Genomic DNA, 52,522 nt, shown 5'->3' on the forward strand with positions numbered 1-52,522 from the left:
AGAGCAAATGGTGGTGGCCATTCAACGACCAGCCAAAAGCGGTGACCAAGGCAGACATCAAGGACGTTCCGATGCCTGATCCGAAAATCACCCAGGCCTGGCTGGACGACTACGAGCCACGCCTGCGCAGTGCCATTCAGGACAAGCGTTTGCAGGTAGAGCGTCGCGAAAACGTGCTGGTGGTGATCGTGCCGGTAGACGAAACCTTCAACCCGAAACGGCCGACCATGCTGCTGCCATCGACGCTGGGTCCGTTCTCCCGGATCGCCAAGCTGGTGGAAGGCGATACCAAGACCTCCGTCCTGGTCCTCGGCCATGGCGACTCCTCAAGCGCAGCCTCGTCGGCACAAGCGTTGAGCAAGGATCGTGCGACCTCCGTGGCGTCGATCTTCAGCCTCGGCGGCTTGAAGCGTGATCGCCTGATGTTGCGTGGCATGGGTGACCTGATGCCGCGTGCCGCCAATGACAGTGCTCAGGGTCGTGCCTTGAACCGTCGCGTGGAAATCGTGCTGACCCAACGCACCACCATGTTGGCGTTGCTGAGCAAGTACAGCCAGCCGACCCCGCCAGCCGCTGAAATGGTTGCGACACAGAGCGCGAAGCCTGCGACCGCAGCGGTAACTGAGAAGAAAGCCGCACCCGTGAAGAAAACCGCTGCGACTAAAAAGGCTCCGGCCAAAAAAGCCGCACCTGCCAAGAAGCAGCCGGCCAAGACCACCACTGCGGCGAAAAAGCCGGTGACGCCGACGGCTGATGCAACGGCAAAGAAAGCCAGCGGCCAGTAATCAGGCCAGGCACTGATTGATCAAGCACAAGGAAAATGCGATGACCCGGGCTCTGGCGGATATGCGCCGCGACTACACCCGCGATGGTTTGACCGAGGCTCAGGCCCCGACCGAACCCTTCGCGTTGTTTCATCAGTGGTTTGCCGAGGCGGTGAAGACCGAGCAACCTCCGGTCGAGGCCAACGCCATGACCCTGGCCACTGTTGATGCGCAAGGTCGCCCGCATTGCCGGATCCTGCTGCTCAAGGGGCTTGATGATCAGGGTTTTACCTTTTTCACCAACTACGACAGTGCCAAGGGTCAACAACTGGCGGTCAACCCGTTTGCCGCCATGACCTTCTTCTGGCCGACCCTGGAGCGCCAGGTACGGATTGAAGGGCGTGTGGTGAAGGTGACGCCTCAGGAGTCCGATGCCTATTATCAGGTGCGGCCAATGGGCAGTCGCCTGGGCGCCTGGGCATCTCCTCAGAGCGAGGTGATCGCTGATCGCGCCGAACTGGAAGAGCTGCTCAAGGTTACCGAGCAGCGCTTCACTGATACTCAACCGCATTGTCCGGAACACTGGGGCGGCTATCGTTTGCTGCCTGAGCGTATCGAGTTCTGGCAAGGCCGTCCGAGCCGTCTGCACGACCGTTTGAACTACCGACTGCAAGACGGCGGCTGGGGCCGTGAGCGTCTGGCCCCCTGAATCCTCTACCGGGCTGGGTAGGTGGCTGCGGCCGCCTCCAGCCACTTCGGCAGGTCCCTGCGTTTGATCTTCTGCTGCCGGGCGTTGTCCAATTGTTGCAGCATGAAGACTTTTTTCTGTTCGTCGTTGCCCGCCAGCGCCAGTGCCAGGTCGCGGTCCATCCAGCGTTTGATCCGCACATACAGCCACCCGTGGAAGTACAGGCCGGCAACGGTGGTGACGACAATGATGAAGTAGTCCATGAAAGTCCTTGGGTATTGCGGCGCAGGTTCTGAAAATGACCGCTACTGTATGAGGCGTTCTCGGGTGCGGCTGTACGGGGCCTGAATGAAACCACTTTTATCCGGGCGGCGTCGTGACAGGCGTCAAGCTGCGGAGTTTAATGAATACTGATCCTTTGGAGTTGATGCTATGCGTAAGTCTGTTCTGTTGGTTGCTTCCTTTTCCACGATGGCGATGTTGCTCACGGGCTGCCAGTCCAGCCTGACGGGTGATTCCTATTCCCGTGACGAGGCACGTCGGGTGCAGACAATTCGCATGGGGACCATCGAAGCCCTGCGTCCAGTGAAAATCGAAGGCACCAAGACCCCAATCGGCAGCCTTGCCGGTGCGGCCGTTGGTGGCGTCGGCGCCAGTTCCATTGGTCAGGGCAATGGCAGCATTGTGGCCGGAATCATCGGCGCGGTCGCAGGCGGCTTGATCGGTTCGGCTACCGAAGAAGGCCTGACCCGTACCCAGGGTGTGGAAATCACCGTGCGTGAAGACGACGGCAGCATGCGTGCCTATGTGCAGCAGGTTCAGGAGAACGAAGTGTTCCGTGTCGGCGAGCGCGTACGTATTGCCAGTGTCGATGGCACCAGCCGCGTATCGCACTGAGTTCCTGGCGCTCAAAACAAAACCCCGATCAGGTGACTGGTCGGGGTTTTGTGTTTTCAGTTGCTTGCAACGCTAGCGGCTTACGAGGAAATCGCCGGGCTCTTGCGACTGGCCATGGCTGTTACCGTGTAACCGATCAGTGCGGCGAGGATCGAGCCGGTCAGGATGCCCATGCGGTCCATGCCAGCGTATTCGCTGCTGCCCGGCACGAAAGCCAGCGAGCCGACGAACAGGCTCATGGTGAAGCCGATACCGCAGAGAATCGCGACGCCCAGTACCTGACCCCAGTTGGCGCCGGCTGGCAGGGCGGCGATGCCGGTTTTCACGGCCAGCCAGGTCAGGCCGAACACACCGACGGTCTTGCCCAGCAGCAAGCCGATGGCGATACCCATTGGCACGAAGTGGGTGAAGCTTTCAACCGTGACGCCCGCCAGCGGCAGGCCGGCGTTGGCGAATGCGAATAGCGGCAGGATGCCATACGCGACCCATGGGTGCAGCGCGTGCTCCAGGCCCAACAGCGGTGATGGCTCGGCATTCCTGGTGCGCAACGGTATGCAGAATGCCAGGGTCACGCCGGCCAGCGTGGCGTGGACACCGCTCTTGAGCACGCAGACCCACAGGATCAGGCCTATGATCATGTACGGCCCCAGCTTGACCACCCCGAGGCGGTTCATCGCCACCAGCGCGGCAATACAGGCGGCGGCCAGCATCAACGACAGTGTCGAGAGGGCGCCTGAGTAGAAGATCGCAATGATGATGATTGCACCCAGGTCATCGATGATGGCCAGGGTCATCAGGAACAGCTTCAGCGACACCGGTACACGTTTGCCCAGCAGGGCGAGCACGCCCAGGGCGAAGGCGATATCGGTGGCGGTTGGAATCGCCCAGCCATCAAGGGCAGGAGGATTGTCCTTGTTGAGGAACCAGTAGATCAGTGCGGGTACGAGCATGCCACCAACGGCGGCGGCTCCCGGCAGTACGATCTGCGAGGGCTTGGACAAATGCCCTTCAAGGACTTCGCGCTTGACCTCAAGGCCGATCAGCAGGAAGAACAGCGCCATCAGCCCGTCGTTGATCCATAACAACAGGGGCTTGGCGATTTTCAAGGCGCCGATCTGGGCGACCACGGGGGTCTCCAGCAGGCCGTTGTAGAGCCAGGACAGGGGTGAGTTGTTGATGATCAAGGCAAGAACTGCAGCGGCAATCAATAACAGACCGCTGGCAGCTTCCAACTGAAAGAAACGCGTGAAAGTGCTACGCAGAGGCAAGGTCGCTCTCCATCTATAGATTCAAAAGGTGGAACACCCTAACCCGTACGGTTAGTTGTTAAAACAAAAGTTATATTCTTTTTTGTTATATACCGTTACAACAGTGCCTCGACAGAGCCTAGCAGTTGCCTGGTGTATTGAACCCCAGCTGTACCTGTGCGTTATGTAGGTTTTTTCCTAAGCTTGTGGGCTGAGCCCTTTGACGAGGCCAGACCGTGCCTGTTGTCACCGCCAGGTTTCCCTACGGCCAACCGATTCAACGAGAAAAAGACCATGAGCGACAACCGACAGTGGGCCCGCGAAGCCATCCGGATCATCGAAGCCGACTTCCAGCGCAGCGCCGACACGCATTTGATCCCTTTGCCGCTGCCAGGCCTGCCGGGGATCGAGTTGTACTTCAAGGATGAGTCCAGCCACCCCACGGGGAGCCTCAAGCATCGGTTGGCGCGTTCGCTGTTTCTGTATGCGCTGTGTAATGGCTGGCTCAAGCCGGGCGCGCCGGTGATTGAAGCGTCCAGCGGTTCGACGGCGATTTCCGAGGCTTACTTCGCGCGATTGCTGGGCTTGCCGTTCATTGCGGTGATGCCGGCAACGACGTCCCCGGAAAAGATTGCGCAGATCGAGTTCTATGGTGGCAAAAGCCATCTGGTGCAGGACCCGACGCAGATCTACGCCGAGTCCGAGCGTCTGGCGCGCGAGCATGACGGGCACTTCATCGACCAGTTCACCTATGCCGAGCGCGCCACTGACTGGCGAGCCAACAACAACATTGCCGAGTCGATCTTTCAGCAGATGCGCTTCGAGCGTTATCCGGAGCCGAGCTGGCTGATTTCCAGTCCCGGTACGGGCGGCACCACGGCAACCCTGGGGCGTTATGTGCGTTATCGCCAGCACAGCACCCGCGTGTTGTGTGCCGATGCCGAGCGTTCAGTGTTCTTCGATTACTACCAGAGCGGCGATGCGAGCTTGCGCCTGGATTGCGGTTCGCGCATCGAGGGTATTGGCCGGCCACGGGTGGAAGCTTCGTTCATGCCGAAAGTGATCGATGCGATGGTCAAGGTGCCGGATGCCTTGTCGCTGGCGGCCATGCATTACCTGGCGCAGCGCCTGGGGCGGCATGTGGGCGGCTCCAGCGGGACCAACCTGATTGGTGCCCTGATGGCGGCGCAGCAGATGACGGAGGCAGGGGAGAGTGGTTCGATCGTGGCGATTCTGTGTGACAGCGGTGAACGTTATGCCACCACCTACTACGATCAGGACTGGTTGAAGGCGCAGGGGTACGAGTTGAACGGTTTGATCGCGGCCGTTGCGGCCAGTGTCGAGCGTGGCGAGCCGTTACCGACTTCAGTCCTGCGCGCCAATATCTGACAGCTCAACCGCCTGCTCCTTGTGGGAGCAGGCTTGCCAGCGAAGAAGGATCACGCGGGTGATGGCTTCGCAAGCAAGCTTGCTCTTACAGGGAGGGTCAGGCTTCGATTCCGAGAATATCCCGCGCCACCGCTTCGGCGATGCGAATCCCGTCCACGCCTGCCGACAGAATCCCACCGGCGTAACCGGCGCCTTCACCGGCCGGAAACAGGCCTTTGACGTTCAGGCTCTGCATCGTTTCGTTGCGGGTGATGCGCAGCGGTGACGAGGTGCGGGTTTCGATCCCGGTCAGCACGGCATCGTGCAGCGAGTAGCCGCGAATCTGCTTCTCGAACGCTGGCAAGGCTTCACGAATGGCTTCGATGGCAAAGGCTGGCAACGCCAGTGCCAGATCACCCAGCGCCACGCCGGGCTTGTAGGACGGCTCGACACTGCCCAGTGCCGTCGAAGGCTTGCCCGCAATGAAATCGCCGACCAGTTGGGCCGGTGCTTCGTAGTTGCTGCCACCGAGCACAAACGCGTGGGACTCCAGGCGCTCCTGCAATTCGATCCCAGCCAGCGGGCCGCCCGGATAATCGACTTCCGGGGTGATGCCCACCACGATCCCGGAGTTCGCATTGCGTTCGTTACGCGAATACTGGCTCATGCCGTTGGTGACCACGCGGTTCGGTTCCGACGTTGCTGCCACCACCGTACCACCCGGGCACATGCAGAAACTGTAGACAGAGCGACCGTTCCTGGCGTGGTGCACCAGTTTGTAGTCGGCGGCACCGAGCTTCGGGTGGCCGGCGTACTTACCCAGGCGCGCGCTGTCGATCAGCGATTGCGGGTGCTCGATACGGAAACCCACCGAAAACGGTTTGGCTTCCATGAACACGCCACGGCCGTGGAGCATGCGGAACGTGTCGCGGGCGCTGTGGCCGAGGGCCAGGACCACGTGCCGGGAGCGGATCTGTTCGCCACCGGCCAGCTCGATGCCGGTCAGTTGGCCGTCTTCGATCAGGACGTCGGTGACTTTCTGCTGGAAGCGCACTTCGCCACCCAGTGCACGAATCTGCTCGCGCATGTTTTCGACCACACCGGTCAGGCGGAACGTACCAATGTGCGGCTTGCTGACGTAGAGGATTTCTTCCGGCGCGCCGGCCTTGACGAATTCGTGCAGGACTTTACGGCCGTGGTGCTTGGGGTCCTTGATCTGGCTGTACAGCTTGCCGTCGGAGAACGTCCCCGCGCCGCCTTCACCGAACTGCACGTTGGATTCAGGGTTGAGCACGCTTTTGCGCCACAGGCCCCAGGTATCCTTGGTGCGCTGGCGTACTTCAGTGCCACGCTCGAGAATGATCGGCTTGAAGCCCATCTGTGCCAGCACCAGTCCGGCAAAAATCCCGCACGGGCCGAAACCGACCACCACCGGCCGCTCGTTCAGGTCCTCAGGGGCCTGACCGACCACCTTGTAGCTGACATCCGGCGCGGTGTTGACGTTACGGTCGTCGGCGAACTTGAGCAGCACCTTCGCCTCGTCGCGCACGTTGAGGTCGATGGTGTAGATGAAGCACAGTTCGGAGGACTTTTTCCGCGCATCGTAGCTGCGCTTGAACAAGGTGAAATCGAGCAGGTCATCACTGGCGATGCCCAGGCGCTGCACGATGGCAGGGCGCAGGTCTTCTTCGGGATGGTCGATCGGCAACTTGAGTTCGGTGATTCGTAACATGACAGGATCCGGTTCGCGGGCGCACCAATGCGCCAAGGCGTTTCACAAACCGTCGATTATAAGCCCCAATGGCCGGTTCCAGTGAGGCTAAAACAGCAGCTCGTCGAATCAGTCGCTGCGGGCACCGCCGAAATACGCACAACCACGCTGAACCTGGCCATTGACCCGCAATTCTGCGCTCATGGACTGGACGCTGGGCAGGGTCGGGTCAACGCAGCGTTGCGGGGCGATCCAGAGTTCGACGTGTTGGTTGTTGGCTTCGCTGCTGAGGTTGAAGCGGCCGTCACCAACTTGTTCTTCCAGGTAGGGCAAGGCCAGTGCCGGCTGCCCCGCGCGCTGGATGACCATGCCCTTGCCCGTCACGTTGACGCTCCATTCGGGGGTGTTGCCGCTGGCCCGCAGGATCAGGCGCTGGAAGTCGGGGTTGTCACAGGACGCACCCAGACGCTGCAGGCGATACAGTTGCTGGACGTCGAGTTGTGCCTGGTTGCCGGAGACAGTGGCCGAGGGCACCCGACCGCGCAGGTCGGCGAACACTTTGTGCTGGGTGCCGGCCAGTGTTGCCGCTTCCTGCAGGACGCTGGTGGCGCCCGCGTCATTGACGAGGTACTGGCGGTTTTCCTGGCACGGCGCAAACACCAGCTTGCCGTTGGCCATGCTGAGTTCGCCCTGCATGCGGGTCAGGCCGGCCGTGGAGGGCGCCTGCGGCGAACTCTGAAGCAACTGGCAACCGCCGAACAAGGGCAGCAGGGCGACAAACATCAGGGAACGGGCAGCGCGCATCGATGGCTCTCCAGGCAAGTGCCGCCACGTTACGCAGCCGCGCCGGCAATCACAAGGCCGGTGTGACTCGGGGCGAGTTTGAGGACGGTCTGCTGCAACATTCTGTGCATTGTTCGTGCATGGGGAAGACCGGGTGTGTCGGCTACCCTGTGATCAGTCTTTTCAATGTCTGCTGGGGTGGGAATGCGCTACAAGGTTTGGTTGTTATTGCTGACGATGGCGGTGACCACGTCCAGTCAGGCGGTCGAGATTGATCTCTCATCGGCTAGGGACTTCATCAGGATGGAATTGCTGTTAAAGGATATCGACAGATCCAACCCCGACCTGGTGAGTTTGACTGTCACACTCTCTCCCCAAGCGGCGGAACGTATGGAGAAAGTCTCTCGTGAGTCGATAGGCCAGCCATTGACCCTGCTGATCAATGGCCGGGCGATAACCACGGCGACCGTGCATTCAGTTCTTGGTGCGCAGCTTCAGGTCGCGATGTCGCGCGCCATTGCCAAGGATCTGTTACCCACGCTCCTGGACTGACGCAAGAGGGTCTCAGTTGACGTGAAAGGTCTGGCCGGTCTGCAAACCTTCCACGCTCTTGGCGTAGGCCAGCCCGACATCGGCCCCCGATACCGGCTTGTAACCCCGGAAATACGGGGCGTAGTTGCCCATGGCCTCTACCAGCACGGTGGGGCTGACCGAGTTGACGCGCAGGCCACGGGGCAACTCGATGGCGGCGGCACGTACGAAACTGTCCAGTGCCCCGTTGACCAGGGCTGCCGAAGCGCCGCTGCGGATCGGGTCATGGCTGAGGATGCCGCTGGTGAAGGTGAACGACGCGCCATCGTTGGCGTATTCGCGGCCGATCAACAGGAGGTTGACCTGGCCCATGAGCTTGTTTTGCAGGCCCAGGGCAAAGCTTTGTTCGCTCATTTCGTCCAGCGGAGCGAAGGTGACGCTGCCGGCCGCGCAGACCAGCGCGTCGAACTTCCCGGTTTTTGCAAACAGGGCACGGATCGATGCGCTGTCACTGATATCGACCTGGAAGTCGCCGCCGTTGCGACCGATGCGGATGATTTCGTGGCGCTGTGACAGTTCTTTGTCGACTGCCGAACCCACGGTACCGCTGGCGCCAATCAAGAGAATTTTCATCGTGCTGTTTCCTCGGGTAAGTAAACGAGGTTTTAGTCTAGAGTGGTTTTTTCTGTTGATAAGCGCACTAATAGGCAACCTTTGGTTTTCAAAAGGAAACAATCCATGAGTGAAATGGATGATCTGGCGGCCTTCGCGGTGTTGATCGACGCTGGCAGCTTCACCTTGGCGGCGCAGCAGCTAGGGTGCAGCAAGGGGCAGTTGTCCAAGCGCATCAGTCTGCTGGAAGCCCGATTCAACGTGGTGTTGTTGCAACGCACCACGCGCCGCCTGAGCCTGACGGCAGCAGGAGCGGCATTGTTGCCCCAGGCGCAGGCCCTGGTGGTCCAGGTCGAGCGGGCGCGCCAGGCGTTGGCGCGGCTGAAGGACGACATGGCCGGCCCGGTACGCATCACCGTGCCGGTATCCTTGGGCGAGACGTTTTTCGATGGCCTGCTGCTGGAGTTCTCCCGGGAGTATCCCCAGGTCCAGATCGAGCTTGAACTCAACAACAGCTACCGCGACCTGTCCCGCGACGGTTTCGACCTGGCGATCCGCTCAGAGGTGGCCAACGACGAACGCCTGGTGGCCAGGCCGCTGTTGGCCTGGCACGAAATGACCTGTGCCAGTCCAGTCTACCTGGAGCAGTTCGGCGAGCCTCGGACGCCCGCGGACCTGGCCGAACATCGGTGCCTGCTCAACAGTCATTACAGCGGTCGGGAAGAGTGGCTGTACCACCAACAACATGAGTTGTTGCGAGTACGAGTAGGCGGACCCTTTGCCAGCAATCACTACAACCTGCTGAAGAAAGCCGCACTGGCCCATGCCGGCATCGCGCGGCTGCCTTCCTATCTGCTACAGGTGGAACTGGCGGATGGCCGCTTGTGCTGGCTGCTGCGCGACTACCAGACCCGCAGCATGCCGATGTACCTGGTGCACCCGTATCAGGGGGGCTTGCCCAGGCGCACGCAGGTGTTGGCCGACTACCTGATTGGCTGGTTCAAGCGCAGCGGCGAAGCGTTGGATAGCCTTCAGCGATAATGCCTGGCGATCAAGTGGTCGATCGACAGCTTGCCCGGGCCGGTGGCCATCAGGTACAGCAGGATCGCCGCCCAGGTGCCGTGGGTCGGGTAGGCATCGGAGTAAACGAACAGTTGAATGGTCAGGGTCATCCCCAGCAACGCCAGTGCGGAAAAACGCGTGGCGAAGCCCACCAGGATCAGGACTGGAAACAGGTGCTCGGCAAAGGCCGCCAGATGCGCGGCGATTTCCGGCGATAGCAGGGGGACGTGGTACTCGCTCTGGAACAAGGGAAGGGTCGAGTCGGCGAGGTGCGGCGCACCGAGTTCAAAGGTGCCGTCGATCAGGTCGATCGCCAGCCCCTCGACCTTGGTTTGCCCCGACTTCCAGAACACCGCGGCAATGGAGAACCGCGCGATGAAGGCGATCAGTCCCTGTGGAATTCTACTGAGCCACTCGATGGCGCGTTCGACCAGGCGGGCAACAGGGTTGATGTGTTCGCGGTGGGTGTTCATGGCGATACCTTGTCGTGTTGTTGCAGATGGGTAATGGCGTTACGGCTGATCAGTAGCGCCAGGCATTGGCTCAGGTCGAATGCCGGTGTGACATCCAACGCGTGGATTGCGGCCTGCTCCAGGCAGTCACCGGCTTGCAGGCGCTCGATAAAGCGGGCAGCCCCTTGATCGATGGCGAACACCTCGACGTGCAGGCCGTTGCGCAGGATTAGGGCGCACTGCTCTCGGTAAGGGGTCAGGGAGGGCGGCGGCTGGTCGTCCTGATGGGCGCTCCACACGCTGACCAGTGCATAAGGCGAGCAGAGGGTGAACAGCGACGGGTGCAGCTGAAACCGCAGCTGCGCCAAGGTTTCGGGCTCATTCAGGGCGGCGGCGAGCTGCATCGGGTCAATGCAGCCGGCATCGGCCGCGTGATAGGCGTTGATCCGCAGCCGCTCCAGGCGGGCAACATCGGCCAGGTACGGCACGCTGGCCGCAGGTGCAAAACCCTGGATGAAGTCGGCAAAGTCATGGCCGTAATCATTGATCACGGCATGGCGCGGGGGAGCATCTTGAACATAGGTGCGCGCCATGGCCCGGAAAAACGCGTCACCGACCAGTTGCAAGACCACCGGAAAGCTGTCCGTGAGAACATTGATCAGCGAGCTTTGTACGTTGTTCCGATAGACCGCGAAGCGACTGTCGGGGGCGGCGCCGTTGCTGCTGAACAATCCGGATGGGCAGGCCAGCGATGGATCCAGCAGCGCGGCGGCGAAGGTGGCTTGATCGCTCATGGCCGGGCTCCGGCGCAACGCAGCAACTCATCCGCCTGACGGGCTTCGTCGCACAGGACAGACAACGCCGGGATCTGATGGTCGCGTTCGATCAGGGTGCCCACCGGGCCGACGCGTTCCAGTACCTGCTGATACAGGGTCCACACGGCGTTATCGATGGGGGCGCCGTGATCGTCGATCAGCAGGCGGTCCCCCAGGTTGTCGGTGTCTTCGGCAAACCCGGCCAGATGAATCTCTCCCACCGCGTGCAGTGGCAGGGCGTCGATGTAGGCCAGCGGGTCGCGCTGGTGATTGATGCAGGACACGTAGACGTTGTTTACGTCCAACAACAGGCCGCAACCGGTGCGGCGTACAACGGCGTTGATGAAATCGGACTCGCTCAGGTTCGATTGGCGCCATTGCAGGTAGGTGGCGGGATTCTCCAGCAACATTGGACGTTTCAGCCGGGTTTGCACCTGATCGATATGTTCGCAGACGCGGTTGAGGGTTGGTTCGTCGTAGGCCAGTGGCAGCAGGTCATTGAGAAACACCGGGCCATGGCTGGACCAGGCCAGGTGTTCGGAAAAGGAATGGGGTTGATAGCGCTCGATCAACCCGGCAAGGCGCTCGAGATGCCGGGTGTCGAGTGGGCCTTCGGCACCGATCGACAGGCCGACGCCGTGCAGCGACAGTGGGTATTGGTCGCGGATCAGGCCCAGGTAGTGATGAAAGGGGCCGCCGGCGACCATGTAGTTTTCAGCGTGGACCTCGAAGAAGCCGATGTCCGGTGATGAGTCGAGCACTTGGGTGAAGTGCTCGCTCTTGAGTCCCAGTCCGGCGCGGGGCGGGAGCTGGTTTGCGCCTGCCTGGGCAACGGGCCGGGTGGAGTGTGCGGGTGAGGTCGGCATCATCAGGGCTCAGGCAGGGATGGCGATTACTACTTGGCTTTGAAGGCGGCCAATTGACCAAAGCCGGTCGATGACGTGGAGCTGGCGGTCTTGTCGCAGGTGCCTTTTGGCACCAGCTTCCAGGCGTTGGCCTGGTGATCGACCTTCGAGGTACCGGCGCAGGTGGTGCCTGCACCTGCGGCGCAATCGTTCTTGCCTTTCATGGCAACGCCAAAGCATTTCTCCATGTCGTCGGCCGCGTGGGCGATGGTCGGCAAGGTGGCCAGGCTCAGCGCGGAACCCAGGGCCAGGGCCAGGGTGGCGGCAGACAGGGTACGAGTGGTAGCGGTCATGGTGTTTCTCCAGCAGTGAGTGGGTCAAGGAAGCGTCTGTGCTTGCTTATCCCAGTAGAGAAAGCTCACTGTGATTCGTTACAGCGCAGGCCAAAAAAAACGGCCCGAAGGCCGTTTTTTTGTCATGACAGCAGTGTTTAACCGCCCAGATACGCTTCGCGGACCTTCGGATCGGTCAGCAGCGCTTCGCCGGTACCTTGCATCACCACGCGGCCGTTCTCCAGAACGTAGGCGCGGTCGGCGATCTTGAGGGCCTGGTTGGCGTTCTGCTCGACCAGGAACACCGTCACACCATCCTTGCGCAGCTGTTCGATGATGTCGAAGATCTGCTGGATGATGATCGGTGCCAGGCCCAGTGACGGCTCGTCGAGTAGCAACAACTTGGGTTTGCTCATCAGCGCCCGGCCGATGGCGAGCATTTGCTGCTCACCGCCGGACATGGTGCCGCCCCGCTGGCTGAAGCGTTCCTTCAGGCGCGGAAACAATCCCAGGACCTTGTCCATCTGCTCCTGATAATCGCCTTTGTCGGTGAAGAACCCGCCCATGGCCAGGTTCTCTTCGACGGTCAGGCGGGAAAACACCCGGCGACCTTCAGGGACCACGGCGATGCTCTTGCGCATGATCTGCGCCGAGCTCTGGCCGACGAGTTCCTCGCCCATGTAGCGGATGCTGCCGCTGTGGGCTTGCGGCGAGCCGCAGAGAGTCATCAGCAGGGTCGACTTGCCGGCACCGTTGGCACCGATCAGCGTGACGATTTCGCCTTGGCGGATTTCCACGTTGACGCTGTGCAGGGCCTGGATCTTGCCATAGAAGGTGGAAACGTTTTCGAACTGCAGCATTTACGCTTCCCCCAGGTAGGCTTTGATCACTTCAGGATTGTCGCGGATCTCATCCGGCGTACCGTTGGCCAACGGTGTGCCCTGGTTGATCACGACGATATGGTCGGAAATGCTCATGACCAGTTTCATGTCATGTTCAATCAGCAGCACGGTGACGTTGTGCTCTTCACGCAGCATGCTGATCAGCGCCTTGAGGTCTTCGGTTTCCTTGGGGTTCAGGCCGGCGGCCGGTTCGTCGAGCATGAGGATCCGCGGACGGGTCATCATGCAGCGAGCGATTTCCAGGCGACGTTGCTGACCGTAGGCCAATGTCCCGGCGGTACGGTTGGCAAACTCTTTCAGGTTGACCTTCTCCAGCCAGTACTCGGCGAATTCCATGGCCTCGCGCTCGCTCTTGCGGAACGACGGGGTCTTGAACAGGCCGGACAGGAAGTTGGTGTTCAGGTGACGGTGCTGGGCGATCAAGAGGTTCTCGACCGCGGTCATGTCCTTGAACAGCCGCACGTTCTGGAAGGTACGCACCACGCCCTTGAGGGCGATCTTGTGGCCGGGCAGGCCTTCGATCGACTCGCCGTCCAGCAGGATGCTGCCGCCGCTCGGCTTGTAGAAACCGGTCAGGCAGTTGAACACCGTGGTCTTGCCGGCGCCGTTGGGGCCGATCAGTGCCACCACCTGTTTTTCCTTCACGGTCAGGGCCACGCCGTTGACCGCCAGCAGGCCGCCGAAGCGCATGCTCAGATTTTCGACTTTCAGGATCTCGCGGCTCATTTGCGCAGCTCCATGTGAGGACGTTGCATGGGCAGCAGACCCTGAGGACGCCAGATCATCATCAGCACCATCAATGCACCGAACATCAGCATGCGGTATTCACTGAACTCACGCATCATTTCCGGCAACAGGATCATCACGGTGGCGGCAAGCACGACGCCCAGTTGCGAGCCCATGCCGCCCAGCACCACGATGGCGAGGATGGTCGCCGACTCGATGAAGGTGAAGGACTCCGGTGTCACCAGCCCTTGGCGCGCGGCGAAGAAGCTGCCGGCAAAACCGGCGAAGCAGGCACCCAGGGTGAAGGCCGACAGCTTGATGATGGTCGGGTTCAGACCCAGCGCACGGCAGGCGATCTCGTCTTCACGCAGTGCTTCCCAGGCACGACCCAGGGGCATGCGCAGCAAGCGGTTGATGACGAACAGGGCAAACAGCGACAGCAACAACGCAATCAGGTAAAGGAAGATCACCTTGTTGATCGAGTTGTATTGCAGGCCGAAGTACTCGTGGAAGGTTTGCAGGCCTTCAGCAGCTTTGCGTTCGAAGGTCAGGCCGAAGAACGTTGGCTTGTCGATGTTGCTGATGCCGTTCGGACCGCCGGTGATGTCCGTCAGGTTACGCAGGAACAGACGGATGATCTCGCCGAAGCCCAGGGTCACGATTGCCAGGTAGTCACCGCGCAAGCGCAGCACCGGGAAACCGAGCAGGAAGCCGAAGGTGGCCGCCATCATCCCGGCGATCGGCAGACAGATCCAGAAGCTCAGACCGAAGTAGTGCGACAGCAGCGCATAACTGTAGGCGCCGACGGCATAGAAACCGACGTAACCGAGGTCCAGCAGACCGGCCAGGCCGACCACGATGTTCAGGCCCAGGCCGAGCATCACATAGATCAACACCAGGGTCGCGATATCCACCGCGCCACGGGAGCCAAAGAACGGCCATACCAGTGCACCAACGATCAACGCAATAATGATCCAGCGCTGGGTGGTTGGCAGGGTCAGGAAGTTACTGGCCTTGGCTGGCATGACCGGCATGCTCGGCGAGGCTTTCCACGCGGCGCTGATCTTCTGGTCGAACAGCACCCGCAGGAACATCAGCACCGAGCAGACGGCGATAGTGATCAAGGTGGTGTTGCTGGTGCCATGCACTTCGAGGTTGATGCCGACAATGGTCAGTTTCAGACCGAGTACCGGATACGCCACAGCCCAAACCAACAGTGCGCTGAAGAGCGCCTGCTTAAGATTCCTAGTCATACTTTCTCAACCTCCGGACGGCCCAGCAGGCCGGTTGGCCGGAACAACAACACCAGGACCAATAGTCCGAACGCCACGACGTCCTTGTATTGATCGCCGAAGATATCGGCACCAAAGGCTTCCGCCACCCCCAGTACCAGACCGCCAAGCATGGCGCCCGGAATACTGCCGATGCCGCCCAGTACCGCGGCGGTGAAGGCCTTGAGTCCGACCAGGAAGCCCGCGTTCGGGTTGATCACGCCGTATTGCATGCTCAACAGCACTGCGGCGATGGCCGCCAGCGCGGCACCGATGACGAAGGTCAGGGCGATGATGTTGTTGGTGTTGATACCCAGCAGGTTGGCCATCTTGATGTCCTCGGCGCAGGCACGGCAGGCGCGGCCCAGGCGAGAACGGGAGATGAACATCGTCAGGCCGAGCATGGCGATCAGGGTCACCACGAACACCACGATTTGCATGTAGGAAATCAGCACTTCGTGTGCGCCACCTGGCCCGATGGAGAAATTGCCGGGGATCAGGTTGGGGATGGATTTGTCCTTGGAGTCTTGCGCCAACAGAACAGTGTTCTGCAGGAAAATCGACATGCCGATGGCGGAAATCAACGGGATCAGACGGTTGCTGCCGCGCAAGGGGCGGTAGGCGATCCGTTCGATACTGTAGCCGTAGGCACTGGTGACAACGATGGTTGCGATGAAAGCGGCGGTCATCAACAGCGGAACGCTGTCGAGTCCCATCATGGTCAGTCCGGCAATGGCAATGAATGCCACATAGGAGCCGATCATGTAGACCTCGCCGTGGGCGAAGTTGATCATTCCAATGATGCCGTAAACCATCGTATAGCCGATGGCGATCAGGGCATACGTGCTGCCAACGGTCAGACCGTTAACCAGCTGTTGGAAAAAGTGATAGATGTCAGGCATTACAACGCTCCTAAAAACCTGATACGCATTTCACTGGTGGAGTCATTTTCCTGCTCAGGCCCCGTGGTTCTTCATCCACTTCGAGCGTGAGTTTTGCCAGCGAACCGCTGATGACGGTTTTGAGATTTTCAGGTGGGCAGACCCGCGGATCACGCAAGTGCGGCCCAAATCTTCGTAAAACAAAGCCCACGGCACGCCGTGGGCTTTATTGGCAGTCAGTCAGGCAAGCCTTACTGAGGCGAAGCTTCGGTTTTAGGTTTGTCGAAGTGCCACTCGTAAACCACGAACTTGAAGTCTTTCAGGTCGCCCTTGGCGTCGAAGCTCAGGTCGCCAGTCGGGGTTTTGAAAGTGCCTGCGTGGATGGCTTCCGCCACTTTGGAAGCATCTTCGCTCTTGGCGGCGGTGATACCGTCGGCGATGACTTTAACCGCCGAGTAGGACGGGAACACGAACGGGCCGCTCGGGTCTTCTTTCTTGGCTTTGAAGGCGTCAGCCAGGGCAACGTTGGCAGGATCCTGGTCGAAGGATTTCGGCAGGGTTACCAGCAGGCCTTCGGACGCGCCCTTGGCGATCTGCGAGATCGAATCGTTACCCACGCCTTCCGGACCCATGAACTTGGCTTTCAGGCCTTTTTCCTGGGATTGACGCAGGATCAGGCCCAGCTCCGGGTGGTAGCCGCCGTAGTAGACGAAGTCGACGTTGGCTTGCTTGAGCTTGGCGATCATCGAGGAGAAGTCTTTGTCGCCAGCGTTGATCCCTTCGAACACGGCAACCTTGACGCCCTTGCCCTCGAGGGTTTGCTTCACGGCCGAGGCGATGCCTTCACCGTACTGCTGTTTGTCGTGCAGGACGGCAACGATTTTCGGTTTAACGTGATCGGCGATGTAGTTACCAGCGGCAGGGCCCTGGGCGCTGTCCAGGCCGATGGTGCGGAACACCATTTTGTAACCACGGGAGGTGATGTCCGGGCTGGTGGCAGCCGGGGTGATCATGATCACGCCTTCGTCTTCGTAGATGTCCGAAGCCGGTTGAGTGGAGCTGGAGCACAGGTGACCGATCACGAACTTGATGCCGTCGTTGACCACTTTGTTGGCAACGGCCACGGCTTGTTTCGGATCACAGGCGTCATCGTATTCAACGGCGACGAGTTGCTTGCCGTTCACGCCGCCTTTGGCGTTGATTTGCTCGATGGCCATTTTGGCGCCACTGAACTGCATGTCGCCGTATTGGGCTACAGGGCCGGTTTTAGGGCCGGCGATGCCGATCTTGATGGTGTCAGCTGCGAACGAATGGCTGGCAACCCCGGCCAGAACCATAGCGGCAAACAGTTTGGAAATCTGCTTAGTAGCCTTATTCATAGTGCTCCACTCTTGCTGTTGTAATTTTTATAGTCCTGGCGCCGTAGCAGCAGAACCGGGTCAGATATCTTGGATATCCTCCGGAAATGCCCCCGGCAACTGTACCGGTACAGTGTAGAGCGCCAATTGTCGGCCTGGGAAGCTGGCGCCAGGGGGCAAAACCTGAGGGTGTCGCTTTTATGAAAGAAAAAGACAGAATTGCGGCGGGGTTTTCGCTGGACAGTCTGTTGATTCAGCGCATTCCTTGGCGTTCCGGCAGTTTTCAGTCAGTTACTCATTTGCATCCGGGTTTTTCTGCCGGGGCACCGACGTTATCATTCGCGTCGATTTCTTTACCGGACAGAGCCCATGAGTCAAGAACCTAGCACCCTCTATGCCAAGCTGCTTGGTGAAACCGCATCTATCCGCTGGAAGGAACTGGAACCCTTCTTTGCCAAGGGTGCCCTATTGTGGGTCGACGCTGATCTGGATCTGATCGTGGCGGCTGAAGCCATGGCAGAGGATCAACGAGAGAAAGTGGCTGCCTGGCTGGCCGCGGGGAAGGTTGCCGAAGTGTCTGCGACGCGGGCGCTGGATCTGGTCGAGCGTGATCCTGAACTCTGGGCGGTGGTGGTTTCGCCGTGGATCCTGATTCAGGAAAGGGCGCAACCTTGAAAGGTTGCACGCTATTGGTGCCCGGTGGGCGCTGAAAAAAGTGTGTAGCCGAGTAGCGTGATAGCACGGTGCCGTAGAGAAAGACCACAGAGGGGCCAGCATCACGGTGACGTAAACGTAACGGGAACAGTTTAGTAAGCAGCTAACGGCTGCTTAATTGTTTCTGGTGTGAGGGAAGGCGTTGGTCACGGGGTGAGTGCCAGGTCCCCTTCGCGGGCAGAGGAAGGGGGCGACTCGGTACCGAGCCTGTCTCAGCAGGTTTTGCCGGTGTGGTTGTTCAGCGAAATTACCTTGGTCTTGCCGATGCGGTGACGGTAGATTTCGCGCAGGTACTTGATGGCCTTTTTCACGCAATCGCGAGACAGGCGGATGTCGTTGATCGAGACGAACTTGTCCTTGTCGTTGATCAGCTCGCGGTACTTCTTCTCATACATCGGTTTGATCGCATACCAGTTGGTGTCGAGGATCTTCGCCGGATTTTCGAATTCGTTGAGCAAGTCGTCGATCATGGCTTCATCGAAGTCCTCATGGATGATGAAGTCCAGGATCGAGTTGTCCAGGGTGTCGTCGAAACGATACGGGTTGCGGGCAAAACACCGCTTGATGAAGGCCACGATCAGGGTCAGGAAATCGTCCGACAGACACGGGCTCTTGGCGATCAGGGTGGTCAACGACAGGTTGGCCGAGGCCCCGATTACCAGCGCATAACGCTTGAGCGTGGTGTTGGGGAAGAGGCTGTTGAGGTGGGTCTTCAACCGGTTCAGGTCCATGTAGGACAGTTTGTAGTCCTTGGGCAAGGAGACGATCGACACCACCGAGGAGCAGTTCTTGAAGAAGTGCAGGTCGTGCAGGGCAGCAGCGTCGTACCCCGAGTTCTTGTATTGCTCCAACGCGGCGCGATAGCGCTTGGATTCGATCGGCAACAGGCTGATGCCCTCGATCGCCTGGGTGACCTTGTTGAAGTGCGGCAGGTCGATGGAGCGGAAGAACAGGTCGTCGATGTTCAAGCGCTGCGGCTCTTTGTCGAACACCTTGAATTTGTCGCTGCTCGGCGCCGGTTGTTCCGGCACCACGGATTCCGCGTAGGCAATGGCCACGGGGCCGGCCAGACTCATGAACAGATCGTTGGCGTCCAGGCGAATGGTTTCGCCAATGTCGATGCCGGCCCGGCGGAAGTAGTTCTGGTCGTAGTCCGTGGTGACTGCCTGAGCCGTCAGAATGTTGAAAATCTGCTGGGAGATGTACTGGTTGGCGTGCTTCTCCATGGCATTGACATCAATGTTCTGGATGTTGCCGTCATCGTTCTCCTCGGCGTAACGCATGATGTCATTGGAGATCAGCATCATGGCGTTCCATGGGCGGATGCGCCCCATGACGCTGGCTTCGCTGCTGTCTTCGTTGGCGAAGTTGTAGGAGAAATCCCACTCTTCCGACAGGTACTTGCACAGCAGGCGGCCGGCGTTGATATGCAGGGCTTCCGACATTTCGCTGCGGTGATCGGAAATGTTCGGCAGTACGCAAATACCGCTGGTGAAGATCGGCTCGAAAACAAAGGAATGGCCGCTCTTGCTGTCGTGCTCGTCCATCGGCTTGGTGTCGAACGTCTTGTTCATGTACGAGTGCTGTTGGGCCAGGCCGAATTCCGAGGCCATGCCCGAACCGGTACCGCCACCGGCGCTGAAGATCGAGAAGTACAGGCGCGACTGGTTGGCCTTGATGCCGCAACTGTCGATCAGGTACGAATGGATCATCTTCCAGTCAGGGCTGGAGAAACGCTGGGTATCCTTGTTCAGGATGATCTTGGCCAGGTACTGGCCGAGGATCGGCGCATTACCGGCACCACCGGCATGGACTTCGGAAAGGTCCATGATTTTCATTTTGCTGTAATCGCGCAGGAACCCGCTTTTTTCGCCCTTGCGTGAAAAACGGATGCGTCCGGCGATGTCCTTGTCCAGGTCCCCCAGCATGACCAGGGGTTCGACCAGGAACACCGGCTTGGACGCCTTGCCTGCCCCCAGTCGCAAGTTGGTACGGATCCACTGCGCAGGGCTGTAGCCCTTGTCGGCGTAGGACTTGTCTTCGTTGTTGAACTCGTTGAGGTAGAACTTGCGGGCGTTGTACACCAACTCTGCCACGTCCAGCGCAATGTTCGAGCCGCAACGTCCCAGGCCGATCAGGCACACCGAAGGAAACTCCTGTTGGTGCTGCTCGGCATCGCCTTCCAGGTGTGGCGGCTGCGGGAACACCATGTTGCGCAGGCCGTCGAGGTTATCGAGGATGCGGTCGGTGTTGGTTTCGGTGAAATACAGGTACTGCTGAGTCGCAAGCGGGCGCGAGCTGGTCAATGGCTTCATGCCTGAGGGTCTGTCCATGGCGGCGGTGAGCGTCAGTTCGGATACCGCGGGGGCAGGATTGTTTTTAGAAGTCATTGTGCGCCATGTGCCTGGACTGATGGGTTCGGAGGTGAGATGTCTCTGGCTATTGCCCAGAGGCGTTCGCGACATTACGGCGCGGCGGTCTCTCCAGCGATAGGGGGCTAACCTGAGCCTCGCTAGGGGAATACTTTCCTAAGCCTTGTTGAATCGGCCACTATTCGGTGATCTTTAATCGAACAGAGGCAATTTGATGGCACTGTTACCTTCGCTGGCGTTCGCTGGAATCGGTCTGATGGGCTTGCCGATGTGTCGGCGCTTGTTGGCGGCGGGTTATCCGCTGACCGTGTGGAACCGCAATCCCGAGAAGTGCGCGCCTTTGGTCGAGGCCGGGGCACGGCAAGTCTCGACGCCAGCCGAGTTGTGTCAGCACGCGGATCTGGTGATGTTGTGCCTGGCCAACACCGACGTGGTGCGTGACGTGGTCTTCGGCATCGCAGGTGTGGCCAGTGGTGCGAAACCGGGCCAGCTGTTGGTGGACTTTTCCAGCCTGGAACCCACTGCCACCCGGGAAATGGCTGAACAGCTGGCCAGTCGCACGGCTATGGGCTGGCTGGATGCGCCAGTGTCCGGTGGCGTCGCAGGTGCCGAAGCAGGAAGCCTGGCAATCATGGTCGGTGGTGAGTCGGCGGACGTTGAGCGGATTCGCCCGGTGTTGCAGAACCTTGGCCAGCGGGTGACGCACATGGGACCCGTCGGCGCGGGGCAGGTGACCAAGGCCTGTAATCAGATGATCGTGGCCTGCAATGCCTTGGTAATTGCCGAGGTGGTGGCGCTGGCCGAGCGTTCAGGCGTGGATGCGAGCCTGTTGGCTGAAGCCTTGAGTGGTGGGTTTGCCGACTCCAGGCCTTTGCAGATTCTGGCTCCGCAAATGGCTGAAAGCCGTTTTGAGCCGATCAAGTGGCACGTGCGAACCCTGCTCAAGGATCTGGATGGCGCGGTAAAGTTTTCCCGCGAGCAGGGTTCGGCGACACCGATCAGTGGACTGGCCGCCCAGTTGATGCGCTTGCATGGAGGTCAGGGCTATCTGGAAAAAGATCCTGCGACATTGATTCATCTGTATCGCGAGCCAGGCTCAAAGGGTTGAGGCTGTGAGCCTGTTTTCGCCGGTTGATTTCGTTCAGGACCGGTTGCAGTTGGGCCAACGGCACCGGGTGGCTGAGCAGGTAGCCCTGGACGAAATCGCAGCCGAAGCGCTCGAGGAACTGGTACTGCTCCAGCGTCTCGACGCCTTCGGTGACCACGGTTAACTGCAGGGTATGGGCCATGACGATAATGGCGTGGATGATCTCCATGTCCTGGGTGGAGCAGGGGGTGTCCTGGATGAACGAACGGTCGATTTTCAGGGTGTTCAACGGCAAGCGCTTGAGATAGGCGAGGGACGAGTAGCCGGTGCCAAAATCGTCGATTGACAGTGAAACCCCCAGCGCCCGAATCTGCCGCATCAGCGCCTGGGTGTTGGCGATATTGCCCATCAGTGCATTTTCGGTGACTTCCAGCTCCAGGCGTTGGGGGGCCACGCCGGCTGAGCGTAATGCGCTGTTGATTTCGTTGGCGAGTTCTTCGCGCCCCAGGCTCAGTGGCGAGCAATTGACTGCGATGTTCATTGTTTCGTGGCCATTGCGCAACAGATCGCCGAGATCCTCGCACGCCTTGCGCAGCACCCAGTTATCGAGCTCGGCGATCAGGCCGTTGGCTTCGGCAATGGCAATGAAGCGATCCGGAGCCAGTAGGCCGTGCACCGGATGCTGCCAGCGAATCAGCGCTTCGAGCTTGGTCACCCGGCCGGCTTTCAGGTCGAAGATAGGCTGGTAATGCAGCACTAGCCCGCTGTCATCGTGCAGTGCATTGCGCAGTTCTTCTTCAAGCTGCAATTCCATCGTGGCCCTGGTTTTCAGGTTGCTGCTGAAAAAGTGCAGGCCATTGCGGCCGTTGCCTTTGGATTGGTAGAGCGCCAGGTCGGCGTTTTTCAGGAGCTCTTCGCAGGTCTTGCCGTCTTCAGGAAACAGGCTGATGCCAATACTGGTGGTCATGACCATGTGTCGGCCAGCCAGCTCGATGGGGTCCTTCATTTTTTGCATGATGCGCTGGGCCATGTGCCGCGCTTCCTCGCGATCGTGCAGGTTGATGAGAATACAGAACTCATCGCCGCCAAACCGCGCCACCACGTCTTCGTGGCTACGGGTCGAAGCCTTGATGTGGCCGGCGATGACTTTCAGCAACTCGTCGCCGGCATCATGGCCCAGGCTGTCGTTGATGCGCTTGAAGTGATCGATATCCAGAAACATGATCGCCAGCATGCCGCCATGGGCGCTTTTCTCGATGAGTTTTTCGGCGAAGATCTGATTGAAGCCGCGACGGTTGATCAGGTTGGTCAGGGCATCGTAGTGCGCCACCTGCTGCAGCGACACGCGCGCCTGATCCAACTGGCCGAGCAATGCATTGACCCGGCGCAGGTCGTGTTCTTTGTGTTGCAGCTTTTTGTCGGCCAAGGCCGCGCTGATGCTGCTGCCGATCACCAGCAGGGCAATGACGGCAATGGTCAGCCCAAGTTGCATGTGGTCGTTGTTCACCGATTGCAGCGTTGGTGAGCCAGCGGGCAGCACCAGGCTCATGGACCACATGCCGGTGAAGTGTATGCTGACCATGCCTGCGCCCAGCAACAGGCTGGTGGTGTATTTGAGCAATTGATGGAATACGCCGTTGCCGTTGCGCAGGCAGTGGGAAAGCAGCAAGACGACGGCACTGGTCACGATGGCGATCGCGATCGACAACGCGAACAGCATTGGCTGGTAGTACATCTGGGCATCGGAGCGCATGGCGGCCATGCCCACGTAATGCATGGCGCAGATACCCAGGCCGATGCCGATGGAGGCCTTCATGTACTGCCAGGGATGTAGCTGGAGATCACTGAGGGTATCCATGGCCAGGAAGGCGGCAAGAAAGGCAATCAGCAGGGACATCAGGGTGATCGACAGCTCGTAGTGGAAGTCGATGGGGGGGTGAAACGCCAGCATGGCGATGAAATGCATCGCCCAGATTCCGCCCGCCAGGCAGGAAGTACCGACCCAGCGCCAGCGTCGTCGAGAGGCCGGGGTTTCGGCATGGCCAACGCGTTCGGCCATGTCCAGCGTGGCAAAGCAGGCAGCGCAGGCAACCAGATAGGCCAGCAGCACCAGAACCGTGTTATGACCACTGTTGAGTACAACCTGTGCACTGCTCTCTGGCAGTTCGGTCATGAAATGCAAGCCAAGCCACTCCATAGCACATCCCGTCTCTGAGTCATCCTGCCTGCGCCATGAACGCTGGCGAATGCATGGAGTATAGAGGTCATGCACGGTGCGCAAGCGATAGTGGCACATTGGCCCAAATGATTTTGTAATGGGTTTTAGAGCGATTGGACATAAATTGATTCATGCGCCAGGCCGGGCGCGATGAGTGGGTATCAGCCAGGCGAATAATGACAGACAGGTATCTTGCAGCTGACTAGATTGCAGGTTCCGGGCTCGAATGCTGCCGGCAATGAAGCCCCTATAACAATAAACGAGACGGACCCATGCAGAACTCGACCCAAGCGGCGAATGCCTGGCGCATTCTGTTCCTGCTGTTCCTTGCCAATCTGTTCAACTTTTTCGATCGCACCATTCCGTCCATTATCATCGAGCCGATCCGCATGGAATGGCACTTGAGCGACTTTCAGCTGGGGATCATCGGTACCGCATTCACTATCGTCTATGCCATTGCCGGTCTGCCCTTGGGGCGAATGGCCGATACCGGCTCGCGTAGCAAGCTGATGGGCTGGGGGCTGGCGGTGTGGAGTGGGCTGACGGCGGTTAACGGCCTGGTGGGAAGTTTCTGGAGTTTCCTGATTGTGCGCATGGGAGTCGGCATTGGTGAGGCCAGTTACGCGCCGGCTGCCAACTCATTGATCGGCGACCTGTTCCCGGCGCACCGGCGGGCACGGGCCATGGGCATCTTCATGCTTGGGCTGCCATTGGGGCTGTTGCTGGCGTTCTTTACCATCGGCTGGATGGTCAAGGCGTTCGACAGCTGGCGCGCGCCATTTTTCATCGCGGCGGTGCCGGGCCTGATGCTCGCGGTGTTCATGTTCTTCATCAAGGAGCCCAAGCGCGGTGCCGCGGAAACCGTGCACGTATCCCAGGAACCTGTGGATCGGCCGATTCGTCGGGTGCTGGCGATTCCGACCTTTCTCTGGTTGGTGATGGCGGGCTTGTGTTTCAACTTTGCCACCTATGCCTGTAACTCGTTTCTGGTGCCAATGCTGCAACGCTACTTCCAGTTGCCATTGCAGGATGCGGCAGTGGCCACGGGGATGATTGTGGGCGTTACCGGGTTGTTCGGCTTGACCCTGGGCGGCTGGGTGGCCGACAGGATTCACCAGCGAGTGGCCAATGGCCGGTTACTGTTTGCCGCCTTCAGCCTGGTCATCTCGACGCTGTGCACGGCCTGGGCGCTGCATGCCGGGCGTATTGAAATCGGTGTGTTCGTGGCCGTGTTCAGCCTTGGCTGGTTGTTTGCGTACAACTTCTATACCTGCGTCTACACGGCGATTCAGGATGTGGTCGAGCCGCGTCTGCGTGCGACGGCGATGGCCTTGTTCTTTGCCGGGCTGTACCTGTTGGGCGGCGGATTGGGGCCGGGCAGATGAGCGAAGCATTCAAGGCCGTCGGCCTGCACGATGCGATGTACCTGATCCCGGTGGCGTTGTTGCTGACGATGGTGTTTCTGGTCCTGGCGGCGCGTTGCTTTGTACGCGATGCCAAGCGGATGAAAGAAGGACTGGGGGCGGTGGTTGAGCCTGAGGGTTCAGCCGCGATTGCCTGATCGCCTTAGCGGGCAAGTTCACCAGCCCGTGCAGAGGGCATCAGCAACATCACAATAAACAAGCAGACAAAAAAAGGCCCGCATCGCTGCGGGCCTTTCGTTTGGCGGGGCGGGGGAGGGGTTAACCCGCTACCAGCACCCTGATCGCTTCCAGTCGCAGTGCGGCTTTGTCGAGCATGGCCAGGCCTTGCTCGCGCTGCTGGCGCAGGGCAACCAGTTCGCTGTCGCGCACGGTCGGGTTGACCGCTTGCAACGCGGTCAGGCGCGCCAGTTCTTCTTCGGTATCGGCAGCCAGGCGGCGTTGCGCTTCGGCCACGCGTTCGGCGTGACGTGGCGTGATCTTCTCTTCGCCTGCGTTGATCCGTGGCGTCAGTTGGTCGCGCTGGGCCTGGATGAACTTGTTGGCGCTGGCACGAGGCACGCTTTCGAGTTGATCGTTCAGGGTCTCGAAGGACACGCGGGACGACAGATCGTTGCCGTTGGTATCCAGCAGGCAGCGCAAGGCCGCCGGTGGCAGGTAACGACCCAACTGCAGCGAGCGCGGGGCAACCACTTCACTGACGTAGAGCAGTTCCAGCAACACGGTACCGGGCTTGAGTGCCTTGTTCTTGATCAGCGCGACGGCGGTGTTGCCCATCGAGCCGGACAACACCAGGTCCATGCCACCCTGAACCATCGGGTGCTCCCAGGTGATGAACTGCATGTCTTCGCGAGACAGTGCCTGGTTGCGGTCGTAGGTGATGGTCACGCCTTCGTCGTCACCCAGCGGGAAGCTGGCGTCGAGCATTTTCTCGCTCGGCTTGAGGATCAGGGCGTTTTCCGAGTGGTCCTCACTGTCGATGCCGAAGGCGTCGAACAGGGTTTCCATATAGATCGGCAGGGCGAACTGATCATCCTGCTCAAGGATCGCTTCAACCAGGGCATCGCCTTCGCCGGTGCCACCGGAGTTGAGCTCCAGCAGGCGGTCGCGGCCGCTGTGCAATTCCGCTTCCAGGCTTTCGCGGGTCGCGCGGGCCTCGTCGATCAGCGCTTGCCAGTCGCTGTCATCGGCTTCTTCGAGCAGCGGCAGCAGGCGCGGGCCGAACTGATGCTGCAAGGCGTTGCCGGTCGGGCAGGTATTGAGGAAGGCGTTCAGCGCTTCGTGATACCACTGGAACAGACGCTCTTGCGGGCTGGTTTCCAGGTATGGCACGTGCAATTCGATCACGTGCTTCTGGCCGATCCGGTCGAGACGGCCGATCCGCTGTTCCAGCAGGTCAGGGTGCGAAGGCAGGTCGAACAGCACCAGATGGTGGGAGAACTGGAAGTTGCGACCTTCACTGCCGATTTCCGAGCAGATCAGTACCTGGGCGCCGAACTCTTCGTCCGCAAAATAAGCGGCTGCGCGGTCACGCTCCAGGATGTTCATGCCTTCGTGGAACACGGTGGCCGGGATGCCCGAACGCACGCGCAGGGCGTCCTCCAGGTCCATCGCGGTTTCGGCGTGGGCGCAGATCACCAGCACTTTGGTGCGCTTGAGCATCTTCAGCTGGTCGATCAGCCACTCGACGCGCGGATCAAACTTCCACCAGCGCTCTTCTTCGCTGGCATCCGGCTGGGCCTGGAAGCTGACTTCCGGGTACAGCTCGGCATGTTCGCCCAGCGGCAGTTCGAGGTATTCGTCGGGGCACGGCAACGGGTACGGATGCAGCTTGCGCTCCGGGAAACCCTGCACGGCGGCGCGGGTGTTGCGGAACAGCACACGGCCGGTGCCATGGCGATCGAGCAGTTCGCGAACCAGGCGCGCACTGGCCTCGGCGTCGCCATCGTTGACGGCAGTCAGCAGCGCTTCGCCTTCGTCACCCAGGAAACCGTGGATGGTTTTATGTGCGGCCGGGGACAGGCGACCTTGGTCCATCAGCTCCTGGACGGCTTCGGCCACCGGGCGATAGTTCTCGCTCTCGGCACGGAAGGCGTTCAGGTCATGGAAACGGTTGGGATCGAGCAGGCGCAAACGCGCGAAGTGGCTGTCCTGCCCCAGTTGTTCCGGGGTGGCGGTCAGCAGCAGCACGCCGGGGATGGTCTCGGCCAGTTGCTCGACCAGCGAGTACTCCGGGCTGACCTGGTCTTCGTGCCACACCAGGTGGTGGGCTTCGTCGACTACCATCAGGTCCCAGCCGGCCGCGAACAGCGCGTCCTGGGCCTTCTCGTCGTCCACCAGCCACTCCAGCGCAACCAGCGCGAGCTGGGTGTCTTCGAACGGGTTGCCGGCATCGCTTTCGATGAAGCGCTCTTCGTCGAACAACGCAACCTGCAGGTTGAAACGGCGACGCATCTCCACCAGCCACTGGTGCTGGAGGTTTTCCGGCACCAGGATCAGCACGCGGTTGGCGCGACCGGAGAGCAGTTGGCGATGGATTACCAGGCCGGCTTCGATGGTTTTACCCAAGCCGACTTCGTCCGCCAGCAGTACCCGTGGCGCGATACGGTCAGCGACTTCACGGGCAATGTGCAACTGGTGGGCGATCGGTTGCGCACGTACGCCACCCAGGCCCCAGAGTGAGGATTGCAACTGGCGGCTGGTGTGTTCCAGGGTGTGGTAACGCAGCGAGAACCAGGCCAGCGGATCGATTTGCCCGGCGAACAGACGGTCGCTGGCCAGACGGAACTGGATGAAGTTCGAGAGTTGGGTTTCAGGCAGGGTCACCGCTTCGTTCTGCGCGTTGAGCCCGTGGTAGACCAGCAGGCCGTCGACGTCGTCGACTTCGCGCACGGTCATCTTCCAGCCTTCGAAGTGAGTGATGGTGTCGCCCGGCGAAAACCTCACGCGGGTGAGGGGCGCATTCCGTAGCGCATACTGACGAGTGTCGCCAGTGGCCGGGTAGAGCACGGTCAGCAAGCGACCGTCCTGTGCCAGAACGGTGCCTAAACCTAGCTCGGCTTCGCTGTCACTAATCCAGCGTTGCCCCGGTTGATACTGCTGCGCCATGCTGCCTGACTCCCGCCTTGAAAAAGCCGACTATCTTAACGGATCACTGCCTTCAGAGCCAAAGGACTCTCATAAAAACTACTAGTCTTACGGTAGCGCATCGAAGCGAATGGACATAAAGAGTGGCAACCGGCTCACAAGTTTGCGACCGATGGCTCAAGTCGTGACCCCAACAGCCGACAGCTTGCCCACAGGAGACCCTAAACATGCTGCCACCGATGCTTCCCTTGAGCGCCGTGCCGATCACCTCTCAGCAGGACCCGATCCGCCCGAAGCCGGACATTGCGCCGGTGGTGCCGGTGCAGGCGAGTTCCAGTGAAAGCACCATCGACTTGCAAAAGCACGATGGCGAGGAGTCGGCGCTGTTGTTGCGCGAAGAGCAGCGTCGCCAGCAGGCGCGCGACAAGCGTCGCCGCGAAGCCGAGGACGACCCGCAGGCACATCTGGCGGTCCCGGGCGATGAGTTGAATGCCGACAATACGGTGCCCGTGGTGCCGTTGATGGACGAATCGCCACGCCAGGGGGTGTGGGTCGACATCGAGGTCTGAAACCTGCACCTTTTTTGTTGTGCCTTGCAGGTGGCTGGTCTTCGTCGGTTTTTGACCGCATTATTGGCGAACCTTGAGCGGGCAGGGTGACGATGGTCGCCGCGCTACGCCTGTATTGAACCTGAAGATGTAAGCCACGCCATGAGCCAAGACGACAAGCTGATCGACCTCAACACCGAGCGTGCCAAGCGCGTGCATGACCTCAATGAAAAACGCCTGAACGAAGTACGCCAGGCGTTCGAGCAGGCCATGCCCTTGGGCAAGCCCAAGAAAAAGCCGAAAAACAAACCGAAAAAGCGTTGAACCACCTGGATTCGTTGATTCAGGTCAGTTATTTCCCCTCCTTTACGCCCAGTCTTGGGCGGCATTGATCCCGGTCAATTTTCTCCTGTGCCTGATTGGTTAACTTAGACCCATCGCAACGAGGCAAACGCAGGAGGCCAGTCATGTTTTTCGACAATGTGGTGATCGCCGGAGTGCTGACAGTCGGCCTCATGGTTCTGTTTTTTGCCGGGTTTGGTTTCTTTATCTGGAAAGATGCACATAAGCGCAAAAAGCCTTAGGTCTTTCTGGAAGCACGAGCACGCAAGGCATTTTGGGCAACTTCGGTTGCCCTTTTTTTTGCCTGCGATTTTTGGGGGCGGGAACAGTCTTGCTCACATAGACTGTGGCGAGCGAGCTTGCTCGCGCTGGGCTGCGCAGCAGCCCCAAAACCGGTCGCCGGGTTTTGTCTGAATGCCTGCAATAGTCTTGTCGGGGGCGCTTCGCACCCCAGCGCGAGCAAGCTCGCTCGCCACAGGGTAGGGGTCATGTCTGCTATGCGTTACTCAAATCGTCATCCATAAAAAAGGCGCGACCTCCGGGGAGGGCGCGCCTTTTTTGTGCGGCTGTAAATCAGCTGCCCAGTGCCTTCGATGCCAGCCAGAACAGGCCGGCCGAGAGAGCCACTGTCGCCGGTAGGGTCAGGACCCAGGCCAGCAGGATGGTCTTAACGGTGCCGCCTTGCAGGCCGCTTTTGTTCGCGACCATGGTCCCGGCTACACCCGAGGACAGCACGTGGGTGGTCGATACCGGCAGGCTGAAGATGTTCGCCATGCCGATCATGCACGCCGCGGTGATCTGTGCCGACATGCCCTGTGCGTAGGTCATGCCTTGTTTGCCGATCTTCTCGCCGATGGTCAGTACCACGCGTTTCCAGCCAACCATGGTACCCAGGCCAAGAGCGAGGGCGACGGCCAGGATTACCCAGAACGGGGCATATTCGGTCGTGGCGGTCAGGTCTTTGCGCAGCTTGTCCAGGTCGGCCTTTTCACGGGCGTCCAGGTGAGGCAGCTTGCTGACTTTCTTTGCCGTGTCGTCAAGGCAGAGCAGATAGCGACGGACTTCGATGCGGCTTTCCTGCGGCAGCGAATGGTAGTCGGATACACCTTTGAGAGTGCTCAGCAGCGCGTTGATGGTCGGTTCGGTCTGTTGCGGGTTGCAACGGAACTTCTCCGGCAGATCATCCTTCACACCTTTGCCCAGGGCCAGGAACTCACCCAGGGTTTCGTGATTGCGCTGGTAGAACTGGTTCAGGTGCAAGGTGGCGTCGCGAGTCCGCTCGATCTGGTAGGTCGTGCTGTTCAGGTTGAGTACGAACTGCGCCGGTACGATACCGATCAGTACCAGCATGATCAGGCCGATGCCTTTCTGGCCATCGTTGGAGCCGTGCACAAAGCTCACCGCCATCGCCGAGATCACCAGGACCAGACGGTTCCAGAACGGTGGGTGCTTCTTGTCGTCAATCTTGCGGCGCTGGTCCGGTGTCTTGTGCATCTTGGACAGGGGACGCCACCACTTGAGGCCAAGCAACACCAGGGCGGCAACGGCGAAACCGGCCATTGGCGAGACCACCAGCGAGGCGCCGATATCGATAGCTTTCTGCCAGTTAACACCGTCAACCAGTGGAATGTCGTTGATCAGGGCGTTCGCCAGGCCCACGCCCAGGATCGAACCGATCAGGGTGTGAGAGCTGGAAGCCGGGATACCGAAGTACCAGGTGCCCAGGTTCCAGGTGATGGCCGCAGCCAGCAACGAGAACACCATCGCCAGCCCGTGGCCGGTGTTCACATTGATCAACAGTTCTACCGGCAGCAAATGGACGATGGCATACGCCACGCCGACACCGCCCAGCAACACGCCAAGAAAGTTGAATACACCGGAAAAGAATACCGCCAGGTGGGGCGGCATGGCTTTGGTGTAGATAACAGTGGCAACCGCGTTAGCGGTGTCATGAAAGCCGTTGATGAACTCGAAGGCGAGGACAAAGGCCAGGGCGAGCAAGAGGCTCACAAGCACCCAAGCATCCAGTCCGCTGAATAAATCGATCATGAAGGTTTTCTGACCCGGTCATAAGGGGGCGCGATTATGCCAGAAAAGACAGGTAATCAATGCACTTGCTGCTCATCGGTAACATTCTTCAGTGGTTTTGTTTGTAACAAGACCTTAAGACCTAGCGCCGCCGTAGGTTTTCCAAGTCATTGATTTCATTGGGCCTAACGCGAGTTGGCCGACAGCACGCGGCTTCGGCGGGCAGCGAAAAACGCGGTATGAAATATCTGAAAGGAAGGTCAAGCCAGCACCCATCACCTCATCCGAAGGGGGGATGAGGTTGCCATCGCCTGCTTGTGGAGGGCGAATATCGAACACGGAACCTTTCAGTTCATGGCTGAAAGGATGCAGGTCCTGAAAGACTCAAGCCGACGAGACTAGGGCTCTTCGGCCTTGAGTTCTTGTTCCATCTTTTGCAATTCCTGGGTGAATGCCTGATCACGAATGCTGGCGCGTTTACGCCAGGGTTTGCGTTCCGGTTCGGGCTGGGCGGCGTAGGTGGTGACTTCCCCGCCGTAAACTTCCTTGTAGCGTTGTTCCTGGCGCTCAAGTTCCGCGCGCAGTTCGTCTTTCGTCACGGTTATACCTGATTCAAGTTGAAATGAACCCTGGTGAAACGCACGGCATGGGAGCTGTTGATTGCGGGCGTCATCATGACGGAGTCCACGAGGATCCTTGAGTCATGACGGCGCGCTGCTGACAGCATCGTTGTTGCAGGCGGCCACAGCACCAGAGAAGAATCACTGATGTAGCTTCAGTCTTATTGTTTCCTGCGAGCGCATTGTCTGCCCATTCGAAATGAGCGCCAGGCGCTTGCCAAGGGTAGTGGCAGTCAAGCCAGTGTTACCCGAGTGGTTGGCTTTCGTTAATTGAAAGAAAACCAGCTCACCACTGTGGCTATTATAGCGGCCAGGCAGCGAATGACTATCTCCAATAAGTTAAAAGTGTCTCGGATCGCTCAAGTGTTTTTTACTCGCGCTTATGTTGAATGAGTAAACAGTGGGTAATGTCTTTATGGGCTTTTTCCCTGACGCCATTAACAAGTCGGTTATGTTTGTACTCTGGCGCCAGGTTTGTCGGCGCAGTGCAACGGTGAAACCGTCTTGTCTGGAAAGGACCTGGGACGGCTCGTCAGGGTGGTGCTGGTTCACGGTGTTCCAGGCGTTCAGCGGTACCGGGTTGATTGCGATTATCGGCTGATGGTTCGATAATCGCCCAAAGTTGACTGCCTGTGGCTTGTGCCAAGGTCTGCGGCAGCCTGTAATAGCTGACGAACTCTGGGGAACGACCTGAATGAACGATCAATTGCGTAACTCCTTTGCTTCCGTCGCGCCGCCGATCGTCGCTTCGCCTGCCAAGCGGATCCAGGCGTTCACGGGTGATCCGGACTTCATGACATCGCTGGCCCGTGGCCTTGCGGTGGTGCAGGCTTTCCAGGAGCGCAAGCGGCACCTGACCATCGCGCAGATCAGCCACCGCACGGAAATTCCCCGCGCCGCGGTGCGTCGTTGCCTGCACACGCTGATCAAGCTCGGCTATGCCACCACCGATGGCCGCACCTATTCATTGCTGCCCAAGGTCCTGACCCTGGGCCATGCCTACCTGTCCTCGACCCCATTGGCCGTCTCGGCCCAGCCTTATCTGGACCGCATGAGCGAGCAATTGCACGAGGCTTGCAACATGGCCACGCTCGAAGGTAATGACATTTTGTACATTGCCCGTTCGGCGACCACCCAGAGGCTGATTTCCGTCGACCTGTCGGTTGGGGGGCGCCTGCCGGCTTATTGCACGTCCATGGGGCGGATTCTGCTGGCAGCGCTGGATGACGCATCGCTGCGCGAATACCTCGACCACGCCGACCTGCAAGCCAAGACCAGCCGTACCCTGCATACACCCGAGGCCTTGCTCGAGTGTTTGCAAGAGGTCCGCCAGCAGGGCTGGTGCATTGTCGACCAGGAACTGGAACAGGGCCTGCGTTCGATTGCCGTCCCGGTCTACGATGCGTCCGGCCAGGTACTGGCGGCGCTCAATGTGAGCACGCATGCCGGGCGTGTCAGTCGCAACGAACTGGAGCAGCGCTTTCTCCCCGGCTTACTGAATGCCAGCCGTGAGCTGAGTGCCCAGTTGTTTGCTTAAGCTGTTCGATAAACGCACAGAGTCGCGCTTGCTCAATTGACGCTGTTTCGCCTGCTTCATTAATGTCGCGCCAGCGCCATCCGGTGTCATGGGACTCAAGCCTGGCATCGGGCGGCGACCCAATAATAATGAAGAGGCCCCCTCATGCGCATGTCCCCAGCCTGTCACCGCACTCTCCGACCCGGCCATTGCCGCCCGGCCCACTGAGCCCGGTACCGTCCGTTTTTTTCGATGGCTGGCATTTGCCGGCCTGCGTCTGCCTGCGTTTCTTGCGTGGAATAACCATAATGAGCCAGTCTCAGTCTGCTGTCGGTAACTGCCTCGATGTGCAGTCCTTTATCAATGCCCAACCGCTGTCGCGCTATCAATGGCGAGTGGTGATCCTGTGCTTCCTAATTGTCTTTCTCGATGGCCTGGACACGGCGGCCATGGGCTTTATCGCGCCTGCCTTGTCCCAGGACTGGGGCATCGATCGCGCCAGCCTGGGGCCGGTGATGAGTGCCGCCTTGATCGGCATGGTCTTCGGCGCCCTGGGCTCCGGTCCCTTGGCGGATCGCTTCGGACGTAAAGTCGTACTGGTCGGTGCGGTGCTGGTGTTCGGTGCCTTCAGCCTGGCGTCGGCCTATAGCAGTAACGTCGAACAATTGCTGGTGTTGCGCTTCCTGACCGGCCTGGGCCTGGGCGCGGGCATGCCGAATGCCACCACGCTGTTGTCGGAATACACCCCCGAGCGCAAGAAATCCCTGCTGGTGACCAGCATGTTCTGCGGTTTCAACCTGGGCATGGCGGGGGGCGGTTTTATATCCGCCAAGCTGATCCCGGCATTCGGCTGGCACAGCCTGTTACTGATTGGCGGCATTTTGCCTTTGATCCTGGCGGTGGTGCTGTTGTTCTGGTTGCCGGAGTCGGCACGCTATCTGGTGGTGCGCAATCGCGGTACCGACAAAGTGCGCAAAGCACTGGCACCGATTGACCCTGCCGTCGTGGCGCAGGCATCGAGCTTCAGCGTGCCGGAACAAAAAACCGTCAGGGCCCGCAACGTGTTCGCGGTGATTTTCTCCGGCACTTACAGCGTCGGTACGCTGCTGCTATGGCTGACCTATTTCATGGGGCTGGTGATCGTGTACCTGCTGACCAGTTGGTTGCCGACGCTGATGCGTGACAGTGGCGCGAGCATGGAGCAGGCGGCGTTCATCGGTGCGCTGTTCCAGTTCGGCGGGGTATTGAGTGCGGTAGGGGTTGGCTGGGCGATGGACCGGTTCAATCCGCACAAGGTCATCGGCATCTTCTATCTGCTGGCGGGGGTATTTGCCTACGCGGTTGGGCAAAGCCTGGGCAGCATCACCGTGCTTGCGACGTTGGTATTGGTAGCCGGGATGTGCGTCAACGGCGCGCAATCGGCGATGCCGTCACTGGCGGCGCGTTTCTACCCGACTCAAGGCCGGGCCACGGGGGTGTCGTGGATGCTGGGAATTGGCCGCTTTGGCGCGATTCTCGGCGCCTGGATGGGCGCGACCTTGCTGGGGCTGGGCTGGAACTTCGAGCAGGTGCTGACAGCGCTGGTGATCCCGGCGGCCCTGGCGACAACGGCGGTGGTGATCAAGGGCATGGTCAGCCATGCGGATGCGACCTGAGCCGGACTTTTTGTGAATGGACTGGCCGTTTCGCCGGTAAGTCCGTTCCTGCACGGGGATCGGTAGGCAGGTAACAATATGTTCGATAAACGAACACTTAGTCGATTATCGGATTGTTTGGGTTTTTTTCACGGCTTAACCTTCAGGCAATCCGGCGCTGCCTATCGCGCCTTGTCCTCCACGTCGGTTTACTGATACTCGGGAGTCCACCCCCATGGCTGCAATCCTTTCGCTGCACGACGCAGTGAAGCAATTCGTGAATGACGGCGACACAGTCGCGCTCGAAGGCTTCACTCACTTGATTCCCACCGCAGCGGGTCATGAAATCATTCGTCAGGGCAAGAAAGACCTGACACTGGTGCGGATGACCCCCGACCTGGTCTACGACCAGTTGATCGGTGCCGGTTGCGCTCGCAAGCTGATTTTCTCCTGGGGCGGTAACCCGGGCGTGGGTTCGCTGCACCGCCTGCGCGATGCGGTCGAGAAGCAGTGGCCGCACCCGCTGGAGATCGAAGAACACAGTCATGCCGACCTGGCCAATGCCTACGTCGCTGGCGCCTCGGGCCTGCCATTCGCGGTACTGCGGGCCTACGCCGGTTCAGACTTGCCCAAGGTCAACCCGCTGATCAAGAGCGTCACTTGCCCGTTCACCGGTGAAGTATTGGCGGCAGTGCCGTCGGTGCGTCCGGATGTGACGGTGATTCACGCGCAGAAAGCCGACCGTCGGGGCAACGTTCTGCTCTGGGGCATTCTTGGCGTACAGAAGGAGGCAGCGTTGGCGGCCAAGCGCTGCATCGTCACCGTCGAAGAGATCGTCGACGACCTCAATGCCCCGATGAATGCCTGTGTACTGCCGACCTGGGCCCTGAGCGCGGTTTGCCACGTGCCTGGTGGTGCGCACCCGTCCTACGCTCACGGTTACACCGAGCGCGACAACCGTTTTTATCAAGCCTGGGACCCGATCGCCCGCGACCGCGAAACCTTCACCGCGTGGATTAACGAATACATCCACGGCAGTGCTGATTTCAATGAATTCCAGGCCAAGCTGGCCCGTGCTTCGGAGGCCCAATAATGACTTACTCCACCAATGAAATGATGACGGTGGCCGCCGCGCGCCGCCTGAAGAACGGTTCGGTGTGCTTCGTTGGCATCGGCCTGCCTTCCAAAGCGGCCAACCTGGCCCGCCTGACGTCCTCGCCGGATGTGGTGCTGATTTACGAATCGGGGCCGATCGGTGCCAAGCCGAGCGTATTGCCGCTGTCCATCGGCGACGGCGAACTGGCCGAGACCGCTGATACCGTGGTGCCGACCGGCGAGATCTTTCGCTACTGGCTGCAGGGCGGGCGCATTGACGTCGGTTTCCTCGGCGCGGCCCAGGTCGACCGTTTCGGTAACATCAACACCACGGTGGTCGGTGACTACCATCAGCCCAAAGTGCGCCTGCCGGGTGCGGGTGGTGCGCCGGAGATCGCCGGTTCGGCAAAGAGCGTGCTGATCATTCTCAAGCAGTCGGCCCGTTCGTTCGTCGACAAGCTCGATTTCATCACTTCGGTCGGTCATGGCGAGGGCGGTGATTCACGCCAGCGCCTGGGGCTGCCCGGTGCCGGCCCGGTCGGGATCATCACCGACCTGTGCATCATGGAACCGGAAGCCGGCACCCATGAATTCGTAGTCACGGCGTTGCACCCGGGGGTGACCCGCGAGCAAGTGATCGCCGCCACCGGTTGGGCCATCCGTTTTGCCGAGCAGGTGCAGCAGACAGCGGCGCCGACCGAGGTTGAATTGGTTGCGCTGCGCGATCTGGAAGCACGCACCGCCGCCGCCCACGGCCAGGCACCAGGAGAAGCATGATGCGCGAGGTGTATATCTGCGACGCGATTCGCACCCCCATCGGCCGTTTTGGCGGTGGCTTGTCAGCGGTCCGCGCCGATGACCTGGCCGCGGTGCCGATCAAGGCACTGATGGCGCGTAATCCAGGCGTTGACTGGAACGCAGTGGATGAGGTGTTCCTCGGCTGTGCCAACCAGGCCGGCGAAGACAACCGCAACGTCGCGCGCATGGCGTTGCTGTTGGCCGGCTTGCCGCACAGCATTCCCGGGGTCACCCTCAACCGCCTGTGTGCTTCGGGCATGGACGCGATCGGTACCGCGTTCCGGGCCATTGCCAGTGGCGAAATGGAGCTGGCGATTGCCGGTGGCGTCGAGTCGATGTCCCGCGCCCCGTTCGTGATGGGCAAGGCAGATGCGGCGTTTTCGCGCAACATGAAGCTGGAAGACACCACCATCGGCTGGCGCTTCATCAACCCTTTGATGAAAGCCCAGTACGGCGTCGATGCGATGCCTCAGACCGCTGACAACGTGGCGGACGATTATGGGATTTCCCGCGCGGATCAGGACGCCTTTGCCCTGCGCAGCCAGCAACGCACGGCCGTCGCGCAAGCGGCGGGTTACTTCGCTGAAGAAATCGTCCCGGTACGCATTGCTCACAAGAAGGGTGAGAGTGTGGTCGAGCAGGACGAACATCCGCGAGCGGACACGACTCTGGAAACCCTGGGCAAGCTCAAGCCGGTCAATGGCTCGGACAAGACCGTCACTGCCGGCAACGCTTCGGGCGTCAACGACGGCGCTGCGGCGCTGATCCTGGCTTCGGGCGACGCGGTGAAGAAGCACGGCCTGACCGCCCGGGCGAAAGTCCTGGGCATGGCCAGCGCCGGTGTTGCCCCCCGTGTCATGGGCATTGGCCCGGTACCGGCGGTGCGCAAGCTGGTCGAGCGCCTGGGTGTGGCGGTCAGTGATTTCGATGTGATCGAACTCAATGAGGCCTTTGCCAGCCAAGGGTTGGCGGTGTTGCGTGAGTTGGGGCTGGCCGATGACGCGGAGCAGGTCAACCCGAACGGTGGCGCCATCGCGCTGGGGCATCCGTTAGGCATGAGTGGTGCGCGGTTGGTGCTGACGGCACTGCACCAGTTGGAAAAGACCGGTGGCAAGAAAGGCCTGGCGACCATGTGTGTCGGCGTTGGCCAAGGTCTGGCGCTGGCGATCGAACGGGTCTGACGCCGCTGTGAACATCGAATAAGAATCGAGGACTGCTTCATGACTGACAAGCCTGGTTACCTTCGCCCGCAAGCGGGCACCCAGCCGGAGTATCTGCATCCGGCGTATCAATCGACGAACCTTCGTTCGCCGTCCAAACCACTGGTATTCCTACCGCATTCGCTGTCGGAAATCACCGGCCCGACCATCGGTGCCGAGTCCGTGAATGAGCAGGACAACGACCTGACGGCTCAGCATGCGGGGGCCCCCCTGGGTGAGCGGATCATCATTCACGGTCGTGTGCTGGACGAAAACGGCTTGCCGGTACCGGGGATCCTGGTGGAAATCTGGCAGGCCAATGCGGCCGGTCGCTATAACCATGCCCGTGACCTGCATGACGCGCCGCTGGACCCGAACTTCACCGGTACCGGCCGTACCGTCACCGATGCCAATGGTGCCTACCAGTTCCAGACGATCAAACCCGGTGCGTACCCTTGGGGCAACCACCACAATGCCTGGCGCCCGGCCCATATCCATTTTTCGCTGTTCGGGCCGAGCATTCTGACGCGCCTGGTGACCCAGATGTATTTCCCGGGCGACCCGTTGCTGGCCTATGACCCGATCTACAACTGCGTACCCGACACCCGTGCCAAAGAGCGCTTGATCGCCAGCTTCGACCTGGAAAAAACCATCCCTTCCCATGCCCTCGGTTATCGTTGGGACATCGTTTTGCGCGGCCGCGATGCCACGCCGATGGAGAAATAAGATGACGCTGACTGCAACGACGTCCCACACCGTAGGGCCGTACTACCACATTGGATTGACCTGGCTGAACCGTGAAAACCTGACCGTCGAACACACCCTTGGCGAGCGGGTAGTCATCACCGGGCAAGTGGTCGATGGCAATGGCGAGTTCGTCAACGATGCGATGCTGGAGGTTTGGCAGGCCAACGCCGCCGGCAAGTATGACCATCCCGAAGACGATCAGGACAAACCCCTGGATCCGAACTTCATGGGCTTCGGTCGAGTGCCGGTGGATGCCCAGGGGCGGTTCCGCTTCACCACGATCAAGCCGGGTACCGTGCCCGGACTCAAAGGCAGTACCCAGGCGCCCCATCTGGTGGTGCTGGTATTTGCCCGTGGCCTGGTCAAACACCTGCTCACCCGGATTTACTTCGAGGGCGAGCCGGCTAACGTCGCGGACCCGTTGCTCGAATGCGTACCGGCCGAGCGCCGCAGTACATTGCTGGCGAAGCAGGATGCGACAGGCGTATATCAGTGGAACGTGATCCTGCAAGGCACTGATGCCGAGACGGTGTTCTTCGACTACTGAGTGAAAGCGCTGTTGTGGGGAGGGAGCGGTACGTGACGGTAATGATGGTAGTCGCGTTCCTGTTCAGTTTGCGTTTACCAAAGCAGGCTGCGTACCTGCACCACGATCTTTAAGCTGTTGGCGCGCGCCTGCATCGGGCGCGCGCCGCGTAAGGAATCCCTATGCAACGACCGGGCAATCAACTGTTCGACGCCTATTTCACTGCCCTGACCATGCGTGAAGTGTTCAGCGATCAGGGGCGGGTGCAGGCCATGCTCGACTTCGAGGCGGCATTGGCCCGGGCTGAGGCGCGGGTCGGACTGATTCCACCGTCAGTCGTTGCCCCTATCGAAGCGGCTTGTCGGGCAGGGCTCTATGATTTTTCTGCCTTGGGCGAGGCGATTGTCTGCGCAGGCAATTCGGCCATTCCCCTGGTCAAGGCACTGGGCAAGCAGATCGCGGTGCATGACGCGGACGCTGAGCGGTATGTGCATCTGGGAGCCACCAGCCAGGACGTGATGGACAGTGGCCTGGTGCTGCAAGTGCGCAGCGCCTTGTGCCTGATCGAAGCCGACCTGGCACGCCTCGGCGCCGCGCTGGCGACCCAGGCCCGACGTCACATCGCCACGCCACTGGCCGGGCGCACCTGGCTGCAACATGCGACGCCGGTCACGCTGGGGATGAAAATCGCCGGCTGGCTGGGTGCGGTAACCCGTAGCCAGCAACGGCTGCAAGCCCTCAAGCCGCGGCTGTTGGTGCTGCAGTTCGGTGGCGCCAGTGGTACCCTGGCAGCCTTGGGCGAACAGGCGATGCCGATTGCCGAGGCGCTGGCTCAGGAGCTGCAACTGACCCTGCCGGAACAACCCTGGCATACCCAGCGTGACCGCCTGGTGGAGTTCGGCGCTGCCCTGGGATTGATTGCCGGCAGCCTCGGCAAGCTGGGTCGCGACATCAGCCTGTTGATGCAGACCGAAGTGGCGGAAGTATTCGAGCCTTCGGCTCCGGGCAAGGGCGGTTCCTCGACCATGCCGCACAAACGCAATCCGGTGGGCGCTGCGGTGCTGATCAGCGCGGCCACGCGCGTGCCCGGCCTGCTCTCGACCCTGTTCAGCGCCATGCCGCAAGAGCATGAGCGCAGCCTGGGGTTGTGGCATGCCGAGTGGGAAACCCTGCCGGAGATCTGCTGCCTGGTGTCCGGTGCCTTGCAGCAAGCGTTGCTGCTGGCCGAAGGTCTGGAGGTCGACACCCAGCGCATGGCCACAAACCTGGACTTGACCCAAGGGCTGGTCCTGGCGGAAGCGGTGAGTATCGTGCTGGCCCAACGCATCGGACGCGAGCAAGCGCATCACCTGCTGGAGCTGTGCTGCAAACGCGCCGTGACCGAGCAGCGACATCTGCGGACGGTGCTGGGGGATGAACCCCGGGTGACAGCCGAGCTGTCCGGGGCGCAACTCGATCAATTAATGAACCCTGCGCATTACCTCGGCCAGGCGAAAACCTGGGTCGAGCGTGCGTTGGCCGAACATCTGGCATTGATTGTCTGAAGGAGAATTTCCGTGGCATTTGTACCACTCGCCGATGGCGAACTGCACTACCAGCTCGACGGTCCAGAGCATGCGCCGGTATTGGTGTTGTCCAACTCCCTGGGCACCGACCTGCACATGTGGGACGCGCAGATTCCCGCGTTTGCCGAACACTTTCGGGTGTTGCGTTTCGACACACGCGGCCATGGCCGTTCGCTGGTCACTCCGGGCCCCTACAGCATCGAACAATTGGGGCGCGATGTGCTGGCCTTGCTGGATGCCTTGCACATCGAGCGCGCGCACTTTTGTGGCCTGTCCATGGGCGGCCTGATCGGTCAGTGGCTGGGGATCAACGCCAGCTCGCGCCTGCTCTCGCTGGTGGTGTGCAATACGGCGGCGAAAATTGGTGAGTCCTCGATCTGGGACCCGCGCATCGAAACCGTGTTGCGCGATGGCCCCGCGGCGATGGTAGCCCTGCGTGATGCCTCGATTGCCCGCTGGTTTACCCCGGACTTTTCCCAGGCGCATCCGGCGGTGGCCAAGCAGATCACTGACATGCTGGCGGCCACCTCGCCACAGGGTTACGCGGCCAACTGTGCTGCGGTTCGTGATGCCGATTTCAGTGAGCAACTGTCTTCGATCAAGGTGCCGCTGCTGGTGATCGCCGGTACCGAAGATGCGGTCACGCCGCCCTCGGGCAGCCACTTCATCCAGGAGCGCGTGCAGGGCGCGGAGTACGCCGAATTCTATGCCGCGCACCTGTCCAACGTTCAGGCCGGTAGTGCGTTCAGTGAGCGTGTGCTGACCTTTCTGTCAGGTCATTGAGGGGATATCCGTGGACGAGAAACAACGTTATGCCGACGGCATGCAAGTGCGTCGCGCGGTGCTGGGTGATGCCCATGTCGACCGCAGTCTCGAGACCCTGAACGAGTTCAATTCGGAGTTTCAGGAAATGATCACCCGGCATGCCTGGGGTGACATCTGGACCCGCCCGGGCTTGCCGCGGCACACCCGCAGCCTGGTGACCATCGCCATGCTGATCGGCATGAACCGTAACGAAGAGCTGAAGTTGCACCTGCGTGCGGCCGCGAACAATGGCGTCACCCGCGCCGAGATCAAGGAAGTGCTGATGCAGAGTGCGATCTACTGCGGCATTCCGGCAGCCAATGCGACCTTCCACCTGGCGGCATCGGTGTGGGACGAGCTGGGTGTCGAGTCCCGGGAGTAAGTGCGTACCGGCTCAATGGGGGTTGCGGCCCCAGATCCAGTTCCACGCCCCCGGTAAGCGCGCGGGCTCGTCCGAATTGCGCAGCGTGCGAGTCATGGCCGCACGCTGCAACGCCGTCGAATCATCGTAGAAGGGCTTGGCGTCTACGCGCACGCTTGTCTGTTGCGCACTGTCGAGCAGAATCTGCAGGTACTCCTCCATGTGCCGGGCCGTGTAGCGATTGAGGTCGTGAAAGGTCACCACCACCGGGATGACGCCATCCACGGTCGGCAACTCACCGTTGGCGATTCGTTCGCGGGTTTCCGACAGCTGCCGCACCAGATTGGCGCGCCTGCGGGGGCTGGCAGTGATGCCCCAGACCTTGCCGTCATTGGCGCTCAAGTCAGTCAGCAGCACTTGCAAGCCATGCTGTTGATAGGCGGCGAAGGTGCGTTTGTCATAACTCCAGAAGGGCGGACGGACCAGCGTCGGCGGTGTGCCGGTGAGCGACGCGATGTCGGCGCAGCCCCAGGTGAGCGCCTGCTCGAGTTCTTGTGGATCAAGGGAACGATGATTGGTGTGCCACGGCGTGGCAGTGTGGAAGCCCAGGATGTGGCCGGCCGCATGTTCACGGAGCATGGTTTTGCGACCCCGTTCGCTGCCACCGGCCCGTGGGGCCCGTGTCTGTACGAAGAACACCGCCTTGATGCCCGGTTGAATCGGGTTGTTGGCCAACACCTCGAGTATCGCACGTGACGGATTGGCCCAGCCGGATGCGCTGGGGCCATCGTCGAAGGTCAGCAGGAAACGGATCGGCGGTGATGCCTGTAAGCGCTGCTCGGTCTGCGGCGTCAGGGCGATCGGCGGGCCGATACAGCCACTGAGGCCGAGCGCAAGGGCGAGGGCAGACACAAAGCAGAGGATCGATTTCATAGTGTTGACGTGACCGGCGACAGATCAGGAAGGGGGCAACCTGTTGGCGCACAGTCATTTACCGCGCGCCAAGGCAGTCGTTCCCGGGAAAGTCCCCATAGGAACGTCACGACACTGAACGGTTCAGCAGGTCGAGGACATTATATCGAGTCAGAGCAGGCTGATGGGGTAGCTGATGATCACACGGTTTTCGTCGAACTCGTTGTTGCTGTAGTCCCGGCGCAGGGTCGAGTTGCGCCACCTGAGGTTGAGGTTTTTCAGGCTGCCGCTTTGTACCGTATAGCCGAGCTCACTCTCGCGGCCCCATTCCTTGCCATCGGTGACGGTTGCGGTGTGAACGTTGTCGCCGCTGATGTAGCGGTTCATCAGGGTCAGGCCGGGGAGGCCGACGGCGGCGAAGTTGTAGTCGTGGCGCAGTTGCCAGGACGTTTCCCTGGCGTTGTCGTAGCTTGAGTTGAAGCTGTCGTTGGCCAGCGTTCCACCACTGGTGCCGTTGACCCGCATCCACGCGCTGTCGCCGGTGAGCTTCTGCAAGCCGAGGTAGACAGTGCTGCCGCCGTATTTGGCCGAGAACATTCCGGACCAGGTCTTGTTGTCGAGATCACCGGCCCGGGCGCTGCCCTCTTCCTGGCCATGAAAGAACCCTAGGTTGGCCCCCAGGGTCCAGTCGCCCACGGGTTGACTGTGGATCAGGTTGAGGAATTGCTGGCTGTAGATGTCCTTGAGTTCAGCATTCCACGCGGCGATTTGCGTGCGCTTTTCATTGAAACTGTACTCGGCGCCTGCGAAGTTGAAGCGGTCGGAGGTGACGGTTGCTCGGCCACTCATCGACATATCGCTCATGCTGCTGTCGTCACGCGGACTGTTGGCGCGCAACTGCCCGCCGTACAGCGTCAGGCCGTCGATCTCCTTCGAAGTGAGTTGGCCGCCGCGAAAGGTTTGTGGCAATGAACGGCCATCGTCCGAACGCAGAATCGGCAGCACCGGCATCCATTCGCCGACCTTCAGTTCTGTCTGCGACAGCCTGGTCTTGAACGCCACGTTGGTGCGCCCGAAGTTGTCGGCTGGCCGGCCATCGTGGTCCAGCGGCAGCAACTGTGTACCGGCGGTGCCTTTGCCGCCATCGAGCTTCACTGAGTACAGCCCCAGCACATCCATGCCGAAGCCGACGGTGCCCTGGGTGAACCCGGACTTTGCATCGAGGATGAAGCTTTGCGTCCACTCTTCGGCCTTGCCCTGAGCCTTGGTCGGGTTGGTGAAGTTGCGGTTGATGTAGAAGTTACGCAGGTTCAGATTGACCTTGGCGTCTTCGACAAAACCAGACTCCTGGGCCATGGCGGGCAGGGCCGTGCCGGTCATGGCGATGGCGATCAGGCCGGGAAACAAATACGGCGTGGTGGAGGGCGTCATGGGTTCGGGTTTCTCTTATTGTCAGGGATGAGGCGAGGCAATGCCGCAACCCGGGGGTTGCAGACAAACAATCGAATCGGGGGTAAACGAAGGGAATCAGCCGGACGGGGCAGGGCGCGGGAGCATGGTGTCGAACCTGATGTCATGGGTGTTGTACGACAAATGGTGCGGGGGATGGGCGCAGAGGTTCAATCGGCGAAACGGGCTTTTGGGCGATTATCGAACGAAGGATGGATCAGGTTTTTGAGGGCGGGGGGATGTGCTCGCGAAAGCTTCAGGCCAGGCAACTCAGCTTCCCGAGGTCAACAAAAAGCCCACCAAAAGGTGGGCTTCGTGTTTACGCGCTGATCAGAACATCTTCAGCTTCGGTGCTTCTTCTTTCACCGGCTCGTTCTTCGCGGTCTGGGCGTTCCAGCCCCCGCCGAGCGCTTTGTACAGGTTTACTTCGCTGACCAGTTGCGACAGGCGATCGGTGATCAGCGACTGTTGCGCACTGAACAACTGACGCTGGGCATCGAGGAAGGTCAGGTTGCTGTCGACACCAATGCGGTAGCGACGCTCGGCCAGGCGGTAGTAGTCCTGGTTGGCCTGTACGAAGTCACGCTGGGCCTGCAACTGCTGGTTGAAGGTCTGACGCGCCGCGAGGCCATCGGACACTTCCTGGAAAGCAGTCTGAATCGACTTCTCATACTGCGCGACGGTGATGTCTTTCTGGATTTTCGAGTAATCCAGGCTGGCACTCAACGCACCGGCGTTGAAGATCGGCAGGTTGATTTGTGGCTGGAACAACCAGGTGCCCGAACCGCCTTTGAACAGGCCGGACAGGTCCGGGCTCAGGCTGCCGGCATTGGCCGTCAGGCTGATGCTCGGGAAGAACGCTGCCCGTGCCGCGCCAATGTTGGCGTTGGCGGCCTTGAGGTTGTGCTCGGCGGCAAGGATGTCCGGACGGCGTTGCAACAGGTCCGACGGCAGGCCCGGCGGCAATTCGCTGAGCAGGTCGTCGTCCAGTGGCTTGGCCGCGGTCAGGTTGGCCGGCACGCCGGTACCGAGCAGCAGCGTCAGGTTGTTTTCGTCCTGGGCGACCAAGCGTGTGTACTTGGCCAGTTGCACCCGGGCGTTTTCCACCGACGTACGCGATTGGCTCAAGTCCAGCGCCGAGGCCACGCCGACTTCGTTGCTGCGCGCGGTAAGGCGGTAGCTTTCTTCGAAGGTGGCGAGGGTGTCCTGGGTCAGCTTGAGCAGTTCTTTGTCGGCCTGCCAGGTCAGGTAGGCGTTGGCCACACTGGCCACCAGGCTGATCTGGGTGCTGCGACGCGCTTCTTCAGTGGCGAAGTAAGCTTGCAGCGCCTGTTCGTTCAGGCTGCGAATGCGACCGAACAGGTCGAGTTCATAAGCGCTGACGCCCAGGGTCGCCGAGTAGGAACTGTTGATGCTCGAATCACCGGTTTGCGAGGCATCTGCCGGGAGCCGCTGACGGCTACCGCTGCCATTGGCCGAAACCGCCGGGAACAGGTCGGCGCGGGAAATGCGGTATTGAGCCGCATAGGCGTCGATGTTCAGGGCCGCGACACGCAGGTCGCGGTTGTTTTCCAGTGCGGTCTGGATCAGCTGTTGCAGGGCCGGGTCATGGAAAAACTGCTTCCAGCCCTGTTCGGCCGCAGCCTGGCCTGCCGCCTGGGCCGGTGTGTAGGCCGGCCCCTGTGGGTATTGCCCGGCCACGGGGGCTTCGGGCTGCTGATACTCGGGAATCAGCGAGCAGCCACCGAGCACGAACGCGGCGATGGCTAAGGAGAGTAGCGACTTGCTCATTGGCCAGCCTCTTTAGGAGTTTCGGTTGCGTCGTCATCCTGGTCCGCAATCTTGCGTTGACCCATCGCCGACACGGTGACAAAGAACAGTGGTACCCAGTAGATCGCCAGGACCGTGGCCGTGATCATACCGCCGATCACCCCGGTGCCGATGGCATGCTGGCTGCCGGAGCCTGCACCGGTGGAGATGGCCAGTGGCACCACACCCAGGACGAACGCGAGCGAGGTCATGATGATCGGGCGCAGACGCATCCGGCAGGCTTCAATGGCGGCATCCCTCAGGCTGCGCCCTTGTTCATGCAGCTCCTTGGCGAATTCGACAATCAGAATGGCGTTTTTCGCCGCCAGGCCGATGGTCGTCAACAGGCCCACCTGGAAGTACACGTCGTTGGACAGGCCGCGCAGGCTGGTGGCGAGCAGGGCACCGATGATCCCCAGCGGTACCACCAACATCACCGCGATCGGAATCGACCAGCTTTCGTACAACGCAGCCAGACACAGGAACACCATCAGCAGCGACAAGGCGTACAGCGCCGGAGCCTGGGAACCGGACAGGCGCTCCTCGTAGGACAGGCCGGTCCAGGAAATGCCGACACCGGCCGGCAGTTTCTTGGCAATGGCTTCGACTTCGGCCATGGCCTCACCGGTGGAGTAACCCGGGGCCGGGGCACCGAGGATCTCCATGGCTTCTACACCGTTGTAACGGGCCAGCTTCGGCGAGCCATAGATCCACGTGCCCTTGGCGAATGCCGAGAACGGAACCATGGTGCCTTTGCTGTTGCGCACGTACCACTTCTGCAGGTCCTCGGGGCTCATGCGCGCACCCGGTTGGCCCTGGATGTAGACCTTCTTCACCCGACCACGGTCGATGAAGTCGTTGACGTAGCTACTGCCCAAGGCAATCGACAAGGTGTTGTTGATTTCGGTCAGCGTGACGCCCAGGGCGCTGGCCTTCTCATCGTCGATTTCCAGTTGATACTGCGGCTCATCGTTCAGGCCATTCGGACGCACCTGCACCAGCACTTTGCTCTGCGCGGCCATGCCGAGGAACTGGTTGCGTGCCTCCATCAGCTTCTCGTGACCGATACCGGCGCGGTCCTGCAGGAACACGTCGAAACCGGTGGCGTTGCCCAGTTCCAGTACCGCCGGTGGCGCGAACGCGAACACCATGGCGTCACGGAACGTGAAGAAGTGCTGTTGGGCCCGGGCCGCGACCTTGAACACGCTGTTGTCGGCGTTACGCTCGTCCCATGGCTTGAGCATGATGAACGCCATGCCCGAGCTCTGGCCACGACCGGCGAAGTTGAAGCCGTTGACGGTGAACACCGAGGCAACCGCATCGCCTTCACCGCCCTCGCTGCCTGGACGCAGCAGGAACTCGCGCATCTCGTCCACGACCACTTGGGTACGCTGGGCGCTGGAACCGGCCGGGGTTTGTACCTGGGCGAAGAGTACGCCCTGGTCTTCTTCGGGCAGGAACGCGGTTGGAATGCGGGTGAACAGCCAGATCATGCCGACGATGATGATGATGTAGGCCAGCAGGTACGGGGCCTTGTGCGTGAGAATGTTGCCCACGCCGCGCTCATACCCGCGCACGCCGCGGTCGAAGTTGCGGTTGAACCAGCCAAAGAAGCCGCGTTTCGGTACGCCGTGCTCGCCTTTCGGAATGGCCTTGAGCATGGTGGCGCAGAGTGCCGGGGTGAAGATCAGGGCCACCAGGACCGAGAGGGCCATGGCCGACACGATGGTGATCGAGAACTGCTTGTAGATCACACCCGTGGAGCCGCTGAAGAACGCCATCGGCAGCAGTACCGCCGACAGAACCAGGGCAATACCGACCAGTGCGCCCTGGATCTGGCCCATGGACTTCTTGGTGGCTTCCTTGGGTGACAGGCCTTCTTCGCTCATGACCCGTTCGACGTTTTCCACCACGACGATGGCGTCGTCCACCAGCAAGCCGATGGCCAGGACCATACCGAACATGGTCAGGGTGTTGATGCTGAAGCCGAACGCCGCGAGGATCCCGAACGTACCCAGCAGTACCACCGGTACGGTCATGGTGGTGATGACGGTAGCGCGGAAGTTTTGCAGGAACAGGAACATCACCAGGAACACCAGTACGATCGCTTCGACCAGGGTCTCAACCACACCCTTGATCGATTCGGTCACCACCGGCGTGGTGTCGTACGGGAACACCACTTCCATGCCTTCAGGGAAGAATGGCTTGAGGTCTTCAATGGTTTTGCGCAGGGCCTTGGCCGTGTCAAGGGCGTTGGCGCCGGTCGCCAGCTTCACCGCCAGACCGGAGGCCGGGGCGCCGTTGAACTGGGCATTGATGCTGTAGTTTTCACCGCCAAGGCCGACGTCTGCGACATCCTTCAGGCGAACCTGGGAGCCGTCCTTGTTGACCTTGAGCAGGATTTCCTTGAACTGCTCGGCCGTTTGCAAGCGGGTCTTGCCAATGATCGTGGCATTCAACTGAGTGTCGGGCAGGGCAGGCAAGCCACCGAGCTGACCGGAAGAAATTTGCACGTTCTGGGCGGCAACGGCGTTTTTAACGTCAACCGGGGTCAGGTTGTAGTTATTCAACCTGGCCGGGTCGAGCCAGATCCGCATGGCGTACTGGGCACCGAACACCTGGAAGTCACCGACACCGGCGGTCCGCGAGATCGGGTCCTGCATGTTGGACACGATGTAGTTGGACAGGTCGTCCTTGGTCATGCTGCCGTCGCGCGAAACCACGCCGATCACCAGCAGGAAGTTTTTCACTGCCTTGGTCACGCGGATGCCCTGTTGCTGCACTTCTTGCGGCAGCAGCGGGGTCGCCAGGTTCAGTTTGTTCTGGACCTGGACCTGTGCGGTATCGGAGTTGGTACCTTGCTCGAAGGTCGCGGTGATGGTCATGGTGCCGTCGGAGTTACTTTCCGAGGACACATAACGCAGGTTGTCGATGCCGTTGAGTTGCTGCTCGATCACCTGGACCACGGTGTCCTGCACGGTCTGCGCAGACGCACCCGGGTAGGTCACGGAGATGGCGATCGCCGGTGGGGCGATGCTCGGGTACTGGTTGATAGGCAACTTGAGGATCGATAGAGCCCCGACCAGCATGATCACCAGGGCAATTACCCAGGCGAAAATCGGACGGTCGATAAAGAATTTCGACATGGTTTACTCCCCTTTGCCGCCCGCAGCTTTGTTTGTTACCTGTGCGGTGGCCGGGTTTTTCGGGGCTACGTTAGTCGCTTCGCTGACTTTGACCTCAACGCCGGGCTTGACGTATTGCAGGCCTTCGGTGATCAGTCGGTCGCCAGCCTTGAGGCCATCTTCGATCAGCCATTGGTTGCCAACGGTGCGGCTGGCCTTGAGCTGACGCAGTTCAACCTTGTTGTCCGGGCCGACAACCAGCGCAGTGGGGGTACCTTTGAGATCACGGGTCACGCCTTGTTGCGGGGCCAGGATCGCAGCGCTGTTCACGCCGGCTTGCAGCTGGGCGTGCACGAACATGCCCGGCAGCAGGGTGTGGTCAGGGTTGGGGAACACGGCGCGCAGGGTCACGGAACCGGTGGCCTGGTCAACCGTGACTTCGGAGAACTCCAGCTTGCCCTGTTGCTTGTACTGGCTGCCGTCCTCAAGGGTCAGCTTGACCATGGCGGCGTTATCGCCAGCCTTTTGCAGGCGACCGCTTTCCAGCTCACGGCGCAATTCGAGCAGTTCGACCGAGGACTGGGTGACGTCGACGTAGATCGGGTCCAGTTGCTGGATCACGGCCATGGCGTCGGTCTGGCCATTGTTTACCAGCGCCCCTTCGGTAACGCTGGAGCGGCCAATGCGGCCGGTCAACGGTGCCAGCACCTTGGTGTAGCGCAGGTTGATCTGGGCCGTTTGCAGGGAGGCTTCCGATTGCAGGCGGTTGGCCAAGGCGGTGTCGTACTCCTGGCGACTCACGGCTTGCTCGTCGACCAGTTGTTTGTAGCGATCGGAAATCGACTTGGTCGATTGCAGGTTGGCTTGCGCACTGGCCAGGGTCGCCTGATAGACCGAAGGGTCGATCTGGTAGAGCTGCTGGCCTTCCTTGACGTCGCCGCCTTCCTTGAACAGACGCTTGAGAATGATGCCATTGACCTGTGGACGAACTTCCGCGATTCGGTAGGCCGTGGTCCGGCCCGGCAGTTCGGAGGTCAGGGTAAAGGCTTGGGTTTGAAGGGTAACGACACCGACCAGAGGGGCTTGCGCGGCAGGGGCCGCCTCTTCCTTTTTACATCCGCTGAGCAGGGCTGCCAGGGCGACGGCAGTGACCAGAGCGGTAACAGCTGGCTTGAATTGCATGAAGATCCTCGGGTCAGGCACGCACAGTGCGCACTAGAAAGGTGGAAAGGTAAAAAAATGGCGCTGAGTGGATAAGTAGCTTGCTAAGGAATATACTTACGTTCATGGTTGTTTGTAAATACCTTGGCTGCTTGCCCATTTGGTTACGAAAGCTGTTTCAAGGCGTGAATTGTAGGCCGGGGAAGCGACCCGAAAGAGGTCACCCCACATTTGTTCAGATGATGTTCAGGCATCGCTGAAGCATTCCTGATTGAGGTTTTACTGCCATGGTCCGTCGCACCAAAGAGGAAGCTCAAGAAACCCGAAGCCAGATACTCGAAGCGGCAGAAAAAGCCTTTTACGAGCGGGGCGTTGCACGCACCACGCTGGCGGACATCGCGACTCTGGCCGGCGTGACGCGGGGAGCCATCTACTGGCATTTCAGCAACAAGGCGGACCTGGTCCAGGCCATGCTCGACAGTTTGCATGAGCCGCTGGCCGAGATGGCCCGGGCCAGCGAAAGCGAAGAGGAAGAAGATCCGCTGGGCTGCATGCGCAAGCTGCTGATTCATTTGTTTCATCAAGTTGCCTTGGACCCAAAGACCCGACGCATCAATGAGATTCTGTTTCACAAGTGTGAATTCACTGATGAAATGTGTGATCTGCGCCAGCAACGTCGCACGCTCAGTCTGGAATGTAATGCGCACATCGGGCTGGCACTGCGTAATGCGGTCAATCGCGGCCAATTGCCGGAAAACCTCGATACGGCCCGTGCTGCGGTGAGCATTCACGCCTACATCGATGGCATTCTGTACCAATGGCTGTTGGCTCCTGACGCCTTTGAGTTACACACGGAAGCCGAACGCTGGGTCGACAGCGGTCTGGAAATGCTGCGCTTGAGCCCCAGCCTGCGCCTGAAAGACAACCTGCATAATTGAGCCCGCTGGTGTCACCCGGAGGATGGCATCGTCATCGCTTCGTTCGTCCTGCGGCGATGGGGTGCTTTTATATACGCACACACGCCGGCTTGATAGGTAGCGGGCTTCGTATTTTGTAGGGAATTTGTGTCGAGTGTGTGAATGAGTGCCAGCCAGCCATTGTCCAACGCCGCCGAACAACCTATCAAAGGCATCCTGCTGATTTGCCTGGCGGTCCTGCTGTTTGCCAGCCATGACACCCTGTCCAAATACCTCTCGGGGTTTTACCCCATCGTTATGGTGGTCTGGGCACGTTATGTGGTGCATACCCTGTTGATGCTGGTGGTGTTTGTGCCGCGCAGCGGTTTTTCCGCAGTGGTGCGCACCAAGCGCCCGGGGCTGCAATTCCTTCGTGCGATGTGCCTGATTGGCACCAGCCTGTTTTTTACCACGGGGCTGCGCTATATCCCGCTGGCGGAAGCCACCGCCGTGAACTTCCTTGCGCCGCTGCTGGTGACCGCATTGTCGGTACCGCTGTTGGGCGAGCACGTGACCCGAAGGCAGTGGATGGCCGTGCTTGGCGGGTTTGTTGGCGTGCTGATCGTGATTCGCCCGGGCGGCGCGCTGTTTACGCCGTCCATTATATTGCCGCTGTGTTCGGCGCTGTGTTTTGGTTTCTATCAGTTGTTGACCCGCAAGCTCACCGGCATTGATAGCCCGACCACCAGCAACTTTCTCACCGGTATCATCAATAGCCTGATCATGAGCGCATTGCTGCCGTTTTTCTGGAGCACGCCAACCTTGACCCACGGCTTGTTCATGATCGGCCTGGGCACTTGCGGCATGCTCGGCCACATGCTGTTGACCCAGTCGTTCCGCCACGCCGCACCGGCCATGCTGGCGCCGTTCAGCTATGGGCAGATCCTGTTTGCCGGGTTGTATGGTTTCCTGATTTTTGATCACACCCCCGATCGCTACGCGATAGTCGGCATCGCGGTCATCTGCCTGAGCGGTCTGTCGGTGGCATGGGGGCAGCGCAAGGCCTAGCCGGGTCAGGATCACTCCAGACACAAAAGCCCCCGGCTCTGGCGAGTCGGGGCTAATGAGATGGTCAGCCTGACCGAGAAGCCCTGCAGGTTTACGCTTGCAGGGCTTTTCTCGTTTTCGGACGGAGGATCTCTCATGAATACGATGACGCTTCTCGGTATCGACATCGGCAAAC

47 protein-coding genes and 1 pseudogene (1 of these 48 cut by a window edge) are annotated in these 52,522 nt (G+C 60.3%); 24 read left to right on the forward strand and 24 right to left on the reverse strand.

Going from position 1 to position 52,522, the window contains the following annotated elements:
* On the forward strand, window positions 1-785 hold the 3' portion of the coding sequence (locus CKW07_RS20600; RefSeq protein ID WP_095146791.1) for an OmpA family protein. The gene continues 424 nt to the left of window position 1, outside the view; the window shows 785 of its 1,209 coding nt (coding positions 425-1,209); its start codon lies beyond the left edge, outside the window; the stop codon is at window positions 783-785.
* 40 nt (window positions 786-825) lie between these two features.
* Window positions 826-1,473, forward strand: a complete 648-nt coding sequence (pdxH, locus tag CKW07_RS20605; protein WP_095146792.1) for a pyridoxamine 5'-phosphate oxidase — start codon at window positions 826-828, stop codon at window positions 1,471-1,473.
* A gap of 5 nt (window positions 1,474-1,478) precedes the next feature.
* Here the strand turns inward: pdxH and CKW07_RS20610 are convergent, their stop codons facing one another.
* Window positions 1,479-1,715, reverse strand: a complete 237-nt coding sequence (locus CKW07_RS20610) for a hypothetical protein (RefSeq protein WP_095077402.1) — start codon at window positions 1,713-1,715, stop codon at window positions 1,479-1,481.
* A 169-nt stretch (window positions 1,716-1,884) separates the two neighbouring features.
* On the opposite strand from CKW07_RS20610, the gene CKW07_RS20615 reads away from it, so the two are divergent.
* Window positions 1,885-2,349, forward strand: a complete 465-nt coding sequence (locus CKW07_RS20615; protein ID WP_095146793.1) for a glycine zipper 2TM domain-containing protein — start codon at window positions 1,885-1,887, stop codon at window positions 2,347-2,349.
* Window positions 2,350-2,429: 80 nt separating this feature from the next.
* Here the strand turns inward: CKW07_RS20615 and nhaA are convergent, their stop codons facing one another.
* The gene (nhaA, locus tag CKW07_RS20620; RefSeq protein WP_095146794.1) at window positions 2,430-3,617 is read right to left on the reverse strand and encodes a Na+/H+ antiporter NhaA; all 1,188 of its coding nucleotides are present in this window, start codon (window positions 3,615-3,617) and stop codon (window positions 2,430-2,432) included.
* Between the two features lie 273 nt (window positions 3,618-3,890).
* Between nhaA and CKW07_RS20625 the strand changes: the two genes are divergently transcribed.
* On the forward strand, window positions 3,891-4,985 hold the full coding sequence (locus CKW07_RS20625; protein ID WP_095146795.1) for a PLP-dependent cysteine synthase family protein: 1,095 nt from the start codon (window positions 3,891-3,893) through the stop codon (window positions 4,983-4,985).
* Between the two features lie 97 nt (window positions 4,986-5,082).
* On the opposite strand, the gene CKW07_RS20630 is transcribed toward CKW07_RS20625, so the two are convergent.
* The gene (locus tag CKW07_RS20630; RefSeq protein ID WP_095146796.1) at window positions 5,083-6,696 is read right to left on the reverse strand and encodes an NAD(P)/FAD-dependent oxidoreductase; all 1,614 of its coding nucleotides are present in this window, start codon (window positions 6,694-6,696) and stop codon (window positions 5,083-5,085) included.
* Between the two features lie 108 nt (window positions 6,697-6,804).
* Window positions 6,805-7,479, reverse strand: a complete 675-nt coding sequence (locus CKW07_RS20635; RefSeq protein WP_095146797.1) for a COG3650 family protein — start codon at window positions 7,477-7,479, stop codon at window positions 6,805-6,807.
* Window positions 7,480-7,662: 183 nt separating this feature from the next.
* Between CKW07_RS20635 and CKW07_RS20640 the strand changes: the two genes are divergently transcribed.
* Window positions 7,663-8,010, forward strand: coding sequence for a hypothetical protein (locus CKW07_RS20640; RefSeq protein WP_256577083.1), 348 nt, complete (start codon window positions 7,663-7,665; stop codon window positions 8,008-8,010).
* 12 nt (window positions 8,011-8,022) lie between these two features.
* On the opposite strand, the gene CKW07_RS20645 is transcribed toward CKW07_RS20640, so the two are convergent.
* Window positions 8,023-8,622: a short chain dehydrogenase gene (locus CKW07_RS20645; RefSeq protein WP_095146799.1), complete on the reverse strand. Its 600-nt coding sequence runs from the start codon at window positions 8,620-8,622 to the stop codon at window positions 8,023-8,025.
* Between the two features lie 105 nt (window positions 8,623-8,727).
* Here CKW07_RS20645 and CKW07_RS20650 point away from each other — a divergent pair, with 105 nt between their 5' ends.
* The gene (locus tag CKW07_RS20650) at window positions 8,728-9,642 is read left to right on the forward strand and encodes a LysR family transcriptional regulator (protein WP_095146800.1); all 915 of its coding nucleotides are present in this window, start codon (window positions 8,728-8,730) and stop codon (window positions 9,640-9,642) included.
* On the opposite strand, the gene CKW07_RS20655 is transcribed toward CKW07_RS20650, so the two are convergent.
* The 9 genes from CKW07_RS20655 to CKW07_RS20695 form a co-directional block, all read right to left on the reverse strand.
* Window positions 9,633-10,136 carry a DoxX family protein gene (locus CKW07_RS20655; protein ID WP_095146801.1) on the reverse strand — a complete coding sequence of 168 codons (504 nt, stop codon included), beginning with the start codon at window positions 10,134-10,136 and terminating at the stop codon, window positions 9,633-9,635. The two genes, CKW07_RS20650 and CKW07_RS20655, sit on opposite strands and share 10 nt — an antisense overlap.
* Window positions 10,133-10,909: a DUF2063 domain-containing protein gene (locus tag CKW07_RS20660; RefSeq protein ID WP_095146802.1), complete on the reverse strand. Its 777-nt coding sequence runs from the start codon at window positions 10,907-10,909 to the stop codon at window positions 10,133-10,135. Before CKW07_RS20660 ends, CKW07_RS20655 begins: the two co-directional genes overlap by 4 nt.
* Complete coding sequence (locus CKW07_RS20665) at window positions 10,906-11,799, reverse strand: DUF692 domain-containing protein (RefSeq protein WP_371850662.1); 894 nt, start codon at window positions 11,797-11,799, stop codon at window positions 10,906-10,908. Before CKW07_RS20665 ends, CKW07_RS20660 begins: the two co-directional genes overlap by 4 nt.
* 26 nt (window positions 11,800-11,825) lie before the next feature.
* A complete protein-coding gene (locus CKW07_RS20670; protein WP_095146803.1) occupies window positions 11,826-12,128 on the reverse strand; it encodes a DUF2282 domain-containing protein in 303 nt (100 codons plus the stop codon).
* A 137-nt stretch (window positions 12,129-12,265) separates the two neighbouring features.
* The gene (locus tag CKW07_RS20675) at window positions 12,266-12,967 is read right to left on the reverse strand and encodes an ABC transporter ATP-binding protein (RefSeq protein ID WP_095146804.1); all 702 of its coding nucleotides are present in this window, start codon (window positions 12,965-12,967) and stop codon (window positions 12,266-12,268) included.
* Window positions 12,968-13,735, reverse strand: a complete 768-nt coding sequence (gene livG, locus CKW07_RS20680) for a high-affinity branched-chain amino acid ABC transporter ATP-binding protein LivG (protein WP_095146805.1) — start codon at window positions 13,733-13,735, stop codon at window positions 12,968-12,970. It abuts the gene before it with no gap.
* Complete coding sequence (locus CKW07_RS20685) at window positions 13,732-14,988, reverse strand: high-affinity branched-chain amino acid ABC transporter permease LivM (protein WP_095146806.1); 1,257 nt, start codon at window positions 14,986-14,988, stop codon at window positions 13,732-13,734. The genes livG and CKW07_RS20685 overlap by 4 nt, the downstream gene beginning before the upstream one ends.
* Window positions 14,985-15,908, reverse strand: a complete 924-nt coding sequence (gene livH, locus CKW07_RS20690) for a high-affinity branched-chain amino acid ABC transporter permease LivH (protein ID WP_095077387.1) — start codon at window positions 15,906-15,908, stop codon at window positions 14,985-14,987. Before livH ends, CKW07_RS20685 begins: the two co-directional genes overlap by 4 nt.
* A gap of 230 nt (window positions 15,909-16,138) precedes the next feature.
* Window positions 16,139-17,266, reverse strand: a complete 1,128-nt coding sequence (locus tag CKW07_RS20695; protein WP_095146807.1) for a branched-chain amino acid ABC transporter substrate-binding protein — start codon at window positions 17,264-17,266, stop codon at window positions 16,139-16,141.
* Window positions 17,267-17,614: 348 nt separating this feature from the next.
* Between CKW07_RS20695 and CKW07_RS20700 the strand changes: the two genes are divergently transcribed.
* Entirely contained in the window at window positions 17,615-17,920 is a 306-nt protein-coding gene (locus CKW07_RS20700) for a DUF2288 domain-containing protein (protein WP_095146808.1), read from the forward strand.
* Window positions 17,921-18,171: 251 nt separating this feature from the next.
* Here CKW07_RS20700 and CKW07_RS20705 read toward each other — a convergent pair whose 3' ends face one another.
* Window positions 18,172-20,349, reverse strand: coding sequence for a hypothetical protein (locus CKW07_RS20705; protein WP_095146809.1), 2,178 nt, complete (start codon window positions 20,347-20,349; stop codon window positions 18,172-18,174).
* A gap of 193 nt (window positions 20,350-20,542) precedes the next feature.
* Here CKW07_RS20705 and CKW07_RS20710 point away from each other — a divergent pair, with 193 nt between their 5' ends.
* Window positions 20,543-21,439: an NAD(P)-dependent oxidoreductase gene (locus CKW07_RS20710; RefSeq protein ID WP_095146810.1), complete on the forward strand. Its 897-nt coding sequence runs from the start codon at window positions 20,543-20,545 to the stop codon at window positions 21,437-21,439.
* On the opposite strand, the gene CKW07_RS20715 is transcribed toward CKW07_RS20710, so the two are convergent.
* Window positions 21,330-23,615 carry a bifunctional diguanylate cyclase/phosphodiesterase gene (locus CKW07_RS20715; RefSeq protein WP_095146811.1) on the reverse strand — a complete coding sequence of 762 codons (2,286 nt, stop codon included), beginning with the start codon at window positions 23,613-23,615 and terminating at the stop codon, window positions 21,330-21,332. The two genes, CKW07_RS20710 and CKW07_RS20715, sit on opposite strands and share 110 nt — an antisense overlap.
* A 293-nt stretch (window positions 23,616-23,908) precedes the next feature.
* Here CKW07_RS20715 and CKW07_RS20720 point away from each other — a divergent pair.
* A pseudogene (locus CKW07_RS20720) lies at window positions 23,909-25,197 on the forward strand (spinster family MFS transporter).
* Window positions 25,198-25,318: 121 nt separating this feature from the next.
* On the opposite strand, the gene rapA reads toward CKW07_RS20720, so the two are convergent.
* Window positions 25,319-28,165 (reverse strand): RNA polymerase-associated protein RapA, encoded by a 2,847-nt coding sequence (gene rapA / locus CKW07_RS20725; RefSeq protein ID WP_095146812.1) that lies wholly within the window; start codon window positions 28,163-28,165, stop codon window positions 25,319-25,321.
* 206 nt (window positions 28,166-28,371) lie between these two features.
* Here rapA and CKW07_RS20730 point away from each other — a divergent pair, with 206 nt between their 5' ends.
* The 3 genes from CKW07_RS20730 (at window position 28,372) to ccoM (ending at window position 29,276) form a co-directional block, all read left to right on the forward strand.
* Window positions 28,372-28,713: an aspartate-semialdehyde dehydrogenase gene (locus CKW07_RS20730; RefSeq protein ID WP_095146813.1), complete on the forward strand. Its 342-nt coding sequence runs from the start codon at window positions 28,372-28,374 to the stop codon at window positions 28,711-28,713.
* A gap of 141 nt (window positions 28,714-28,854) precedes the next feature.
* Window positions 28,855-29,016: a hypothetical protein gene (locus CKW07_RS25490; RefSeq protein WP_007959203.1), complete on the forward strand. Its 162-nt coding sequence runs from the start codon at window positions 28,855-28,857 to the stop codon at window positions 29,014-29,016.
* Between the two features lie 143 nt (window positions 29,017-29,159).
* On the forward strand, window positions 29,160-29,276 hold the full coding sequence (ccoM, locus tag CKW07_RS25860) for a cytochrome c oxidase subunit CcoM (RefSeq protein WP_007926603.1): 117 nt from the start codon (window positions 29,160-29,162) through the stop codon (window positions 29,274-29,276).
* Window positions 29,277-29,607: 331 nt separating this feature from the next.
* Here ccoM and CKW07_RS20740 read toward each other — a convergent pair whose 3' ends face one another.
* Complete coding sequence (locus CKW07_RS20740; protein ID WP_095146814.1) at window positions 29,608-31,083, reverse strand: inorganic phosphate transporter; 1,476 nt, start codon at window positions 31,081-31,083, stop codon at window positions 29,608-29,610.
* A gap of 377 nt (window positions 31,084-31,460) precedes the next feature.
* Window positions 31,461-31,661: a hypothetical protein gene (locus CKW07_RS20745; protein WP_095082718.1), complete on the reverse strand. Its 201-nt coding sequence runs from the start codon at window positions 31,659-31,661 to the stop codon at window positions 31,461-31,463.
* Between the two features lie 715 nt (window positions 31,662-32,376).
* Here CKW07_RS20745 and pcaR point away from each other — a divergent pair.
* The 10 genes from pcaR to pcaC all read left to right on the forward strand — a co-directional run bounded on the left by pcaR (window position 32,377) and on the right by pcaC (window position 41,948).
* The gene (pcaR, locus tag CKW07_RS20755; protein WP_095082720.1) at window positions 32,377-33,219 is read left to right on the forward strand and encodes a pca regulon transcriptional regulator PcaR; all 843 of its coding nucleotides are present in this window, start codon (window positions 32,377-32,379) and stop codon (window positions 33,217-33,219) included.
* A 287-nt stretch (window positions 33,220-33,506) separates the two neighbouring features.
* Window positions 33,507-34,853 (forward strand): MFS transporter, encoded by a 1,347-nt coding sequence (locus CKW07_RS20760; protein WP_095146816.1) that lies wholly within the window; start codon window positions 33,507-33,509, stop codon window positions 34,851-34,853.
* Window positions 34,854-35,067: 214 nt separating this feature from the next.
* Entirely contained in the window at window positions 35,068-35,925 is an 858-nt protein-coding gene (locus CKW07_RS20765; RefSeq protein WP_095146817.1) for a CoA transferase subunit A, read from the forward strand.
* On the forward strand, window positions 35,922-36,704 hold the full coding sequence (locus CKW07_RS20770; protein WP_176465352.1) for a CoA-transferase subunit beta: 783 nt from the start codon (window positions 35,922-35,924) through the stop codon (window positions 36,702-36,704). Before CKW07_RS20765 ends, CKW07_RS20770 begins: the two co-directional genes overlap by 4 nt.
* Window positions 36,701-37,906, forward strand: a complete 1,206-nt coding sequence (gene pcaF, locus CKW07_RS20775; protein WP_176465351.1) for a 3-oxoadipyl-CoA thiolase — start codon at window positions 36,701-36,703, stop codon at window positions 37,904-37,906. Before CKW07_RS20770 ends, pcaF begins: the two co-directional genes overlap by 4 nt.
* A gap of 39 nt (window positions 37,907-37,945) precedes the next feature.
* Window positions 37,946-38,650, forward strand: coding sequence for a protocatechuate 3,4-dioxygenase subunit beta (gene pcaH / locus CKW07_RS20780; RefSeq protein ID WP_095146820.1), 705 nt, complete (start codon window positions 37,946-37,948; stop codon window positions 38,648-38,650).
* 1 nt (window position 38,651) lies between these two features.
* The gene (gene pcaG, locus CKW07_RS20785) at window positions 38,652-39,218 is read left to right on the forward strand and encodes a protocatechuate 3,4-dioxygenase subunit alpha (RefSeq protein WP_095146821.1); all 567 of its coding nucleotides are present in this window, start codon (window positions 38,652-38,654) and stop codon (window positions 39,216-39,218) included.
* A gap of 161 nt (window positions 39,219-39,379) precedes the next feature.
* Window positions 39,380-40,741: a 3-carboxy-cis,cis-muconate cycloisomerase gene (locus tag CKW07_RS20790; RefSeq protein ID WP_095146822.1), complete on the forward strand. Its 1,362-nt coding sequence runs from the start codon at window positions 39,380-39,382 to the stop codon at window positions 40,739-40,741.
* Between the two features lie 12 nt (window positions 40,742-40,753).
* A complete protein-coding gene (pcaD, locus tag CKW07_RS20795; RefSeq protein WP_095146823.1) occupies window positions 40,754-41,545 on the forward strand; it encodes a 3-oxoadipate enol-lactonase in 792 nt (263 codons plus the stop codon).
* Between the two features lie 10 nt (window positions 41,546-41,555).
* Window positions 41,556-41,948, forward strand: a complete 393-nt coding sequence (pcaC, locus tag CKW07_RS20800) for a 4-carboxymuconolactone decarboxylase (RefSeq protein ID WP_095146824.1) — start codon at window positions 41,556-41,558, stop codon at window positions 41,946-41,948.
* 12 nt (window positions 41,949-41,960) lie between these two features.
* Here the strand turns inward: pcaC and CKW07_RS20805 are convergent, their stop codons facing one another.
* From CKW07_RS20805 to emhA, 5 genes are all read right to left on the reverse strand, one after another.
* The gene (locus CKW07_RS20805) at window positions 41,961-42,860 is read right to left on the reverse strand and encodes a polysaccharide deacetylase family protein (RefSeq protein WP_095146825.1); all 900 of its coding nucleotides are present in this window, start codon (window positions 42,858-42,860) and stop codon (window positions 41,961-41,963) included.
* 150 nt (window positions 42,861-43,010) lie between these two features.
* Entirely contained in the window at window positions 43,011-44,270 is a 1,260-nt protein-coding gene (locus CKW07_RS20810; RefSeq protein WP_095146826.1) for an OprD family porin, read from the reverse strand.
* 348 nt (window positions 44,271-44,618) lie between these two features.
* Complete coding sequence (gene adeC, locus CKW07_RS20815; protein WP_095146827.1) at window positions 44,619-46,079, reverse strand: AdeC/AdeK/OprM family multidrug efflux complex outer membrane factor; 1,461 nt, start codon at window positions 46,077-46,079, stop codon at window positions 44,619-44,621.
* Window positions 46,076-49,243, reverse strand: a complete 3,168-nt coding sequence (emhB, locus tag CKW07_RS20820) for an efflux RND transporter permease subunit EmhB (protein WP_095146828.1) — start codon at window positions 49,241-49,243, stop codon at window positions 46,076-46,078. Before emhB ends, adeC begins: the two co-directional genes overlap by 4 nt.
* Before the next feature lie 3 nt (window positions 49,244-49,246).
* Window positions 49,247-50,404 carry an efflux RND transporter periplasmic adaptor subunit EmhA gene (gene emhA, locus CKW07_RS20825; RefSeq protein WP_095082744.1) on the reverse strand — a complete coding sequence of 386 codons (1,158 nt, stop codon included), beginning with the start codon at window positions 50,402-50,404 and terminating at the stop codon, window positions 49,247-49,249.
* A 266-nt stretch (window positions 50,405-50,670) separates the two neighbouring features.
* Here emhA and emhR point away from each other — a divergent pair, with 266 nt between their 5' ends.
* Window positions 50,671-51,321 carry an efflux system transcriptional repressor EmhR gene (gene emhR, locus CKW07_RS20830; RefSeq protein WP_095146829.1) on the forward strand — a complete coding sequence of 217 codons (651 nt, stop codon included), beginning with the start codon at window positions 50,671-50,673 and terminating at the stop codon, window positions 51,319-51,321.
* A 141-nt stretch (window positions 51,322-51,462) separates the two neighbouring features.
* Window positions 51,463-52,347, forward strand: a complete 885-nt coding sequence (locus tag CKW07_RS20835; protein ID WP_095146830.1) for a DMT family transporter — start codon at window positions 51,463-51,465, stop codon at window positions 52,345-52,347.
* Window positions 52,348-52,522: the final 175 nt, after the last annotated feature.

This window comes from Pseudomonas sp. Irchel s3b6, from assembly GCF_900187415.1.
In the GTDB taxonomy this organism is placed as follows: Bacteria; Pseudomonadota; Gammaproteobacteria; order Pseudomonadales; family Pseudomonadaceae; genus Aquipseudomonas.

Coding starts and splice junctions, on each gene's coding strand:
- CKW07_RS20705 (WP_095146809.1), bottom strand. CDS start 20,349: ATGACTTCTAAAAACAATCCTGCCCCCGCGGTATCCGAACTGACGCTC.
- CKW07_RS20650 (WP_095146800.1), top strand. CDS start 8,728: ATGAGTGAAATGGATGATCTGGCGGCCTTCGCGGTGTTGATCGACGCT.
- CKW07_RS20645 (WP_095146799.1), bottom strand. CDS start 8,622: ATGAAAATTCTCTTGATTGGCGCCAGCGGTACCGTGGGTTCGGCAGTC.
- CKW07_RS20700 (WP_095146808.1), top strand. CDS start 17,615: ATGAGTCAAGAACCTAGCACCCTCTATGCCAAGCTGCTTGGTGAAACC.
- pcaG (WP_095146821.1), top strand. CDS start 38,652: ATGACGCTGACTGCAACGACGTCCCACACCGTAGGGCCGTACTACCAC.
- CKW07_RS20835 (WP_095146830.1), top strand. CDS start 51,463: ATGAGTGCCAGCCAGCCATTGTCCAACGCCGCCGAACAACCTATCAAA.
- CKW07_RS20740 (WP_095146814.1), bottom strand. CDS start 31,083: ATGATCGATTTATTCAGCGGACTGGATGCTTGGGTGCTTGTGAGCCTC.
- CKW07_RS20695 (WP_095146807.1), bottom strand. CDS start 17,266: ATGAATAAGGCTACTAAGCAGATTTCCAAACTGTTTGCCGCTATGGTT.
- CKW07_RS20805 (WP_095146825.1), bottom strand. CDS start 42,860: ATGAAATCGATCCTCTGCTTTGTGTCTGCCCTCGCCCTTGCGCTCGGC.
- pcaR (WP_095082720.1), top strand. CDS start 32,377: ATGAACGATCAATTGCGTAACTCCTTTGCTTCCGTCGCGCCGCCGATC.
- CKW07_RS20730 (WP_095146813.1), top strand. CDS start 28,372: ATGCTGCCACCGATGCTTCCCTTGAGCGCCGTGCCGATCACCTCTCAG.
- ccoM (WP_007926603.1), top strand. CDS start 29,160: ATGTTTTTCGACAATGTGGTGATCGCCGGAGTGCTGACAGTCGGCCTC.
- CKW07_RS20630 (WP_095146796.1), bottom strand. CDS start 6,696: ATGTTACGAATCACCGAACTCAAGTTGCCGATCGACCATCCCGAAGAA.
- pcaH (WP_095146820.1), top strand. CDS start 37,946: ATGACTGACAAGCCTGGTTACCTTCGCCCGCAAGCGGGCACCCAGCCG.
- CKW07_RS25490 (WP_007959203.1), top strand. CDS start 28,855: ATGAGCCAAGACGACAAGCTGATCGACCTCAACACCGAGCGTGCCAAG.
- CKW07_RS20685 (WP_095146806.1), bottom strand. CDS start 14,988: ATGACTAGGAATCTTAAGCAGGCGCTCTTCAGCGCACTGTTGGTTTGG.
- livG (WP_095146805.1), bottom strand. CDS start 13,735: ATGAGCCGCGAGATCCTGAAAGTCGAAAATCTGAGCATGCGCTTCGGC.
- emhA (WP_095082744.1), bottom strand. CDS start 50,404: ATGCAATTCAAGCCAGCTGTTACCGCTCTGGTCACTGCCGTCGCCCTG.
- CKW07_RS20670 (WP_095146803.1), bottom strand. CDS start 12,128: ATGACCGCTACCACTCGTACCCTGTCTGCCGCCACCCTGGCCCTGGCC.
- pdxH (WP_095146792.1), top strand. CDS start 826: ATGACCCGGGCTCTGGCGGATATGCGCCGCGACTACACCCGCGATGGT.
- rapA (WP_095146812.1), bottom strand. CDS start 28,165: ATGGCGCAGCAGTATCAACCGGGGCAACGCTGGATTAGTGACAGCGAA.
- CKW07_RS20810 (WP_095146826.1), bottom strand. CDS start 44,270: ATGACGCCCTCCACCACGCCGTATTTGTTTCCCGGCCTGATCGCCATC.
- emhR (WP_095146829.1), top strand. CDS start 50,671: ATGGTCCGTCGCACCAAAGAGGAAGCTCAAGAAACCCGAAGCCAGATA.
- livH (WP_095077387.1), bottom strand. CDS start 15,908: ATGCCTGACATCTATCACTTTTTCCAACAGCTGGTTAACGGTCTGACC.
- CKW07_RS20610 (WP_095077402.1), bottom strand. CDS start 1,715: ATGGACTACTTCATCATTGTCGTCACCACCGTTGCCGGCCTGTACTTC.
- CKW07_RS20765 (WP_095146817.1), top strand. CDS start 35,068: ATGGCTGCAATCCTTTCGCTGCACGACGCAGTGAAGCAATTCGTGAAT.
- emhB (WP_095146828.1), bottom strand. CDS start 49,243: ATGTCGAAATTCTTTATCGACCGTCCGATTTTCGCCTGGGTAATTGCC.
- CKW07_RS20675 (WP_095146804.1), bottom strand. CDS start 12,967: ATGCTGCAGTTCGAAAACGTTTCCACCTTCTATGGCAAGATCCAGGCC.
- CKW07_RS20615 (WP_095146793.1), top strand. CDS start 1,885: ATGCGTAAGTCTGTTCTGTTGGTTGCTTCCTTTTCCACGATGGCGATG.
- adeC (WP_095146827.1), bottom strand. CDS start 46,079: ATGAGCAAGTCGCTACTCTCCTTAGCCATCGCCGCGTTCGTGCTCGGT.
- CKW07_RS20660 (WP_095146802.1), bottom strand. CDS start 10,909: ATGAGCGATCAAGCCACCTTCGCCGCCGCGCTGCTGGATCCATCGCTG.
- CKW07_RS20635 (WP_095146797.1), bottom strand. CDS start 7,479: ATGCGCGCTGCCCGTTCCCTGATGTTTGTCGCCCTGCTGCCCTTGTTC.
- CKW07_RS20760 (WP_095146816.1), top strand. CDS start 33,507: ATGAGCCAGTCTCAGTCTGCTGTCGGTAACTGCCTCGATGTGCAGTCC.
- CKW07_RS20665 (WP_371850662.1), bottom strand. CDS start 11,799: ATGATGCCGACCTCACCCGCACACTCCACCCGGCCCGTTGCCCAGGCA.
- pcaF (WP_176465351.1), top strand. CDS start 36,701: ATGATGCGCGAGGTGTATATCTGCGACGCGATTCGCACCCCCATCGGC.
- CKW07_RS20715 (WP_095146811.1), bottom strand. CDS start 23,615: ATGGAGTGGCTTGGCTTGCATTTCATGACCGAACTGCCAGAGAGCAGT.
- CKW07_RS20655 (WP_095146801.1), bottom strand. CDS start 10,136: ATGAACACCCACCGCGAACACATCAACCCTGTTGCCCGCCTGGTCGAA.
- CKW07_RS20625 (WP_095146795.1), top strand. CDS start 3,891: ATGAGCGACAACCGACAGTGGGCCCGCGAAGCCATCCGGATCATCGAA.
- CKW07_RS20790 (WP_095146822.1), top strand. CDS start 39,380: ATGCAACGACCGGGCAATCAACTGTTCGACGCCTATTTCACTGCCCTG.
- CKW07_RS20640 (WP_256577083.1), top strand. CDS start 7,663: ATGCGCTACAAGGTTTGGTTGTTATTGCTGACGATGGCGGTGACCACG.